Here is a 54,365-nt window from a genome sequence, read left to right on the forward strand (position 1 = left end):
TTGAGGGAAAAAGAACGAAGGTTGCCGATTACATCAGGCTGATCGCGTCGGACGGGCTGTAGCTGCCGAGCGCGGTGATGAGTTTGGAGGACGATCCGTCCGCAGGGGACTGGACGGCGGCGATGGTGGCCCAGGTCGCGACCTTGCTGGGAGTCGCGCCATTGACCTTGACCTGAAGTGCGGAGGTGGCAAGCGTGTTGCCCTCGTCATCCTTGCCGTCCCAGTAGAAGGTGACATCTCCGGCCTGCTGCGATCCCATGTCGACCGTCTTGACGACATTGCCGTCGCCGTCGAGCAGGTCGATGGTGGCGCCGTCGACGGCTTCGGGCAGGGTGATCTGGCCTGCATAGGTGCCGGCGGCGTCGGGAACGGCGATATTGCTCTGGACCAGCATGGACTTGCCGATCCAGCTTGCCGCGTCGCCCAGCCGCGTTCCGGTCAGGTTGCTGGCCAGGCTCTTCAGCGTCGCGTTCATTTCCGCGATGCCCGACGAATTGGTGATGGTCGCCATCTGCGACACCATCTGGGCGTTGTCGACCGGCTCGAACGGGTCCTGATACTGCATCTGCGCGGTCAGCAAAGTCAGGAAGCTGGCCTGATCCATGGTCGCGCTGCCGGTGCCGACGGTCGCGTTGGGATTGTAGACCGAAAGCCCCGCGCCGTCGGTGACGGTCGATGTCGTCGTCATTTGCCGATCCTTATGGTTTCCAGCATCAGGGATTTGGCCGTGTTCAGCACCTGGACGTTGTTCTGGTACATGCGGGCGGTCTCGATCATGTCGACCAGTTCGGCATTGGAATCGACCGCGGCTTCCCATACGTCGCCATTGGCGTCGGCCAGCGGATGATTGGGATCGTGTCGCTTGGTGGGCTGCGCGTCGGTGGTGACGATCTGCGACACCTTGACCGTGGACACGCCCGGGCTGTCGGTGACGGCGGTGAAGACCGGCTTGATCGCGCGATAGGCCTCCGCTTCGCTGCCGGTCACATTGCCGGCATTGGCCATGTTCGACGCGGTGGCGTTCAACCGGACCAGTTGCGCGCTCATGGCGCGGCCGGCGATGTCGAATATGTTCATGGGCGTGGAACCGCTCATGCTCATTCTCCCTTCAGCGCACGGGTGATGGTGTTGACGCGTCCTTCCAGGAAGGAGAGCGTGGTGCGATATTTGACCGCATTCTCGGCGAAAAGCGTCTGTTCGGTGCTGAGTTCGACGGTGTTGCCGTCGAGGCTGGGTTGCAGCGGCACGCGATAGCCCATGGCGTCGTCGGCGGCCTTGGCGACGTCGCCGCCGCTGCCGCCCGCCTGCCGGGTGGTCGCATCCTTCAGCGCCGCCTCGAAATCGATATCGCGGGCCTTGTATCCGGGCGTGGATGCGTTCGCGATGTTCGACGCAAGCAGCGACAGGCGCTGCGAGCGCAGCGCAAGCGCCTTCCCGTGAATACCGAACAGATTATCTTCCACCGACATGCTCATTTTGCCGTCGTCCAGCCTAAAGTTTCCGTTTCTCCCGCCGTTATGATGCCTGATGGCGCCTTCTGCGGGTGATCCAGCCTGATATCAGCAAGAGCCGTGCCAATTTGCTTGGGTGAAGCGAGGCGGAAGCGGAAATTGCCTGAAAACCGGGCTTTTGATCGCGAAGGCGGCAACGGCGGCATTTTTTTGCCGGTCGGCGGCAGGAGCTTGCCGCCGGCGGGCAGCATGGCAAGCAACGGAGGCCAAGCCGGCATGGCAGTTACAGCATCCTTGTTCGATCCGCTGACCTTGCTCGCGATGCTGGCCGGCATCGTCGCCGTCATGCTGTTCCAGAACGGCGCCCGGGCTTGCGGGCGGGCGCTGCTCGCGCTGCGGCCGCTGGTCACAGCGCATCCCGCGCGCGATCGCGACGCGGCACGCACGGCCCTGCTCAAGATCGATCAGGTGGCGCAGCTGCGCGGCCTGTCCTGCACCGACCGGGTGAAGACCACGCATCCCTTCCTGACCGATGCCGCACGCCGCCTGGCGAATTCGGCCAGCACCGACGCGTTCGACCTGTGGGCGACGCAGGTGCTGGCGGATCGCGCGCAGCGCCACGGCGCCGTGCACAGGGTCTGGTTTTCCGTTGCCGACGCGGCGCCCGCGCTCGGCATGGCCGGCACCATCATCGGGTTGGTGTCGATGTTTGCCGCAATGGATGATCCTGCGCGGCTGGGGCCTGCCATGGCGCTGGCCCTGCTGACCACTTTCTATGGCGTGGTGATCGCCAACATGATCGCGGTGCCGGTCGCGTCGCGGCTGGCCGACCTGTCCGAGCGTGAACTGGCCTGGCAGCGCGAGGTCGTGGAGCGGATGCTGATGATCGCCCGGCGCGAAAATGTGCCGCTGCGGCGCGCGTCGATCCGCGAAGTCGCATGAGCGCGGCGGCATCGGGCGCCGGGCGGCGCCACCGCTGGGCCGTCAGCTTCGCCGACCTGCTGTTGCTGCTGCTGGGTTTTTTCATCCTGCTTCAGGCGAGCGGCGCCCGTCGCGCGTCGATGCTGTCGGGTTTGGCCGGACAATTTGGCGGCCGGCCGATGGCGGCGGGCGTCGATGTGCGCGCGGCGGACCTGTTCGTATCCGGGGAGGCGTTGCTGACCCCGGGCGGGCGGGCCCGGATCGCCGCGATCGCGCGGCACTTCGCCGCCGAACCCGGCCTGGAAATCCGCAGCCATGGCAGCGATCCCGCGCATCAGCGCTTCGACGAATGGGATCTGGCCGCCGCGCGGCTGGGCGCGGTTGCCCGGACGTTGCGTGCGGACGGCATGGCGGGCGATCGGCTGCGTATTCGCGGCCTAGACCAGGGCGAGGCGGGAGCGGAGCAGGGCCAGCATATCCTGATCGCGCCTGCGCCGGCTGGCACGAAACTTGCTGAATGACATGGTGAACAGTCGCCAGTCAGGAGTTTCGCGATGGTCCGCACCACGCCTTTCATTCTCGCCGCCGCCGCGCTAGCCGCTGTGCAGCCCGCGCTGGCGCAGGATAAATTCGAAAATCTCGATCGGCTCGACAGCCTGGTCGCCATGACCGTGGGCGCCAATCTGGGCGAACCCGGCGGTCCCGCCGCTCCGGTCGACCGGCGCCTGCGCCTTGCCGCCTGCCCGTCGACGCCGACCGTGGAAGGTCCGGTCTTCGGCAGTGCCATGGTCAAGTGCGAGGCGCTGGGCTGGCGTATCCGCGTCCCGCTGGTACCCGGGACGGCGGCCGCCGCTTCGGGACCGGTGCCCGGCAGTGCGCCCGGACGGTTTGTCCGCGCTGCTGCCGTTGCCGTGCCCAGGGACATGCTGGTGAAGAAAGGCGATCCTGTCCAGTTGATCGCGGGCAACGCCCGTTTCAGCGTGTCGAGGATGATGATAGCGGACGAGGACGGCGCGCTGGGCGACACCATCCGCGTGCGGGAGGACCGGAAATCGGCGCCCCTGATGGCACAGGTCGTGGAAATGGGCTTGGTGCGTGTTCCGGGATTTAATGATTTTTGAACCAGTCCGTATATAGTCTGCATGGGACGTGTGAAGGATTGAACCAATGATCAAGTCTGTCGGCCAGACCATGAGTAACGTGATCGGTGCCACCAGCCTGCGGGAGAGCGGCAAGAGCCGCGCGTCGTCCGCGACCGGATCGTCGGTCACGGCGTCGGCGTCGAACGTGTCGAGTCCGGCGTCGCGCATGGCGGCCGAAGGCGCGCCGATCGACATGGATCGCATCGCCGCGATCAAATCCGCGATCGCGTCGGGCAATTATCCCGTCGACGCTCAGGCCATTGCCGAGCGCATGGTCGCGCTCGACCTGCCGGTCGGGGACTGAGCCATGCCGCTGGGCCTCGCAGCACTGGACGAACTCTTCGACGCGTTCGAGGATTTGCGCGACGTGCTGGACGGCACGGATGCTCTGGCCATCGAAACCGCAAGCAACCGGGTCAGCCATGCCGCGGCCGCCGTCCGGGCGATCGGCGCCTGGCGGTCCGAACCGGCCGTGGTAGAACGGTTGAGCGCGATGCTGCCGCTGCTGGAAAGCGCCCGGGTGAGGGTCAACCTGCTCGCCGACCATGCCGGTCAGCGGCTCGCCATGCTCGCCGCGCACGGATCGCGCACCGCGCCGCTGACCTACGGCCGTTAAAAAAATTTTCTTCAGCATCTAAAGCGGCGCCAATCGGCGCCGTTTTGCGTTTCGGGGCGATCGAATTCCTTCCGCGCGTTAACCAAATATTGGCACAAGCCTTGCTCTAATGACCCTGCTAGCAAGTGGGGAATGGTTCTGTGTCGGCTTTCGCGGACATCACGGCAACAACGGGTTCGACCGGCAATCGCGTGACCAACGCGATTGCGATGGCCAGCCGTCGCACGGGCGTGGACTTCGCCTACCTGCTGGGCCAGGCAAAGATCGAATCGAGCCTGAACCCGACTGCGCGCGCGGCGACATCGTCGGCCACCGGCCTCTATCAGTTCATCGACCAGAGCTGGCTCGCCGTCGTCGACAAGCATGGCAGCGAATATGGTCTGGGCTGGGCGGCCGACGCGATCAGCCAGGGGCGCAACGGGCGCTATTATGTATCCGACCCGGATTTACGGCAGCAGATACTGGACCTGCGCAAGCATCCCGAGACCGCGTCGGTAATGGCGGCCGAACATGCCGCAGACAACAAGGCCTATCTGGAATCGAAGCTGGGTCGCGAAGCGCAGCCGGTCGACCTTTATCTTGCACATTTCCTCGGCGTGGGCGGCGCTTCCAAATTCCTGTCGGTGCACGACCGCGCCCCCGGCGCAACCGCAGCATCGCTTTTCCCGGCGGCCGCGCGGGCAAACCGCTCCATCTTCTATGACAAGCAGGGCAATGCCTGCAGCTTCGCCGAAATCCGCGATCGCTTCGCCGCCAAGTTGCAGAAGGGCACGGATTCGTTTGGCGCGGATATCCAATATGCCGACGCGTCGCTGCCTTCGGGCGCCAGGACCGTCCAGCCCGCCGACTATGTGCGGATCGAAACGCAGCGCCTTAGCCAGCAGCCCGACATCACCGTCCGGCCACAACCGCAGACGGCGCGTCTCGCCTATCTCATGCTTGCCACCCTCGGAAGGTAACGGCCGACAATGACACCCGCCCAAGTCAAAGCGAAGATATGGATGGGCGCCGTCAAGGGCGCGGTGCTGCCGTTCGCCACGCTGATGGTCGTCCTGTTCATGATGGTGCCGGTTCCGGCGGTGATGCTCGATATCGGCTTCATCACCAACATCATGATCTCGCTCGCCGTGCTCATGGTCGCGCTCAATGCGGCCAAGCCGCTCGATTTCTCCAGCTTTCCCACCGTTCTGCTGTTCGCGACATTGCTGCGGCTTGCGCTCAACGTCGCGTCGACCCGCGTCGTGCTGGTCCAGGGACATGAAGGCGCCGATGCGGCGGGGCAGGTGATCGAGGCGTTCGGCCATTTCCTGATCGGCGGCGACTATGTCGTGGGCATCTTCGTTTTCGCCATCCTGATGATCATCAACCTGGTCGTCATCACCAAGGGCGCGGGCCGCGTGTCGGAAGTGTCCGCGCGCTTCACCCTGGATGCGCTGCCCGGCAAGCAGATGGCTATCGACGCCGACCTGAACGCCGGCCTGCTGACCCCCGAGGAAGCCAAGATCCGGCGCCAGGAAGTCGCGACCGAGGCCGATTTCTACGGTTCCATGGACGGTGCCAGCAAGTTCGTGAAGGGCGACGCGGTCGCTGGCATCCTGATCCTGGCGATCAACATCATCGGCGGCATCATCCTGGGTGTGGTCAGCCACGGTCTCAGCATCGGCGACGCCGCCCAGACATACGTCATGCTGGCGATCGGCGACGCGCTGGTCGCGCAGATCCCGGCGCTGCTGCTTTCGATCGCGGCCGCGTCCATCGTCACCCGCGTCAAGAGCGAGCAGGACCTGTCGGCGCAGGTCGCCGGCCAGTTCGGCACCGGCAAGGCATGGGTCCCCGTCGCGGCGATCCTGGGCTTTCTGGGCATATTGCCGGGCATGCCGCACATGATCATCCTGCCCGCGGCCGCGGTCGCCGGCGGCATCGCCTGGCAGTTGCGCCAGGCCAGCCAGAAAAAGGCCGCCGAACCCGCGCCGCCGCCGCCCGCGCCCAATCCCGCGCTGATCGAATGGGACGACGTGTCGGACGGCGCGATCCTGGGCCTGGAAATCGGCTATGGCATCATCGGCCTGGTGGACGAGCGCAAGGGCGCGCCGCTGATGGCCCGCATCACCGGCATCCGCCGCCAGTTGTCGAAGGAACTGGGCTTTGTCGTGCCGATGGTCCGGGTAAAGGACAATCTGGCGCTGGAACCCAACCAGTATCGCATCACCATCGCCGGTGTCGTCGTGGGCGAGGACGAGATCTGGCCCGACGACCTTCTGGCGCTCGACAGCGGCGCGCTGGAAGGCACGGTGGACGGTCGTCCGGCCAAGGATCCGACCTTCGGCCTGGACGCCGTGTGGATTTCCCCGGCCCGCCGCAGCGAAGCCGTGGTCGCTGGCTATACCGTGGTCGATCCGCCGACGGTGGTCGCGACCCATCTTAACCAGTTGATCGCGATGAATGCGTCAGAAATGTTCGGTCTGGACGAAACGCGCAAGCTGCTCGACAATCTGAAGGACGCTGCCCCCCAGTTGGTGGAGGGCCTCACGCCGGGCCTGCTCAGCCTGACCCAGATCAGCGCGCTGTGCCGCGCCCTGCTGGCCGAGGGCATCGCGCTCAAGGATTTCCGCCGCATCTGCGAGGCGATGGTCGACGCCGCACGGCCCGACATGACGCACGAACAGCTTGTGGAGGCGGTCCGCCAGCGGATCGGCGCACTCATCATCCAGGGGCTGGTGCCGGTGAAGATGCCGCTGCCCGTCATCACGCTGGACGGCGACCTGGAGGCGATGCTGGCGCAGGCCATGCGCGTCGCGGGCGACGCCAAGCATCCGATCGAACCCAGCTTGGCCAACCGCATCGTCGAGTCGGTGGTGCAGGCCGCCCGGCCGATACTGGGCCAGGCGCGCAATTTCGCCATCGTCACCTCGCCGGTGGCGCGGCGCGCGCTGGCGCGCCTTTTCAAGCCGCACCTGCCCGAAACGCCGGTGCTGTCCTTCCTCGAAATTCCGGACGGTAAGGGAGTGGAAGTAGTTGCGGTGGTAGGGGGCGAAAAGCGTCCCGCTCCCCGCCACGATCCGCTGCCGCAGCGGGAACGGGTCGCCTGAGGAGAGGCTGAGCCATGTATATGAACAAGATAAAGGCAGGCGCGGACACCTATGCGCGGCCTGGCCAGAACAGCCCGGAACGGCTGGCCCGCCAATATATGCCGCTGGTGCGCAAGATCGCGTGGCACGTGCACGGGCGCGTTTCCACCGCGATCGAGGTGGAGGACCTGCTTCAGATCGGCATGGTCGCGCTGGTAGAGGCGGCCAACGGGTTCGAGGACAGGGGGCTGGGCTTCGCCGCCTATGCGCAGATGCGCGTGCGCGGCGCGATGATCGACCATCTGCGGCGCCAGGCGACGCTCTGCCGGTCCGCCATGGCCAAGCGCAAGGAACTGGGCGCCGTGCGCAGCCGGTTGGAACAGCGGCTTGGCCGCTTGCCGAGTGAGGCGGAAATGTCGGCCGAAATGAAGCTGGACCCCGCCGACTATCGCGAGTTCGCCGACAGCGTCGAGATGGTGCAGCATACCAGCATGGATGAAGTCTATTCCGACCAGTCGATGTGGTTCGCCGACGTGGAGGATCGCGCCGATCAGGTGATGGAGCGCGAATCGCTTAAGAAGGCACTGGCCGCCTGCATCGGCGAATTGCCCGAGCGCGAGGCGCTGGTCCTGCAACTCTATTTCGTCGAGGAACTCAATCTGGAGGAAATCGGCCAAACGCTCGACATCGGCGCGGCCCGGGTCTGCCAGATAAAGAAATCCGCGCTCGACAAGCTACGCGTGAAGCTGCGCGACTGGGACGATTAAGCGCCGCGGCCTTCAGCCGTCGTTCGCCGCAATCGGTCCAACCGGCCGGTCGTCCGTGGTCGGCCAGCGAAACCGCAGCGGCCGGTAATTCTGTGCACGCCACCAGGGCAAGGCTACCTGGAACAGCCCGCGCCTCTCGGCCCATCGGCCCAGATCCTTGCGCGCCGTCAGCGCCGCCAGCGCTGGCGCGGCAAACAGACCTGACACCACCGGCAGCGTCCAGCCCAAGGCACCGGCCCTGACCGCCAGCAGGGTCAGTCCCGCACCCAGCAGCAAATGCCATTTGAACAGCCAGATCGCGCTGCCGATGGCCATGCCGTCGCGGTCGCGCGTCTGTCCGTTCCAGCTGCTCTTGCGGCCCATCAATATGCCGAACAGGTTGATCGTCTGCGTCAGCATGGCCACAGGGGCCATCAGGATCGACAACAAGATGTCGGCAAGGACGCCCCGGGTCATGCGGGCGGCGCCGCCGAACCCGATCCGTCGCGCGGGTTCCGCCATCGCCCACAGGATCGACAATATCTTTGGGCCGAACAGCAGCAGCGCGGTGATGCCCAGCAGCGCGCCGGAAGGGAGCACCGCCGCCGCCGGCCACAGGCCGCTCGCCGCACCGCCCAGCACTACCAGTATCAGCGCCAGCCACATGGGCGACGTACAATAGGCGCTTGCCCCGACCAGCAACTGGAACCGGCTGACCGGATGCAGGCCCGCGATCCGGAACAGCAAGGGCACATGCTGGATATTGCCCTGGCACCAGCGACGGTCGCGGGTGAACAGGTCGGGCATGGACGGCGGAAATTCCTCGAAACTGTCGTCGGCCGTCACCATGTGCACGTCCCACCCGCGCCGCCGCAGCAGCGCCGCCTCCAGCATGTCGTGGCTCATGATATGGCCGCCGAACGGCGCCCGGCCTGGCAGTTCGGGCAGGCCGCAGCTCGCCGCGAAAGCGCGCACGCGCACGATGGCGTTATGGCCCCAGAACATGCCTTCCGATCCCGCCCACCAGATCATGCCGGCGGCCGAGATCGGTCCGAACAGGCGGCTGGCGAATTGCTGCCATCGCGCGAACAGCGTCGCCGCGCCCATGACGGTCGGTACCGTCTGGATCAGCCCGACATGCGGATGTCGTTCGATGTCCGCGGCCAGCCGCGCCATGGTCTGGCCGCTCATGATGCTGTCTGCGTCCAGGACGATCATATGATCATAGCCGCCGCCGAAACGGGTGACCCATTCGGCGATATTGCCCGGTTTGCGCCCGATGTTGAGCGCACGGCGGCGATAATGGATCGGCCGCGAAAAGGACGTCCGCAAATCCTGATAGAGCCGCCGTTCGGTTTCGCCATTGTCGGCGTTGCTGTCGGACAGGATGAAAAATTCGAATCGCTCGCGCCCCATGACCTGCGCCAGCGACCGTTCCATGATCGACAGACGGCCCAGCACGCCCATGAAATCCTCGTTGCAGACCGGCAGCAATATGGCCGTCGTCCCGCGCAACGGTTCGCTGGGATGCAGGGGGCGGGGGGTTACGCTGCGTCCCTTGCCCACGGTCAGCAGCAGGAAGCCGATCGTCGCGGTCACGAAACCGAACGCGATCCAGGCGAACAGCGAAATGAAGAGCGCGAGATATACGCCCTCGATGGGGGAGATGCCGTCCAGCCCGATCGAGCGGCGCATCTCGTGCGCTGCGAGGGCGGCGGGAATGAGGGCGAGCAGCACGACCAGCAAGCGGCGCGCCCACAGGTCGATGCTCAGCCGCCGGTGGCCGATCGGGGGCAGCGCGTCGAAATCCTGTTCCGGCATCGCCAGCGGCCGTTCTGCGGGAACATGCTCGAACGCACGGGCAAGGGGCTTGCCCGTGCCGGCCTGACCCGCCGGCGTATGTCCTTGGCTCATGACCTCCGGCCCCACATTTGCTTGATCCAGGTGAAGGAACCGCCGCCGCCGCGATCGGTTCCGGTCACGCGCCCACAGGATAGTGCAGATATTCGCTTATTGCACGACCGTCAGCCCGCAACTGCATCCGCAGATCGGCCGGGCCGGTGCCCGAACGCCGCAGATCGATGACTGCACGGTACCGTCCGTCGATGCCGAGCACCGGATAGCCCGCCGCCTTGACCAAGGTGCCCTGGCCGATATCGGTCCAGAGTTGCGGCTTCGTGTCGGCCGGGACGGGTGTGAAATCGACGACGATGCGATCGATGGCGGGTTCCTGCCCCCGGCCCAGCCAGACATTGTCGACCATCGCCAGCCCGTCCGACGCGGGCGCGCGGGCGGCCGACCAGTCTAGCCGGTAGGCGACGTCGATCCTTCGTCCCGGAGCCGGCGGCCGGGCCGGGGTCCAATAGGCAGCGATATTGTCGGTATATTCGCTGTCGGTGGGGAAGGCATAGAGCCGGACCTCGCCGGCGCCCAACCCGGACGCGGGCGCGGCCCATAGCGAAGGGCGGCGGTCGTAGAACACGCCGTCGTCCTGATAATGGTCGAAATCGCGGTCGCGCTGGAGCAGGCCGAACCCCCTGGGGTCACGCTCGGCAAAGGCGCTGACGAGCGGCGTCGACGGGTTGACGAGTGGCCTCGCATGGACGGTGCCGTCCGCGCCGGCGATGGAGAGCAGGTCGGAATCGTGAATTTCCGGGCGCCAGTCCGTTCCCCTGCCGCGATTGGCCTGATCGTACCAGAACATGCTGGTCATCGGCATCAGGCCCAGTTCGGCTATGGCGCGACGGGGGAACAGTGCGGCGGTGACGTCCTGCCGCACGCCCTGCGGTCCCAGGCTGTTTTCGAAGCGGAAGGCACCGGTGATCGACGCGCCGTCCAGCAGCGCATGGACGGTCAGGCTGTTCGCGCCGGTCCGTTCGAGCCAGAAATGGGTGAAGCGCGGAAACTCCTCCCGGCCAAGGCTGGTGTTGATCGCGATAGCCCGCGCCGACAGGCCGAATTGCTTTTGGGGTCCGGGCGCCCGGAAATAGCTGGCGCCCAGGAACGACAGCCAGTCGCCGTCACGCGCCGCGTTCATGACCCGGAAACCGGCAAAGCCGGCATCGCTGCCCAGTGCCGCCACCGCGTTGCCGGCCGGCGCGTCGAACATCGCCGGGTCGTAGCGCAACGGACGCGACTGGCCGTCTTCGACGATGGCGATCGTCACGGACTGCGGCGCGGTCGCCGACAGGGGGAAGAAGCGAATGCCGGTATCGCCCGGCAGGTCGCCCCACAAAGTGCGTTCTTCCCGGAAACGCGCGGCATGGAGCGCGTCATAGTCCACCCTGGCGGCACCGGGGTGGGCCGCCGCCTCCCGGAAGGGTGTGCGCGTCAGCCGCGACGCCGTGGCGACCAGCCGGTCCCAGGAAAAGGGTTCGGGCCGCGTCTGTGCGCGCAGCGGAAGGGGAAGCAGCAGCGCGGCGCCGGTGGCGGCGATCATGGCGCGTCGATCTATCGGGGTCATGCCGTTCATCATGCGCGGCTCAAACGATCCAGCCAAGCCTTGTATCCCGGTCGCAACGATGAAGCCTCCGCCCGGGGGGACGGAGGCTTCGAAAGTCTGGTCGTTGATCGAAGGTGTGGTCCCCGGCGCGGTGGGGACTGTTGATGCGCCGGGGACTACATTGGACGGCTGGCGGTGACCATGACCTCAGCCGTCCAATTCGGTTCAGGCTTAGCCGATCAGCTTCAGCACGCCCTGCTGGCTCTGGTTGGCCTGGGCCAGCATCGCGGTCGACGCCTGGCTGAGGATCTGCTGCTTGGCCAGCGCGGTCGTTTCCGACGAGAAGTCCGCGTCTTCGATGCGGCTGCGGGCGTCCGTCAGGTTGGTGATGTTGTTGGTGAGGTTGTTCACCGTCGATTCGAGGCGGTTCTGGACCGCACCCAGATTGGCGCGGGTGGTCGCAACTGCGGCCAGCGCGTCGTCGAAGGTCGTCAGGTCGGCCGTGGTCGCCGTGGTGGCGTCAACCGCCAGGGCAGCCGTGATGTTGGCGTCGCCCGCCACGTCGTCCAGGGTGATCGTCACCGCGTCCGAAGCGTTGGCACCGGCCTGGATCGAAACCGAAGCGGTCGAACCGTCGAACAGCTTGGTGCCGTTGAATTCGGTGTTGGCCAGCGTGTCGGTGATCTGGGTCTGAAGCTGCGACATTTCCGCCTGGATGTTCGCCTTGGCGTCGGTGTCGTTGGTGCCGTTCAGCGTCTGGACGGTCAGTTCACGCATACGCTGCAGCATGTTGCTGACTTCGCCGAGCGCGCCTTCCGCCGTCTGCGCCAGCGAGATGCCGTCGTTGGCGTTGCGGACGCCCTGGGTCATGCCGCGGATCTGGGCGGTCATGGTGGAGGCGATAGCGAGGCCGGCGGCGTCGTCCTTTGCGCTGTTGATGCGCTTGCCGGTCGACAGGCGTTCCATCGCGGTCTGAAGCGACTTGCCCGCCATGGTGGAAGCGTTGGCCGCACGCAGTGCCGAAGAGTTGGTTCCGATAACAGTCATGATATTCCCTTTCCATTCAACATCAGGTCGCTGCCATCAGGCGCTGGCGGCCTCGAAGTGGAATAACGGCGGGTCGGATCGGGTTTTTAGGGGCGCCTGCATTTTTTCCGTTTCACCCCCCGGACCTTCATTGCCGCCCGGTTCCGCGGGTCCAGGACGAAAGCACGGTAATCCGTGGGGGGCATGCGGAATTTTTTTGCCGGATTGCGGCAAGCCGGCAGGGGGCATTAACCATTCGATAACCACGGAAAGGTAGATTTCTCATATCGAAGGGGCATGGGGCGTGCGGGGGCACAAGCCAGCCAATTGAATGGGGACCGTTCATGTCATCGCTTGATGTGAGCCGTGGGGTTTGTGCGCTCGTCCCGGGCCTGCAACCTTGGCTCGAAAATGCCTTGTTCGCGGTGCGGGTGGTCGATGCCGCCAGCCCGCGCGACCGCGACGACCGCCGTGTGCTGCTGGCCACGGAGATCGGCCATGCAACTCATCGCGACATTCTGATCACCGTCGTCGACGGCGCGCCGTCGCTGGTGGCCGCCGCCAACGGGCTGCCTGCCCGCGTGGCCTTCGGGCTGGAAGACATGGGCTTCGCCTTCGCCCTGATCGCCGAACTGGCCCGTCCCGCTTCGGTACCCGCGGTCGGCGACGCCGCCAGCGTCCGCCTGATGACGCTTGCCAGCCGCGTCGCCCGCAGCGAGGCGACCGTACTGGTGCAGGGCGACACCGGCACCGGCAAGGAAGGCATGGCGCGTTTCCTGCACGCCGGTTCGGGCCGGTGCGGCCATGACTTCATCGCGGTCAATTGCGCGGCGCTTCCCGAAACCATGATGGAAGCGATGCTGTTCGGCCATCGCAAGGGCAGCTTCACCGGCGCGGCGCAGTCGTCCGACGGCCTGTTCCTGGCGGCGGACGGCGGCACGCTGTTTCTGGACGAGATCGCGGAACTGCCGCTCGCGCTCCAGGCCAAGCTGCTGCGCGCCCTTCAGGAAGGCGAAGTGCTGCCGGTCGGCGCGACCCACCCGGTCCCGGTCAATGTCCGCATCATCGCCGCGTGCAACCGCAACCTGGCGGACGAAGTCGCCGCCGGCCGGTTCCGCGAGGACCTGTATTGGCGCCTGAACGTCATGCCGCTGGAACTGCGTCCGCTTAGCCAGCGCCGCGGCGACATCGTCGCCATCGCGGCCGCGATGCTGCTGCGCCAGCAGGACATGGGCCGCGCGGGCTTCGTCTGGCCGACCCTCGCCGCGCTCGAAAAACTGTCGGTGCACGACTGGCCGGGCAATGCCCGCGAACTGGGCAATGTGCTCCAGCGCGCGCTCGTCCTGCGCGAAGGCGACCGGATCGACGCCGCCGACCTGCACATTTCCGCCGCGCCGCAGCCGCTGCGCGCAATCGTGGCCCAGCCGGTCGCGGCCGAACCGGTCCGGCTGCGCGACGTGGCCCGCCATTCCAAGCTGGAGGCGATCCGCCTCGCGCTGCGCGAAACCGACGGCCACCGCGCCGCCGCCGCCCGCAAGCTGGGTATTTCCGAACGCACGCTGCGCTATCGGCTCGCCGAGATGCGTGAGCTGGCGGCGGCATAAGGGGGGACCGGCAGATGACGGGCATTTCCCCGACCGACAGCGTGATGGCGATCCGCAACGCTATCCTCCAGAAAAACGCCGCCCTGCGCGACATCGCCCAGACCGGCGCGACCGCTCCGGCGGCCGGTGCGCAGGATACAGCGAAGCCAGGTGCCTTTACCGAGGCGCTGAACAGCGCCCTGCAACAGGTCAACGGCCTTCAGAACCAGGCCGGTGAGGCCGCCGCCGCGTTCGAGCGCGGCGATACGACCGACATCGCAGCAGTCATGCTGGCCAAGCAGCAGGCGTCGGTCAGTTTCGAGGCGACCCTGCAAGTCCGCAACAAACTCCTGTCCGCCTACAAGGACATTATGAGCATGCCGGTATAAACCATGAGCGAGACAGCCCTTTCCACCAATGTCGGCGCCGCTGCGCCTGCCCTTCCCGCCGCTCCGGCCGCGTCCTTCGCCGATCTCAAGGGGATCGACGCGATCAAGGCGCGCCTGACCGGCTTCATCAAACAGCCGGCGGTGGCGAAAAGCCTGCCGCTGCTGGGCCTGCTCGGCACGGTCGCGGTCGCCGGCCTCGCCTGGATGGCGTTGCGCGAACCGCCGCAGCGCGACCTGTTCCGTGGCCTGCCCGATTCCGACAAGTCGGCGGTCGCGCAGATACTGGACCAGAGCGGCATCCGTTATGATTTCGACAATTCGGGCGGCATGACCGTCGCGGAGGACGATTATTTCAAGGCGAAGATGATGCTCGCCGCGCAGGGCCTGCCCAAGAGCGCGCCCGACGGCAACAGCATGATCGACAGCCTGCCGATGGGCGCCAGCCGCGCGGTCGAAGGCGAAAAGCTGCGTTCCGCCCGGGAAATGGACCTGGCCCGCACGATCGAGGCGATCGACAATGTGGAAAGCGCCAAGGTGCACCTGGCGGTCGAACCGCCCAGCGTGTTCCTGCGCGACCGGTCAAAGCCGTCCGCGTCGGTGATGCTGCGCCTGGCCAACGGGCGGACGCTGACCGACCAGCAGGTCAGCGCCATCGTCCATCTCGTCGCCTCATCGATCCCGGAACTCAACCCGGACGATATTTCGGTGGTCGACCAGAATGGCCGGCTGCTCAGCAACAATGACGGCAATGCCGCCGACGACCGGCAGCTGGCCATCCAGTCGCGCATCGAGGATCGCTATCGCCAGTCGGTGGTCGCGCTGCTGACGCCGATCCTGGGGCAGGGTGCCTTCTCGACGGAGGTGCATGCCGAACTCAACTTCGCCGAACGCCAGGCCACGCGTGAGACATATCCGCAGGATGAGGCGCGCATCCGGTCCGAAACCGGCAGCTGGGCTTCCGACCCGCGCGGCCAGAATGCGGGCCAGGCGAGCGGCATCCCCGGCGCGCTGAGCAACCAGGCGCCGGTCAACCCGACCGTCACGCAGACCAACCCCAACGGCCAGACGGTGCAGCAGGGTCAGACCGCGCAGCAGCAGCCGGGCACGCCGCCCGATCCGCTGACGAAGACGGAAGAAACCTTCAACCGCAATTTCGAACTGGGTCGCGAAGTGTCCGTCACCCGCGACGCACTGGGTACGGTGAAGCGCCTGTCGGTCGCCGTCGCGCTCGACAACGGCGCAGACGGCAAGCCGCGCAGCGCGCAGGAAATCGCCGCGCTCGAAGCGCTGGTGAAGGGTGCGGTCGGCTTTGATCAGGCCCGCGGCGATGTGGTCGCGCTGTCGTCGCGCAGCTTCGTGAAGGAAGCTGAGGTGCAGGCGCCCTGGTACGAAGCCGACTGGATAGCACCGCTGGCGCGCAATATTTCGGCGCTGCTGGTCGCCCTGCTCGTGATCTTCGGCATCGGTCGCCCGCTGCTGAAGCGCCGGGCCGCCGAGCAGGCCGCCGCCGCCGAGCGGACGGCGGAAAATGAACAGCGTATCGGCAAGGAGATTTCGGCGGAGCTGAACATCCTGTCGGTCAGCGGCGGGGACGGCGATATCGAACGGCCGGTCACGCTCGACATGATTTCGTCCACTTATGACTATGCGCAGCGCGCCGACCTCATTCGCAATTTCGTGAAGCAGGACCCGGATCGCGCCGCTCTGGTGGTGCGCGATCTGCTGAAGGAGGGGAAGAAGGAAGATGCCTGAGATCGTTCCGGGCCGCCCCGAGCCGCTGAAATCCAGCGCCGCCGCCGCCGTCCTGCTGATGCTGTTCAACGAGGATGAAGCCGCGCAGATCCTGTCCCGCCTGGAACCCGACGAGGTCCGTCAGCTTGGCTATGCCATGTATGACGTGGCCGACGTCGAGCCGGAGGAGGTGAACGAAGCGCTCGACCATTTCCTGAACAAGGCGAAGAAGCGCACCACCATCGGCTATGGCGCGACGCGCCACATCCGCGGTGCGATGACCAAGGCATTGGGCGAGGAACGCGCGGAAACCATCCTGGCGCGCATCACCCCGCCGACCCGGTCGACGCGGCTGGAAATGCTGAAATGGATGGACGCGAAGGAAATCGCGGCGTTGATCGAGGCGGAACATCCGCAGATCATGGCGATCGTGCTTGCCCATCTGGAGGCGCCGGTCGCCGCCGACGTGCTGCAATTGCTGCCGGTCGAGGCGCAGGAGGAGATCGTCTATCGCATCGCCACGCTCGGCCCGGTGTCGACCGAGGCGCTGGAGGATCTGGAGGATCTGCTGCTGCGCGGGCCGGTCGGCAAGCAGGGCGCCGCCCAGCAGCGCGGCGGCACCATCGAGGCCGCAGCGATCATGAACAACGTCCGCAAGGATAATGAGCAACGGATTTTGAAGGCGGTTGCCAAGCGCGACAAGATGATCGCCCAGACGATCGAGGAGGAGATGTTCGTCTTCGACAACCTGATCGACATGGACGACAAGAATCTGGGCACGCTCATGCGCACGATCGACAGCGCCGTTCTGGTCGTGGCGCTCAAGGGCGCGAACGATCTGCTCAAGGCCAAGATCTTCAGCTGCATGTCGGCGCGCGCGGCACAGGCCATCGCGGACGAGATCGAGGAACGCGGGCCGATCCGCCTTGCGGAGGTGATCGACGCGCAAAAGCTGATCATCGCCACCGCCCGGCGCATGGCCGACGCGGGCACGATCATGCTGGGCGGCAAGGGGAACGACTTTGTCTAAGCTTTGGAGCGGCGCGGCGATGCAGGACGCCGAGCCGGTACATTTCGCCAATTTCGCGCAGGTCGAGCGGGGCGGTTTCCGCAGCCTCTATTCCGCGCCGCCCGGATTGCAGACGCAGGCGATGCGGGACGCCGCGCCGGACGATGGCATCGGGTCGATGAACGACATCCTGGAACAGGAACGGATGGAAGCCTTCACCCAGGGCTTCGACGAGGGATGCCGCGTCACGGCGGAGGCCGGCGCGGCCGAGGCGGATGCGCGCATGCGGCTTGCCGAGGCGCTGGAATTACTGGTCCCCGCACCCAGCGGGATGTTGTCGACCATGTTGTCTGCCACCGTCGTCCGCCTGGTCGAGCAGATTGTCGGAGAGGTGGAAATCGACATCGAGCGGCTGGTGCAGCGGTGCGACACGGTTGCCGCCTTCATCGAGGATAATCACGACAAGAGCGCCCTGCATCTGCACCCCGACGACATCGCCCTGCTGGAAGGCGAAGCGATCGGCGTCCGGCTGGTGGCGGACACGTCCATGCATCGCGGATGTGTCCGGCTGGAAACCTCCGAAGGCTGGGTCGAGGACGGCCCCGACGTTCGCCTCGCGCGCCTGCGCGCCCTGATGGACGATATGGAAGGCAAGGCATGATCGTCGCCGCGCTGAAACAGGCCGAAACCCTGTTCGACCACCTTCAGGTCCAGAATCGGGCGCCGCGCCATGTCGGCCGTCTCGTCAGCCATGATGCCGGGATGCTGGAAGTTACCGGCTTTCGCAAGCCGATCGGCGCGGGCGCGCGCGTCATTGCCAGCGACGGCACCATCGCGCGCGCGGAAGTCGTCGGCTTTCGCGGCAACCGATCCTTGCTGGTGCCGCTCGACAGCGACGCTCCGCTGGAAAGCGGCGCGCGGGTGGAGCCCGACAGCCAGGCGACGATGGTGCAGGTGGGCGAAGGACTGATCGGTCGCGTCATCGACGCGATGGGCCAGCCGCTCGATCGCAAGGGGCCCATCATCGCCGGCGGCAGCTGGCCGCTGAACGGCGTCAAGGGCAATGTTCTCGACCGGGGGCGCGTCACCGAACCGTTCGACCTTGGCGTGCGCGCGGTCAACGCGCTGCTGACCGCCGGGCGCGGCCAGCGCATCGCCATCATAGCCGGATCAGGCGTCGGCAAATCGGTCCTGATGGGCCAGATGATCGCGGGCGCCGAAGCCGACATCGTGGTCGCCGGCCTGATCGGCGAGCGCGGCCGCGAAGTCAGCGACTTTCTGGAAACGAAGCTGAAGGGGGCGATGCACAAGTCGATCGTCGTGGCCGTTCCCGCCGATCATCCGCCGGTGCTGCGCCTGCGCGCGGCGGCGCGCGCGACCGCCATCGCCGAATATTTCCGCGCGCGCGGAAAGAAGGTGCTGCTGCTGATCGACAGCCTGACGCGTTGCGCCCATGCCCAGCGCGAGATCGGCCTGGCGCTGGGCGAACCGCCGGCGATGAAGGGCTATCCGCCGTCCGCGCTGGCGCTCATCCCCCGTCTGGTCGAGCGGGCCGGAGTCGATACGCGCACCGGCGGGTCCATCACCGCCATGTATACCGTGCTGGCGGACGGCGACGACACGGACGATCCGATCGTCGACGCCGCGCGCGCCATCGTCGACGGGCATTTCGTGCTGTCGCGCCACCTGTCGGAACAGGCCATCTTCCCGGCGATCGACATCGGCAAGTCCCTGTCGCGCGTCATGGCCGACGTCGTGCCCGATGAACATCGTGCCGCCGCCGCCGGCTATCGCCGGCTTTGGGCGGCTTATGAGGAAAATCGCGACCTCATCCTGATGGGCGCCTATCGCCCGGGCAATGATCCGGTGATCGACGAGGCGGTGGAGCGCAGGCAGGAAATACTGGAATTCATCCGGCAGGACCAGAAGAGCCGGGTTGACCTGGCCACCAGCGCAGGCGCCCTGGTCGCGGGCTTCGGCGCGTGAGGGGGCTGGTCGCCCGCCGCCAGCGCGTCCTGCGCGTCCGCCATGTGCAGCACGCCATGGCCGTCGCCGACGCCGCCCGCGCGCGCGACGAGGCCGACGGGATCGCCAGCAATCTGGAGCGGTTGCGGCTCGTGCGTCGCGACCTGTTCCAGACGCACGGCGCCGCCACCGGCGCGTCCTTCGCCGCGATGCAGGAACTGGCGACCCGGCTGGAACAGGCCGGGCGGCAGCTCGACGGTGCGCTGTACGATGCCCGCCGCAAGGTGGAGGTCAAGGAAGGCGTTACGCTGGCGACCAATCGCGAAAAGGAAATCGCCGTCCGACTGAAAGACCGCGCCCGCGCGGAGATGGAGGAATGGCGAGAAAACAAGCTGGCCGCTCTGCCGCGTTATCGGCGGATGCAGCGGGCAGGGGAGGACTGATCCATGAGCATGAACGCCATCCTCAACCTGTTGATGCCGTCGCGACGCGCGCAAGGCAGCGTTGCGATCGTGCCGAAGCCGCCGGGCACCGCCGATTTCGGCGCCATGATGGATACGGCGCGCGGTACGCCGACGCCCGCCGAGGCGACCGGCGACACGGACGCGGCGTCGCTGCCGGAGGCGGTTCTGCCGCCGGGCAAGAGCGATGCCGATGCGCTCGACGGCGCTGTGCCTTCAGACAGGCCGGCGCGCGCCGCCGGAGGCGCCACGACGAGGCCGGCCGCCACAGGCAAGATATCCGCCGATGCCGGTTCCGGAATGACAATGACCGCGCGAGACCGGCAAACGGTGTCGCCCGCGCAATCGCGGCCGGGCAGGGGCGTGGCGGAAACCCGTTGCGGGAGCGATGTGCCGCCGGTTCCGGATGCTCACGACACCGACAGGATGGATGGGCCGGTCGCCGGCGTGGCCATGGAACAACCATCGGGCGCAGCGCCGGGCCTGAAGACGGATCGGGTGCATGCCCGGGCAGGTGCGCGCGCAAAAGCCGCCGCATCGACGACCGATAACGCCCGTGCCGCCAACGCCATCGCGGTGCAGCCGAAACCCGGCAGGGTCGCGCATGACGCGGTCGAGCAAGCGAGGGGCGAGCGAGGCCAGACCGAAAGCGGCAGTGTCGAGGACGACGCACCCGAAGCGGATACGGATATGGCCGACGCGATAGCGGTGCAGGCCGATCGGGCTGTCGCCATCGCCGCGCCAATGGCAACGATGCTTCCGCCCGCTTCGACCCCGCCGTCATCTCCTGAGGCGGGCGTCGCTGCGGCGGCCGTCGAAGCCCCGGGCACCGCGCCCGCCATGGCGAGTGCGGCCGGATATGCGCCCGGACCGGCGCCGCGAGCACCGACGCTTGCGCCTGAGGGGGCACCGGCCGATCGGGCCGCACCGGGTCGCCCGGCGGGCCAGGCTCTGTCGGCGGTCGCCGGATCTGTCGATCCCGATGGGGGGCCTGCCGGGACATGGTCCGCCGCGTCCGACGCAACGGTCGTGGCGCCGGTCGCGGTTGCAATCGCCGCGCCTGCGGCAGCAACCGCCGCATCGCCTGCCGTCGCCTTTGACGGGACGGATATGGCATCGGCAGGAAATTTCGCAGCCGTGCCGCCCGTCGCGGTCGGCGGCGTCACGGCGGACGCGCAACCGGTCTCGGTTCCTGCCCAACAGATATCCGTCCCGTCGGCGGCGGTTCAACCGATCCGCCATCAGGCGGCGCCGGGGGATGCGCTGGCGCTGCTGGACATGGTGCGCCATCATGTCGCCACGCGCGGGCAACCGGATGCGCCGTTGCCCGCAGACGCGCCGCAACCGGTCGGGACTGACGCGATGTCCCCCACACCTGTCTTTCTGGCGCCGCAGGCCGGCGCGACCCTGATGACCCCCGCAGCGGCATCCGCCATCGACGTCGGCGCGACCTTGGGATCGCAGGCGGTGGACATGGGCGTGTCCGGCCAGTGGATCGACGGCCTCGCGCGGGAGATCGCCACTCTGTCGGCCGATGGCGCACAGGGGCGTTTTCGCATCGACGCGCAGCAGCTTGGGCCGGTACAGGTCGACATCCGTCAGGCCGAAGGCGGCACGGCGGTCAGCCTGACCGTCGCGAGCGAAGCGGCCGAGATCGCCCTGCGGCAGGATAGCGACCGGCTGAAGCTGGATGGCGCGCTGTCGTCGATCCGGATCAGCGATGTTCGCATCGAGCGCGTGCCTGCGGAGCTGGCCCGCGCCGACGCAGCGGGCCAGCAGCCGCAGGGGCAAGCGTCTTCCGGATCCCAGCATCAGGCGCAGCAGCAATCGCTCGCCTGGCAGCAGGGCGGGGGCCAGTCCCTGCCGCAAAATCGCGGGCAAATGCGGGAAAATATGTCTTCCACGCATAAAGATACAGGCGACGACGCCGTTCTTAACCATGAGGACGCGGGCGTCATGGCCCGCGAGGCCGCGCACGCCCGCTATGCGTGAACGCGGCGGGAATCAGGGGACGTGAGATATGAGCGACGAGCCTAAGACCAGCAAGAAGAAGGGTGGGGGCATGAAGCTCATCCTGTTTCTGGTGGTGGGAATCCTGGTCGGCGGCGCTGGCGCCGCGGGCGGCCTCTATGCCGCCGGCGTCTTCGGCGGCAGCAAGGACGAGGGCCCCAAGGAGGATCCGAACAAGCCGGTGCTCGTGCTCGCGGGTGAAAGCGCCGAAGCTGTTGCGAAGGCGCATGGCTGGAGCGGCGGCGAAGGCGGCGGTCATGGCGAAGGCGGCGGCGGCGAGGGGGTGGCGCATGCCGCCGCTGCCGCGCATCACGGCAAGGGTGAGGATTTGCCGTCCCCCGGCAATCCGGCAGCCTATCAGGCGACCTATTTCCAGCTTCAGGCGCCTTTCACGTCCAACATGTCGGACACTGACGCCTTTGCCCAGATCGCTATCGCCGTTTCGACCTATTACGACCTTCGCGTGGTTGAGGCGGTCAAGGCGCACGAAACGCCGATCCGCAGCCAGGTGTTGATGATGCTGGCGCAGCAGCCCGAGGAAATGCTCGCGACCCCCGACGGCAAGCGCAAGCTGCAAGCCAAGATCAAGACCATAATCAACGATGTTCTCAAGGAAAAGACGGGTTATGGCGGGGTCGATAACGTTTATTTTACCAATTTCGTTATTCAATAGCGCTGCCTGACGGTCGGGATTTCCCCCCGCCGGCCAGGCAGGGGACAAAGATGACCGACGTACAATCCTACGCCTTTGCGCGCGGGGACTCGCAGGCGCCCGTGATGCTTTCCGGGCTGGACCGGCTGGGCGACAAGCTCAGCCGGCGCATCCGTGCGTTGACGGAACCGATCGCGGGGACGCGCCCGCATGTGGAGGCACAGCCCGCGCGCGTAATGGAATTTCGTGAATGGTCGGCGGACGTTCCCGATTTCACCAGCATATCCATCTATCGCCTGTCGCCGCTCAAGGGCCAGATCGTGCTGCGGCTCGATCCCGGCATGATTTCAACCATGGTCGACTGTTTCTACGGCGGCCTGGGTAACCGTCCGATGCCTCAGCGGGCGGAATTTACACCCACCGAAGACCGGTTGATCACCCGCTTGGCCGATGCCGTGGTCACGCGGCTGGTGGAGACGTGGGAGGAGGTCATCGCGCTTGAATCGGGCCTCATCCTGCGGGAAAACGGCGTGGGCTATGCCGCCGCCGCACAGCCGGGCGACCAGATGGTGCTGCAACGCTTCACCCTCTCGCTCACCCGCGGGCAGGAATGGCCGATCGACATCCTGTTCCCCCTGTCCTCTCTGCGCGCCGTCGAACAGTTGATGGACGCCCGCCTGCCCGCCGACGATGAACATCGCGACCCCGTATGGCAGGCACGCATCGCCCGCCGCATGAGCGACATTCGCCTGCCCGCGCGCACCGTTCTGGCGCGCCCAAATCTTTCGCTGGCCGAGCTGATGGAGCTGAAGGTCGGCGACATCATCCCGGTCACCATCAGCCGCTCGCTGCCGCTGATCGTCGCCAACCGCATCGTCGCCCACGGCACCGTGGGCGAACAGGATGGCCGCGCGGCCTTCCAGATTGAAAAGCTTGCACAAGGATCCGACCAATGAGCGACATGAGCGAAGCGCCCAAGATCGAGCGTATCGAAGACCCGATCAGCCGCATGGCGAATAACCGCCAGTTCCGGATGCTGGCAGACATTCCGGTCCGCATGTCGGTGGAGGTCGGATCGACATCGCTGCGGCTGGCCGACGTCATGGACCTGGCCGAAGGCAGCATCGTCGAACTTGATCGCCAGGCCGACGACCTGCTCGACATCATGGTCAACGGGGCGCTGATCGCGAAGGGCGAGGTGGTGACGGTGAACGGCCGCTATGGCATCCGCATCGTCGACATCGCCGCGTCGGAAACCCGTCTGGCGGGCCTCGAACAGCGCGGTTGATCGCATCGCCGCGCTTTTTGGCTTGCCTTGGCGGCGGAAACTGCGGAACGCTGGGCATCGTTAACCATCTTAGCGGGCGGCATCTTTCATGGTCTGGTACTTCGTCAAACTGCTGATCCTTCTGCCGTTGGTCGGCGGCATGGCGTTCGGCGCGCTGTGGCTGTGGCGCAAATATCAGCCCGGCATGATGGCGGGGCAGGGAGACCGCTCGCTCAAGATACTGGAAGCCTTGCCCATGGGCACCTTCGGCAAGCTTGCCGTCGTGGAGTTCGAGGGCAAGAAAATCCTGCTGTCGGTCACCCGCAGCCGTATCGAAAAGATCGCGGAAGGCGACCATGCCCGCTTGCGGTAAATCGCGCCCGCGCGCCATCAGCGCGCTGGCGGGGGTGGCGGTGGCGCTTTGTCTGGGAGGGCTGCTTCTGGCCGCCCCGGCCTTCGCCCAGGCCGTACCCGCCGCGCCGCCGGTGGACAATGGCGGTGCGCTCAGCCGTGCCATGGGCCAGATTTCGGGCGACGGACGCTCGCTCTCGCTGAGCCTCCAGATCCTGGTCCTCATGAGCCTGCTGACGGTGCTGCCGTCGCTTGTGCTCATGATGACCAGCTTCACCCGCATCATCATCGTCCTGTCGCTGCTGCGGCAGGCACTCGGCCTGCAACAGACGCCGCCCAACCAGGTGCTTGTCGGCCTTGCCCTCTTCCTGTCGCTGTTCGTCATGCGGCCGGCGATCGACACGATCAACGCGCAGGCGTTCGATCCCTACGGCAAGGGCCAGATCAGCATCGAGGAAGCGGTGGGCCGATCCGGCAAGGTGCTGCACGGTTTCATGACGAAGCAGACGCGCGAAAGCGACCTCAAGCTGTTCGCGAACCTGGCCGAGGCACCGCCCTTCCGCACGTCGGCGGACATTCCCTTCACCATCCTGCTCCCGGCGTTTGTGACGAGCGAACTCAAGACAGCCTTCCAGATCGGCTTCATGATCTTCCTGCCCTTTCTGATCATCGACCTGGTGGTCGCCTCGACGCTGATGGCGCTGGGCATGATGATGTTGTCCCCCACCATCATTTCCATGCCCTTCAAGCTGCTGCTGTTCGTGCTGGTCGACGGCTGGGCGCTGACGATGGGCAGCCTGGCGGGATCGTTCGCGACATGACCGGCGGCCTTTGACATTGGAAAACGCTGATTTCTTCATGGGCCTTGCCCAGCAGGCGCTCTGGATCACGGCGCTGGCCGCCGCGCCCATATTGCTGCCCGCGCTGATCGCGGGCCTGTTCATCGGCATGGTGCAGGCGGCGACATCGATCAACGAACAGACGCTCAGCTTCATCCCCAAGCTGCTGGTGGTAGGCGCCATGCTCGCGATTTTCGGGGGCTCCATCTTCGTCCTGATCGCCGATTTCACGCGTGAGATCTTCGAACGCATACCGGACCTGCTGCAATGATCGCGCCGGGCTTCGCTGGTGTGGAAACGCAACTGTGGATCTGGCTGATCGCGATGATCCGTCCCGGTGCCGCTTTCATCGCCGCCCCGGTGTTCGGCGCGCCTGCGGTGCCGCTCCAGTTGCGGCTCATCATCGCGCTCGCGCTCGGCCTGGCCGCGCTCAACAGCGTGACCATCCAGTTGCCCCAGGACGGCGTCGCCAGCTTCCAGGGGGTGATGATGGTCGTGGGCGAGATACTGGCCGGGCTCGCCATCGGCTTCGCGGTCCAGATCGGCTATGCCGCCGCGTTCGTCGCGGGCGAGGTGATCGGCAATGCCATGGGCCTTAACTTCGCGGCTATGATCGATCCGTCGTCGGGCCATTCGACGCAGATACTGGGCACCTTCCTGTCGGTGCTGGCGACCTTCCTGCTGCTTGGCATGGACGGCCACCTGCTGCTCGCCAGCTTTGTCGTGCAAAGCTATGTCGCGATCCCGCCGGGCGGGCCGATGCTGGCCAACGACACGGTCTGGCGCCTTGTCGAATTTGGCGGATCGCTGCTGGGCGCGGGCGTGACCGTCGCTCTGCCGGTCGCCTTCGCCCTGATCCTGGTCCAGATCGTCATGGGCATGCTCGCCCGGGCCGCGCCGGCGCTCAACCTGTTTGCCGTGGGCATTCCCATGGCGATGATGGCCGGCCTCGTGCTGCTCGCGGTCGCCGCGCCGATCATGGCGGAAGGCATGACCGCCGCGCTCAAGTCCGGCCTCGAGCAGGCCCGTTCCATTTCGGAAGGGCACTGATCCATGGCAGGCGGGAACGAAGCCGGCGAAAAGACCGAGAAGCCGACACAGAAGAAATTGCAGGATGCCGCCAAGAAGGGCGACATCCTCCAGTCGCGCGAACTGGGGACGGCGCTGGTGGTCATGGCGGGCATCGGCTGGCTGGCGGTGGCGGGTCCCTCGATGATCGATGCGCTGCGCGACATGCTGGTGGAAGCGCTGCGCTTCCGGCGCGAGGACATTGCCGATTTCTCCCCCGTCCAGCGCGGCCTGTCGCTGCTGGGCGGCATCGCGCTGCCGGTCGCGGGGGTGATGCTGGCGACGCTGGTCGCCGCGATCGCCGCGCCCGCATTGCTGGGATCGCTCGGTTTCCGCCCCGGTGCCTTTGCGCCGAAGCCCGAAAAGCTCAACCCGCTTTCGGGCCTCAAGCGCATATTCGGCATGCAGGGACTGATAGAGCTGGTGAAATCGATCGCCAAGGTCGGGCTGCTGGGCAGCATCGGCGGCTGGATGATCTGGGACCGGCTGACGGCGATCCAGGGGCTGGGCAAGGCCGGCCTGGCGCCGGCCATCGCGGATGTGGGCAATATCTTCATCCTGACCTGCCTGCTGATGGCGGGCGGGCTGTTCCTGATCGCGGGTATCGACGTGCCCGCGCAGATCATGCAGCGCGGCAAACGGCTCGCCATGTCCAAGCAGGACATCAAGGACGAGCACAAGGAAAGCGAAGGGTCGCCCGAGTTGAAGGGCCATATCCGTCGCAAGCAGTTCGAGGTGCTGAGCGGGTCCGCGCGCAAGGCCGTGTCCGAAGCGACCGTGGTTCTGACCAACCCGACCCATTTCGCCGTCGCGCTGCGCTACCGGCCCGGCCAGGACGCAGCGCCCGTGGTGGTCGCGCGCGGTTGCGACGCGATCGCCGCGGCGATTCGCGACCTGGCGGACACCAACGGCGTGTCGGTGTTGCAATATCCCGAACTGGCGCGCGCCATCTATTTCACCTCGCGCGCGGGGCAGGTGGTCAATGAAGGGCTCTATATGGCCGTCGCGACCATCCTTGCCTTTGTTTTCCGCGTGGAAAACCGCATGGCCAGCGAGATGGACCGGCCCTTCGTCAGCATTCCCGACGATCTGCGCTTCGACGCAGACGGAAAAAAGAGCATGGCCTAAATCAATATATTGTTTTTTAAATATAAAATGCCAGAACAAGTCGCGTGCCATGCTGCGCGTGCGAAAAATTCCATGGTGAATTAAAGTTTAGCCGCGCCTGTCCGTACTCTGTTCATAGGGGACGCATGAAAATGGTGCGTCATGGACAATTTTGTATCCCGTTCTGAACTTTTGCCGGCCGACAGGTCGGCCGTTCGTGCGTCCGCGCCCGTTCAGGGCGTGCGCCCGGTGAACGGCAGCCGGTTCAACGCGGAGTCCGGCCGCGACCAGGGAGCGTCCAATGCGGGGCGCGACACGGCGCAGCGCGAGGAACAGATCGCCACCCTGGCCGAATATGTCGAGGTGCATGCCCGCATATCGGAAATTCTGGCCGATCTGGGCAGCGGCGCGACCAACTTCGACGAAGCCGTCGGCGCGACCGAGGCAATCATGCCGCGGCCCATCATCCTCGTCCCGCTGCCGCCGGCCAGCAAGGAAGCGGTAGAACATGCCGCGGACCTTGCCAGGCGGATCGTTGCGCGCGCGGGCCATGCGCACGCCGCGCAGGCCACGATCAGCCGGTCGGCGGCGGATCAGCTTCTGGCCGCCAACGGCCAGGCAGGCGCCTGAAAATCTTTCCTAAAGGTCTCGCTGCTACGGCCGTTCTCTCCTGGTGAAAGGATGGAACATGACATCGGTCGGCAGCAGCATCTTGACGAGCCTGGGAGCGGGATCGGGTATTGACACCGCGTCGCTGGTGTCCAGCCTGGTCAGCGCCACCCGCGAGCCCAAGCAAAGCGCCATCACCGGTCGTCAGACGCTGAACAATGCGCGGATTTCCGCGCTTGCATCGGCGATCGGCTCGCTCGACACCTTTGCCGATGCCCTGTCCCAAGTGCTGGGCGGAGCCGGATATACCGGAACGCCCGCGTCGACCGACACCAGCATCGCCGGCCTGACCCTGCTGAGCGGCGGCACGCCCACGGGCCTGCCTGCACAGCTCACCGTCCAGAGCCTGGCCACCGCCCGCGTCGTCGCGTCCAGCGCCACTTCCGGGGCGACCGGCAGCAGCGAGATCGGCACCGGCAGCCTCACGATCACCACCGCGTCGGGCGATACCACTTTCACCATCGATTCGACCAACAACAGCTATTCGGGTCTCGCCAGCGCGATCAACAATGCCGACATCGGGGTCACCGCCAGCGTCGTGACCGACGCGTCGGGCACGCGTCTGGTCTTCAAGGGAGAAACCGGCGCGGCCAACGACTTCAGCATTGCGGTCGCGGCCGACGATGGCGGCAGCGTGCTGGCCGGGCTTGGCTGGAGCGGCACCGACAGCACGACCATGACCAGCACGTCCACGCCGCAAAATGCGAAGATCACGATGGACGGCGTGGATTATGAATATGCCAGCAACTCGATCGACAACGCCATTCCCTATCTGCGCATCGACCTGGTGAAGGCTGCGCCCGGTACGACGGTGACGCTGTCCATGTCGCAGCCGACCGCCACGATGGCCGACCTGCTGGGTGAGTTTGTCGACGCCTACAACACGCTGCTGAAGGCGCTGAATACCGCGACCGCCACCGGCACCGACTCGTCGAATTCGGGTGTGCTCAACGGCGTAGCGGGCGTCCGCGACATGAAGCGGCAGCTTTCGGCGATCACGTCGACCCCGCTGGCATCGTCGGGCACCTACCGGACGCTGGCGGATATCGGCATCACCACCAATCGCGACGGTACGCTCAGTCTGGACAGCACGCGCCTCAACGACGCCCTGGCGGCGGATCCGGAGGGCGTGACCAACATGCTCAATCCTAAAGTGCCCTCGGCCAGCAGTCCGGGTCTGTCCAGCCTGATGGATACGGTCCGCGACAATATCGAGAAGGATGACGGGCCGCTCAAGCTGGCGCAGAAGCGCTACCAGGGCCTGGCGGACGATCTGACAGACCAGCTTGCCAAGCTGGACGACCAGATGGCCGATTACGAGGAACAGCTCACCAAAATCTATTCGACGATGGAAACGCGCCTGTCCGCGCTCAAGGCGACCCAGTCGTATCTGGAGCAGCAGGTCAAGGTGTGGACCAACAGCAATAACAACTAAGCGGGGATCACAAGACGATGTTCTACAATCAGGGTTATGCCGGCACCACCGCGGCGCGCCGCTACGCGGCCGTGCATTCGGGCAGCCGGACGGAGGGCGCGACGCCCCATGCGCTGGTGAAGATCCTGTTCGACGAACTGCTGCTCGCTCTGGAAGCGACGGCGCTTGCCGAACGCCAGGGGGACCGGGCCAAAGTATCCGACAAGCAGTCGCGGGCGATGTCGATCCTGTTCGCGCTCGATTCCAGCCTGGACTTCGACAAGGGCGGGGACGTGGCCATGGGCCTGGCCCAGATCTATCGCGAGGCGCGTCGCCTGCTGCTGCTGGCGGCCCGCGAGCGGTCGGCGGAACCTGTCGATCAGGCCCGTGTCATCATCGCCGAAATCGCCGATGCCTGGAGCCAGATAGGCTGATACCATTTGCCGCCGACCGGCCCGGTGCCTTGGGGTTGCGCCCCCGGCGGGGCGACGGTATAGGCGGTGCTCGCAAAGGGCGGCCCGGCGGGGGCCGCCTTTTTGCGTTTCGCGCTCCATCGCGCTCGTGTGACGAACCATCAGCCCAGAAAGGGAAGGCCCATGTCGATTACGCCGCTCATGCCCGTTTACCCCCGGTGTGATGTTCGCCCGGTGCGAGGGGAGGGCTGCTATCTGATCGGCGACCGCGGCGAGCGTTATCTCGATTTTGCGAGCGGGATCGCCGTGAACCTGCTGGGCCACGGCCACCCCCGGCTGGTCAAGACGATCGCGGACCAGGCCGCGACGCTGATGCACACGTCCAACCTCTACGGCATGCCGATGGGGGAAGATTTCGCGCAGCGCCTGGTCGACAATAGCTTCGCCGACACCGTATTCTTCACCAATTCGGGTGCCGAAGCCGTCGAATGCGCGATCAAGACCGCGCGCCGCTATCATTATGCCAACGGCGCCGCGCATCGGCACAAGATCATCAGCTTCGACAACGCCTTTCACGGGCGGACGCTGGGCACCATTTCGGCGACCAGCCAGCCCAAGATGCGCGACGGCTTCGAGCCGCTGCTGCCCGGTTTCCAGGTCGTGCCCTTCAACGATCTCGACGCGGCGCTGGCCGCCGTCGACGATCATACGGCCGGCTTCCTGCTGGAACCGGTGCAGGGCGAAGGGGGCGTGACGCCCGCAACGGCGGCGTTCCTGACCGGATTGCGCAAGGCGTGCGACGACCATGGCCTGTTGCTGATCCTGGACGAAGTGCAGTGCGGCTATGCCCGCACGGGGACCTTCTTCGCGCATGAACAATATGGCGTGACGCCCGACATCATGGCCGTGGCCAAGGGGATCGGCGCAGGCTTCCCGCTCGGCGCCTGCCTCGCGACAGAGGAAGCCGCCAAGGGCATGGTGTTCGGCACCCACGGGTCGACCTATGGCGGCAATCCGCTCGCCATGGCGGTGGGCCTGACGGTGCTGGACGAAGTGCTGGCCGATGGTTTCCTGGACCATGTCAAGGCGATGGGCGCGCGCCTGCGCGCCGCGCTCGAACAACTCATCCCCAACCATGACGACATGTTCGAGGATGTGCGCGGCATGGGGCTGATGCTGGGCGTCCGGATGAGCGACGCCTATGACGCGCGAGCCTTTGTCGCCCATTTGCGCGATCATCATGGCCTGCTGGCGGTGTCGGCGGGGCAGAATGTGCTGCGCATCCTGCCGCCGCTCGTCATCGACGAAAGCCATATCGCCGAAGCCATTGAGAAGATTTCCGCCGGCGCGCGGAGCTTCGCCGAGGCCAAGGCGGCCTGACGCCAGACATCTCCCTCCGTTCGCACCGGGCGGCGCCGAGAAACGCTGTCAGGCGGTTCTCGACAGACCCGAAGCGAACGGAGGCTGCGATTTTGAGGGCAGCATGACCAAGCATTTCCTGAATCTCTCCGATGCGGGCGGCGACGCCATCGCCGCGATGATCGCCGATGCCATCGATCGAAAGGCTGCGCGGGCGGGCAAGCCACGCGGCGCGGCCGATGCCGATGCGCCCCTGGCCGGCCATACGCTGGCGATGATCTTCGAAAAGAACAGCACGCGTACCCGCGTCAGCTTCGACATGGCGATCCGTCAGCTGGGCGGAACATCACTGATCCTGGACGGTGCGACCAGCCAGCTTGGGCGCGGCGAGAGCATTGCCGATACGGCACGCGTCCTGTCGCGCATGGTCGACGCGATCATGATCCGGACCGACAATCACGCCAAGGTCGAGGAAATGGCGCATCATGCGACCGTTCCCGTCATCAACGGCCTGACCGACCTGTCGCATCCGTGCCAGATCGTCGCCGACCTGCTGACCGTGGTGGAACATGGCGTGGCGCTGCCCGGCAGCCAGTGGGCCTGGCTGGGGGACGGCAACAACGTTCTCCATTCCATCGTCGAGGCAGCGGGCATCATGAAATTCGATGTCCGCATGGGCATCCCGTTCGGCTATGATCCCGACCCGTCCTTCGCCGATGCCGCGCGTGCCGCCGGATCGACCATCACCCTGACCCGCGACGCGGCCGAGGCCGCCACGGGCGCGGACGTGGTCGTCACCGACACGTGGATTTCCATGGGTCAGGCCCATGCCGATGAAAAGCTGGCGGCGATGATGCCCTATCAAGTCACCCCGGACCTGATGGCGCGCGCCGGGGCGGACGCCAAATTCCTCCACTGCCTGCCTGCTCATCGCGGCGAGGAGGTGGTGGAAGCCGTTATCGACGGCCCTCAGTCGCTGATCTGGGACGAGGCGGAAAATCGCATCCACGCGCAGAAATCCGTTCTGCTCTGGGCACTGGATCGGCTTGGTTGAGTTTTCGGGCGGGCTTCCTATCTAGGCGGCTCGCCCGCATCGCTGCCAGAAAGCTGGATGCTGAATGGTCCGGTATCTATACCGGACGACCGGAGCCTTGACGTGACCGCACCTGCCATCGACCAAGCCCTGGGCTTTACCATCCCGACCCGCCATGCCCGGGGACGGATCGTGCGCATCGGCCCGGTGCTCGACGACATTCTGGCCGCCCATGCCTATCCGCCGGTGATCGAGCGGCTGCTCGCGTCCGCGCTGGTGCTGGCGGCACTGCTCGGCAGCACGCTCAAGAATGCGCAGGGCCAGCTCACCTTGCAGGCGCAGACCGAAAATGGCGTGGTCAGCCTGCTGGTCGCCGACTATCGCAACGGCGACCTGCGCGGCTATGCAAAGTTCGATGCCGACCGTCTTGCCGAACTGGGGCCGGACCCGTCGCTGTTCGGCCTGTTCGGCAAGGGCTATCTCGCCATAACCTTCGATCAGGCGGTGACCGGCGAGCGCTATCAGGGCATCGTTCCGCTGGAGGGCGAATCGCTCGCGGCGGCGGCCGAGCATTATTTCTTCCAGTCCGAACAGATACCCAGCGTGCTGCACATCGCCACCCGGCACGAGCCGGGGCAGGGCTGCATCGCCGCCGGGCTGCTGCTCCAGCATTTGCCGGAAGGCGAGGTGGGGCGCGAACGGCTGCATGTGCGGCACGATCATCCGGAATGGGAACATGTGCAGACGCTGGCCGTCACCTTGCAGGATCAGGAACTGACCGATACGGGACTGGCCTTGCCCGACATTTTGTGGCGCCTGTTCCATGAGGAAGACGAGATCCGGGTGACGGACCCGGTCGACATGGCCAAGGGCTGCCGCTGCGACGTGGCGCACATCCGCGACGTCATCGGCCGCTTCCCGGCTTCGGAACGGGCGCACATGGCGGACGAGCATGGGGTCATCAGCGTCGATTGCGCCTTTTGTTCGCGCCTTTTTCCGATCCTGGCGGACAGTTTTGACCAGGCCTGACATCGGCCGGGGTCCATGACGTTATTTGTAATTGGGGCAATCAGGCGCGATCGCGCTATGAATTTGCCGTAATTGGACGCGATGATGGCGGCGTATCGTTGCGCCGGAGTGGCGGGCATGCGGGGTGGAACCGGACGGATTATGGACAAGTCGATACTGCGGGCGCTGGGCGCCGCGGTGGCATTGATGGCGACGGGGTGGCCCGCGGTAGCGCGCGCGCCGCAGCTTGCCGCCGTGCGCGGGCTGGAAACCGGCGAATGGGAGTTGCGCGGCCGGGGGCGGGGTGCCGAAACGCGGCGCCTGTGTATCAGCGACCCGCGTCAATTGCTTCAGGTGCAGCATCCCGGTCCCCTTTGCCGTGCGTTCGTGATCGCTGACAGCGCCCAGGCGGTGAGCGTGAACTATGATTGCGGCGATGCCGGCAACGGCCGCAGCGACCTGCGTGTTGAAACCGGTCGGCTGATCCAGCTTCGGTCGCAGGGCATATCGGACGGGGCTCCGTTTGCATTCGCGGCGGAGGGCCGCCGGATCGGCGCGTGCCGCTGACGACGGGGCCGCTTGCGCTGTGTCTTTCGTCGGAGTAGCGCGTGCCCATGGTTGCCAACAATGGAAAATTTGCCGTCGTCCTGCTTTCAGGTGGGCTCGATTCAATGGTCGCCGGGGCTCTGGCGCGCGAAGCAGGTTTCCGCATCGTCGCCCTGTCCATCGACTATAATCAGCGGCATCGCGTCGAACTGCGCGCGGCCGGTCGCGTGGCGCAGGCGCTCAACGCCCTTCGCCACATCGTCCTGCCGCTGGACCTTACCGCGTTCGGCGGGTCGGCGTTGACGGCGGACATCGCGGTGCCGAAGGGCGGTGTAAGCGCGAACATTCCGGTGACCTACGTCCCTGCGCGCAACACCATCTTCCTTTCGCTGACGCTTGGCCTGGCTGAAGTGGCCGGGGCGAACGATATCTTCATCGGCGTCAACGCGCTCGACTATTCGGGCTATCCCGACTGCCGTCCTGAATTTATCGATGCCTTCCAGTCGATGGCGGCGCTGGCGACCAAGGCCGGTGTGGAAGGCAGTCCGATGCGGATCAACGCGCCGCTGCAATATATGAGCAAGGCGGACATCGTGCGCGAGGCCCATCGCCTGGGCCTGGACGCGGGCATCAGTTGGTCCTGCTATGATCCCACGCCCGATGGCAAGCATTGCGGCCTGTGCGACAGTTGCCGGTTGCGCGCGAAGGGGTTTCAGGACGCGGGCCTGCCCGATCCCACCGTCTATGCCGTACAGCCGCCCAAGGCATAACCGATGAGTTATGCGGTGAAGGAAATGTTCCTGACCCTTCAGGGCGAAGGGGTGCAGGCCGGGCGCCGGGCGGTGTTCCTGCGCTTTGCCGGCTGCAACCTGTGGAGCGGGCGCGAACAGGACCGGGCATTTGCCCTATGCCGCTTCTGCGACACGGACTTCGTCGGCACCGACGGGTTGGGCGGGGGCAAGTTCGCCGATGCCGACGCGCTGGCCGATGCCGCCCTCGCTTTCTGGGGTGATGGCGGCGCAGATCGCTATATCGTCCTGACCGGGGGGGAACCGATGCTTCAGGTGGACGATGCACTGGTCGATGCCCTGCACGCACGCGGCTTCGCGATCGCGATCGAGAGCAACGGCACGCTGCCGGTCCACCCCGGCATCGACTGGGTCTGCATCAGCCCAAAGGCGGGCAGCGATGTCGTGCAGATGTCGGGCAACGAACTTAAGCTGGTCTGGCCCCAGCCGGGCGCGGGACACAGCCTGGCGGAGGTGGATGCCATGGCGGGATGGACGTTCGACCATTTCCTGATCCAGCCGCTGGACGACGCACACGCACCCGACAATGCGCGCGCCGCCATCGCGCTGGTGATGGATCGCCCCCAATGGCGGCTCACGGTACAGGCCCACAAATATCTGGGCCTGCGCTGAACGCCTGTCAGGGGCGCGTGACGACCTTGTCGTTGTAGGCCTGATGGCAAACCGGCACGAGCACGCCCTTCTTCCAGCATTTCGGGTCGAAGGACGGCAGGGCGATCGCATAGTCGTCGCCGGGCACGCCATAGGCCTGTTCTCCCGCAGCGACGAGCGACTTGCGGATCGAACCCAGCCCCTTTCGCGCCACGTCGTTCAGCGTGCCGCGATCGGCGAAGATCGCGTCACGGCCGACCTGACCGGCGACCTGGCAGAAGCCCCTCTGCGCCTGCACCGTCGAATAGCCCGAATAGATGCGGGTATTATACATGTCGGCGGCGGACTGTCCGGCCCGGCCCTTGCCCGCGGTGCGCTGGAAATAGCCCAGCAGCGTTGCCTGCGCAGCGTCCAGTTCCGCATCATGGTGGGCGATCATCGCATTATAGTTGCCGACCGTCAGCAACGTCGGTTCGAACTGGCATTGCAGGGCCGCGACGTTCAGCGCCGCGCGGAGGTTCCAGGCCAGCCCGGCCTTGATTTCCGCCGCATTCGCGCCGGGCAGGCCCAGCGCAGTGGCCGCGTCCGCGTCGGTAAGCGGCGCTGCGGACATGTCCGGGGGCGACCAGTAGAATTGCGCGGCTGCCGGCTGTGTCGTCAGCGGCAGGATACCGGCGGCGCAAATCAGCGCGAGGCGGCGGAGGGATGGCGGGACGGTCATGAAACTAACCTCTCCAGAGGGTCATGCTGACAAGACAAGATGTGCGCAGGATCATGCTATTCGCCTATACCGGAGCTGAACCGGCATCCTGTCATTGATCGGCGACGACCTCGTCGTCTTCCGCCGGCTTGGCGGCGGCTGCGGGCGCCGCGCTGGAGTTGCTCGCGGCATTGCCATCCGGCAGCGCGGCCGAGACACCTTCGCTCTGCACGCCGTCCAGGTCGGTCATGGCATCGGTGGCCGTGCCGTCAACAACTTCCATATCCTTCATCTGCACCATGTTGCCCGGCTTGTCGTCGCCGCCGCAGCCGGCCAGCGCTGCGCATCCGGCAAACAGCAGGCCGATGGATTTCAACGAGTGGCGCATCCAGGTCTCCTTGCAAATCGGTGCCCGGCGTCCCCCCACCCGGCGAAGTGCGCGACCCTAGCGGCCCGTTCCGCATTGCTCAAGTCCTGTGCCGCATCGGGCCAGGCTGCTGAGAAAGGCGGGAAAATGGGCCTTTAGCGCCGCGTCGAGCGCAGCCATCGACGCATTTCCTCCCAAGGCCGCGACACTGGTCACCGGATAGTCGCTGATACCGCATGGTATGATGCCGCCGAAGTGGGACAGGTCGGGATCGACGTTGATCGAAAAGCCGTGCAGCGTCACCCAGCGCCTGACCCGGATGCCCAGCGCCCCGATCTTCGCCTCACGCCCCTGTCGATCATCCGTCCAGATCCCGATTCGACCCTCCGCCCGACGCGCCGCGATGCCCAGGTCGCCTAGCGCGGCGATCATCCACCCTTCCAGATGATGAACAAAATTGCGCACGTCCCGTCCCCGGTCGCGCAGGTCGATGCTGAGATAGCCGATCCGCTGTCCCGGCCCGTGATAGGTGTAGCGTCCCCCGCGTCCCGCCGCATGGACCGGAAAGCGCGGATCGAGAAGTTCGGCGGGATCGGCGCTGGTGCCCGCCGTATAGAGCGGCGGATGTTCCAGCAGCCAGACGCGCTCGCCCGTGTCGCCCGCGAAAATCGCTGCCGCGCGCGCCTCCATGTCGGCCAGTGCGTCGGGATAGGGGACGGGTGCCTGCGCCACGCGCCATTCGACCGATTCGGGAAAGGGCGGGGCGGGCGTGTACGGGTCGGGCATGGTCGCTTCCTTGACTCGGCGGCGGCGAGCGATCAAGTCTCGGCCGCAATTCCGGAACAGGCAGGCATCACAGATATGGCGACAATGTCGATCGGCAAGGCGTGGGAGGAGGCTGTCGCCTTCGTCGCGCGCGAAGCGACCCTGCTCCTACCCGTCGCGCTGCTGTTCGTCGCGTTTCCGGTGGTCATCCTCCAGGAAATGACGCCGCCGGAACTCGCGGCATGGTCGTCCGCGCCCAAGGGGCCGATGCCGGACGTCCCTGCCAGCTATTGGGCCAGCCTGCTGCTCACCATCCTGCTCATCTGGTTTGGATCTCTGACTCTGTTCGCGCTTTCGCTGCGGCCGGGCATCAGCGTGGCGGAGGCACTGAAGCTGGCGCTGCACCGATTGCCTGTGCTGGTCGCCACCAGCCTGATCGCGGGCGTTGCATTGTTCGCGGTCATCCTGCTGCTGTCGGTTCCGGTCATGCTGGTGGCGGGCTTTCCCGGCGTGCTCGCGATATTGATCGGCGTCGGCCTGTTTGCCGGATCGCGGCTGGCCCTGCTCAATCCGGTGGTGATCGACGACACGCTGGGGATCGTGCCGTCGCTGCGTCGCGCCTGGGCCCTGACACGGGGCCATTTCTGGCGCATTTGCGGCTTCCTGTTCGCTGTCATGCTGTTGTCGACCATCGCCGGGTCGGCGGCGCAGGCGGTGCTTGGCCTGCTGGGGGGACTGGTCGCGGGCAGCGACGGAGCCCGGCTGGTCGGCGGCATCGCGGGCGCCGCCGTGTCCGCCATCGTCCAGGTCTATATGCTGGTGATGCTTGCCCGCCTTTATCGTCAGGCTTCGGCGACCTGATCCAGCAGCGGGATATGGGGCGCGGCTTCGCGCGGGAGTAGTCCCGCGAGTCGCGGATCGGCGAAGGTTTCGATTTCGCGCGCGAAGGGGGCAAAGCCTGAACGGATGTAGAAGCCGAGTGCCGATGGGCTGTCCAGCGTGCAGGTGTGGACCCAGAAACGATCGACGCCCTTGCGCCAGGCCAGAGACTGGGCCTGCGCCATCAGCCAGCGGCCGAACCCCTTGCCCGTCAGTTGTGGAACCAGCCCGAAAAAGGCCAGTTCGCAATCGGGCAGGGAGCGGAAGTCCAGTTCCAGCAGGCCGACCTGCGCGCCGCGCGGATCGGAGACGGCATAGACCTCCACCGCCGGGTCGTGCACGATCCCGGCCAGTTTGGCATCCGGCATCACCAGGCGGGAAAACCACAGCCACGGCTCGCCAACGCGTCGGAACAGCGCGCGATAGGCGTCGAGCGGCGGCGTTTTCCATCGCGCAAGGCGCAACGGTGCGGGCGGGATCGGCGCGGGGCGCGGACGCGCGCGCATGTCCAGATGGGTAACGATGGTCGCGACCATCGCCGGGTCCACCGGGGTCAGCGGCATGCGCTCAGCTCCAGCTCGCCATGGGGGGCAGGCTCATCAATATGGCGTCGATATTGCCGCCCGTCTTGAGCCCGAAAAGCGTGCCGCGGTCGTGTACCAGATTGAATTCGGCGTAACGCCCGCGCCATTCCAGCATGGTGCGATAATCGGCATCGCTCCACGCCTCGCCCATGCGCTGCCGCACGATGGGCGCGAACGCCTCCAGAAACGCCTCGCCCACCGACCGGGTGAAAGCGAAGTTCGCGTCGAAACCGGCATCGTCGGCGCATTCGAGATGATCGTAGAAGATGCCGCCGACGCCGCGATGGACACCGCGATGGGGAATGAAGAAATATTCGTCCGCCCACGCCTTGAACCGCGGATAATGGTCCGGATCATGCGCGTCGCACGCAGCCTTGAACGCCGCATGGAAAAGGGCGGTATCCTCGGCGCGCGGCAGGGGCGGGTTGAGGTCGGCGCCGCCACCGAACCAGCTTTTCGTCGTCACCAGATAGCGGGTGTTCATGTGGACGGCAGGCACGTGCGGATTGGCCATGTGCGCGACCAGGCTGATGCCGGTCGCGAAGAAAGCCGGATTGTCTCCCGCTCCATGGATGGTCTGGGCGAAGCCGGGGGCGAATTCGCCGCCGACGGTGGACACGTTGACGCCCACCTTTTCGAAAATCCTGCCTTTCATGACGCCGCGCACGCCCCCGCCGCCTTCGCCCGGTGCCTGCCCCTCGGCTTCCCGGTCCCAAGGGGTAAAGGCGAAGGCCGCATCGCTGCCCGCGTCCCGCTCGATGGATTCGAACTGGGCGCAGATCCGGTCGCGCAGCGATTCGAACCAGGCGCGGGCGGCCTGCTGGCGGGCGTCCAGCGGAAAGGGGACGGCGGGAACGGGATTGATGGCAGTCATTCGGGAAACCCTCCGGTCTGGCGCAGCGCCTCGGCGACGGCGATGCCCGTGGACACGGCAATGTTCAAGGACCGGAATCCCGGCGCCATCGGAATGCGCACGCGGATGTCGGCCATGTCGCGCACGTCATCGGGCACGCCCGCACTTTCCGACCCCATCAGCAGCACGTCTTGAGGCTCGAACCGCACCTCCGGCAATTTACGGGACGCATGGGCGCTCATCAGCAGCAAACGGCTGCCGGCGGCGCGGCGCGCGGCGTCGAAGGCCGCGAAATTGGCGTGGCGCGTGACGTCGGCGGCGGCGCCATAATCCATCGCCGCCCGCTTCAGGCGCGCATCGGAAAAGGCGAATCCGGTCGGCATGATGATGTCCACGGGCACCGCCAAGCAGGCGGCGAGGCGCAGGATCGCGCCGACATTGCCCGCTATTTCGGGCTGGTACAGGGCTATACGCATGGCAGGCGCTTTAATGCACTGCGGCAAATTGTCATAGGGGACGCGAGTTTGCTGTTGGCAAAGAGCGGGCAGTCCGGTTATCAGGCCCGCGAACCACGCCGGGGGGAAGGCGGGGGCCGTGCGCGTATGGCACCCTCTGAACCCCTTGATAAACAGGGTCGGTCACGGCAATGCGGCGGAATCAGGGACGTTCTTGCAAGGGTAGAGGTGCATGGCGAGCGTTGAACATACGGACGACACGGGCCTAACCGGCGGAGAAGGGGTGCGCCGCCGCGATTTCATCAACATCGCTGCGGTGAGTTTTGCGGGAGTCGGCGCCGTTGCCGTCGTGCTGCCGCTCGTCGACCAGATGAACCCCAGCGCGGACGTGCTGGCGCTGGCGTCGACCGAGGTGGACCTTTCGGCGATCCAGCCGGGCCAGGCGATCAAGACGACCTTCCGGTCGCAGCCGCTGTTCGTGCGGCAGCTGACCGACAAGGAAATCGCCGAAGCGGACAAGGTCGACATGTCGACCCTGCGCGATCCCCAGACGCTGGAGGAACGCACCGTCGACGGCAAGAAGCAGTGGCTCATCACCATGGGCGTCTGCACCCATCTGGGCTGCGTGCCGCTGGGCGCGGGCGAAGGCGAGAATCGCGGCGAATTCGGCGGCTATTTCTGCCCCTGCCACGGTTCGTCCTACGACACCGCCGCCCGTATCCGTAAGGGGCCTGCCCCCAAGAATCTGGAAGTGCCGAAGTACAGCTTCACTTCCGACACCGCCATTCTCGTGGGCTGAGGGGGACCGTCATGAGCTTTCCATGGGCTGAACATTATGCTCCCAAGCATCCCGTGATGCAGTGGATGGACGAGAAGCTGCCGCTGCCGCGCCTCGTCTACAACGCGATCGGCGCCGGCTATCCGGTGCCTCGCAACCTCAACTATTTCTGGAATTTCGGTGTGCTCGCCGGCCTTGCGCTGGTGATCCAGATCGTGACCGGCGTCATCATGGCGATGCATTATGGTGCCAACGATCTGGTCGCCTTCAGCACCGTTGAACAGACGATGCGCGACGTGAACGCCGGCTGGCTGATGCGCTATGCGCATGCCAACGGAGCCAGCTTCTTCTTCATCGTCGTCTATCTCCACATTTTCCGCGGCCTCTATTTCGGCTCCTACAAGGCGCCTCGTGAAATGGTGTGGCTGCTGGGCCTCGTCATCTTCCTGCTGATGATGGCGACCGCCTTCATGGGCTATGTTCTGCCCTGGGGCCAGATGTCCTACTGGGGCGCGAAGGTGATCACCGGCCTGTTCGGCGCCATCCCCGTGGTGGGCGAGCCGATCCAGACCTGGCTGCTCGGCGGTTTCGCGCCGGGTAACGCGTCGCTCAACCGCTTCTTCTCGCTGCACTTCCTGCTGCCTTTCGTGATCGCGGGTGTCATCATCCTGCACATCTGGGCGCTGCATATTCCGGGCAGCTCGAACCCCACCGGCGTGGAAGTGAAGGGGCCGCAGGACACCGTCCCGTTCCATCCCTATTACACCGCCAAGGACGGCTTCGGCGTCGGCATATTCCTGATCTGCTTCGCGCTGATGCTGTTCTTCGCGCCCAATTTCCTGGGGCATCCGGACAATTATATCGAGGCGAACCCGCTCTCGACGCCCGCACACATCGTGCCCGAATGGTATTTCTGGCCCTTCTACGCGATCCTGCGCGCCTTCACGGTGGACTTCTTCTTCGTGCCGGCCAAGCTGCTGGGCGTGCTCGCGATGTTCAGCGCGATCCTGATGCTGTTCTTCCTGCCCTGGCTGGATACCTCGCCGGTGCGTTCGGGCCATTATCGCCCGGTGTTCAGGAAGTTCTTCTACATCCTGCTGATCGACGTGCTGATCCTGGGCTATTGCGGCGGCGCACCCGCGGCTGAACCCTATGTGATGATCTCGCAGGTCGCGGGCGCCTATTATTTCGCGCACTTCCTGATCATCCTGCCGCTGATCTCGCGCTTTGAAAAACCACTGCCGCTGCCCAATTCGATCACCGATGCGGTACTGGCCAAATATGCCACGGCTGACGGCGAATCCGCCGCGGTCCCGGCCGAATAAGGGGGGTAGACAGTCATGGTTCGCATCGGCGCATTTCTCGTCGGGCTCTTCTTTGCCGGATGGCTGCTGATCTCCTTCCTGGTCGGCGCCGCCGCCTATGTGTCGGAACCGCCGCAGCCCACGGTGGAGCAAGAGTTTCATCTGAACCCGAAGCATGTCGAATTCTCGTTCGACGGCCCCTTCGGCAAATATGACAACCGCCAGCTCCAGCGCGGTTTCCAGGTGTTCAAGGAAGTCTGCTCGGCCTGCCACAGCCTGAAGTTCGTCGCTTTCCGCGATCTGGAAGCGATCGGCTATAACGAGGCCGAGGTGAAGGCGATCGCCAAACAGTGGGCGATCAAGACTCCCGACGTCGACCCCAAGACCGGCGAGGCTTCGACCCGCGACCCGGTTCCGGCCGATCATTTCCCCAAGCCCTTCGCGAACAACGTCGCGGCGGCTGCGGCGAACAACAACGCGATCCCGCCCGATCTTTCGCTGATGACCAAGGCGCGGCATCATGGTTCGGCCTATGTCTATTCGCTGCTGACCGGCTTCCGCGACCAGCAGGGATACAAGAACGCCAAGGGTGAGGAATTGCTCAAGGAGTTCCCGGACGCCAAGACGCCGGAAGGGCTGCACTTCAATCCCTATTTCGCCAACCTGAACCTCGCCATGGCGCCGCCGCTGACGGCCGAGGGCCAGGTGACCTATGGCGACGGGACGAAGCCGACGGTCGACCAGATGGCGCAGGACGTCGCCGCGTTCCTGACGTGGACGGCCGAGCCGAAGCTGGAAAACCGCCGCCGCGCGGGTCTGGCGACGCTGGTTTTCCTGCTGATCGCGACGGGTCTGGCCTATATGTCCTATCAGAACATCTGGGCGGACAAGAAGAAGAGGGCCTGAAGAGGCCTTTCGCCGGAAACATCAAAGGGCGTGGTTTCTTGAGGGAACCGCGCCCTTTCCTTATGGAGACGGGATGAGTATCGACAGCCTGGTCGCGCTGGTGCGCACCATTCCCGATTTTCCCAAGCCGGGCATCCAGTTCCGGGACGTCACCACCTTGCTGGCCGATGGTGCCGGTTTTGCCGAGCTGGTTGAGCGGATGGCTGCGATAGCCCGGCCGCTCGACCCGGATCTGTTCGTGGGGATAGAGGCGCGGGGCTTCATACTGGGTGCGGCCCTGTCGCAAGCGCTGGGCAAGGGCTTCGTGCCGGTGCGCAAGGCGGGCAAGCTGCCGGGCAGGACGGTCGGCATCGATTATGTACTGGAATATGGCACCGACCGCCTTGAACTGCACGAAGGCCAGGTGCCCGAAGGGACGCGCGTGATCCTGGTCGACGACCTGATCGCGACCGGCGGCACCGCCATCGCCGCGGCGCAATTGTTGCGCGAACAGGGCGCTGCCGTGCTGATGGCGTTGTTCGCCGTCGACTTGCCCGACCTGGGCGGCATGGCCGCGCTGGAGGCAGAGGGCGTCGCGGCGCAGGCCATCATCGTCTTTGACGGGGATTAGGCGGATCGGGGCCTGATCAGGCTGCGCGCGCCAGCGCGTCGGGCAACAGGTCGACCGCCGCCGCCAGTCGCTCGTCGATCAGGCCCAGCAATTCCATCCAGCCGTCGATATGATCGATTTCGCCGGGCCCGTCGGAAATGCCGCGCAGTCCCGCCAGCGGCACGCCGTGGCGCGCGCAGGCGCGGGCTATGGCGAATGTCTCCATATCGACCATGTCGGCGTCGATACCGGCAAATTCCTCGCCGCCCACGATATTCGCGCCGGTCGACAGCCGCGCCGCCGGGATGGGCAGGGGCGTGGCCAACGGCACGTCCACCGGATGATCGACAAAAGGCGTCACGCCCTTCGTAAAGCCCAGGCGCGATGCGTCCATGTCGCGCCAGGATACGCTGGAAACCTGGAAAATCTCGCCCAGCAGACAGGTGCGCGATCCCGCCGACCCCAGGCACAGGACCAGGTCGGGCAAGGCCTTGCGGCGCGACAGGTCGTGCAACGCCGCGCCGGCCGTCAGCGCCGCCTCGACGGGGCCGACGCCGGTCATCAAAGGCGTGAACCGCTGTCGCAGGTGCGGCCCATATTCCGCGTCGGCCGCCATCAGGAACAGCACGCGCCTGCCAGCAATCGTTTCGCAATCGGCCTTCATGCCGGGCGGTTCCCCTGTCAGTTCGGGTCCGGCTTAACCGGTCGGGGCGCGGATGCAAAGGCGGACTGTCGGATCGCCGCGTTCCACATCCGCCGCTTCACCAGCTTTTATAGGGCAGGAACTTCCCGCTCATCGTGACCTGGATGCGATCACCCTTTTCGTGCGCGACCTTATCGACATGCATCTCGAAATCGATCGCGCTCATGATGCCGTCGCCGCCCTTTTCCTGGATCAGTTCCTTCAGTGTCTGGCCATAGACGCCGACGATTTCGTGGAAGCGATAGATGCACGGGTCGGTCGGCACCTGCTGCGAGAATATCTTGGTGGGATAATCCGCCAGTATCGCCGCGGCCTCCTGCGGCAGGCCCAGCGCCGCGACCAGCCTGTCCGCTTTGTCGCGCGGCAGGGAATTCATGCCGAGGCAGGCGGAGGTGGTGAACACTTCCGACAGGCCGATGCTTTCGGCGATGCCTGCCCAGGTCAAACCCGCGGCGCGCTTGCGTTCATAGATGATTTCGGTGACGTCGGCCTTGGTCATCATGGTCGTATCTCCCTTCATTCCGGCAGGTAAATCTGGACGCGGCCCCACAGCAGCATGAGCAGGGCGAGGAACAGCAGCAGGCTGATCGCCTGCCAAAGGCGTTCGGGGCGGTGAGGGCGTTCGCGCGGCGCCGTGACGGCGGGCAGCGCTGGGTTGGGGTGAGACAGGTCGAAGGTGAATTCCGACAATTCGTCATAGCGCGCATCCGGGTCCAGCGCGACGGCACGGGCGATGGCGCTGTCCATCCAGGGCGGCACGTCGGCGTTGAAGGAGCGGGCGGAAATATAGCGCATGCCCCGCAGCGCGGACGGCGCGGTCGCCTGCGCCAGGCGCGGGCCATAGGGCAAGGCCCCCGTCAGCAGATAATAGGTGACCACGCCCAGCGAGAAGAGGTCCGACCGGCGGCTGGCAGCTTCGCCGCGATAAAGTTCCGGCGCGCTGAACTGCATGGTCCCGGCATGGGCGGCGTCCAGTTCCGGTGGGCAGATATCCTCAAGTCCCGCGACCTGCGCCGACCCGAAATCGATGATCCGTGCCGTGCCGTCCGCGTCGACCAGGATATTGGCGGGGCGCAGGTCACGGTGCAATATTTCGCGCCGGTGCAACGCTTGCAGGCCTTTCGCCACCTGCGCGACGATGCTGCGCACCATCAGCAGGTCGGGCCGCGGATGGTCGTTCAGCCAGGAGTCGAGCGTCTGGCCCGCGACATGATGGCTGACCGCATAGGCGTGGCGGCGCGCATGGCGGCCGGCCGGTGCGCCCAGCAGATGGGGGTTGAGCGTGCGCCGCGCGATCCATTCCTCCAGCAGCAGCGCCTGGACCCGCGCCGGGTCGGCCGCATGTTCGGTCGACAGCCGCTTGAGTACGACCTTGGTGCCGTCCACGGCATCCTCCGCCAGATAGACATGGCTGCGGCTGCCGGCGTGGAGTTCGCGCAGGATGCGATAGCCTTCGAACAGGGCACCGGGTTGCAGCGGGGGCGCGGGCGGCAGGATCGCGCCGTCAGCCACGACATCGTCCAGCCGGGCTTCGGGCAAGCTCAGGATGCGGACGATCTGGCAGGTCACATTGTCCATGGCACCGGCGGCGACCGCAGCCTCGCAAATGGCGCGCGCCGCCTCGTTCAGCCCGGCACCGTCGGGCAGCAAGAGCGCGATCCGCGCATCGGTGAGGACGTCATGCACCCCGTCCGTCGTCAGTAGCAGGACGTCGCCCTCTTTCAGGGCAACCCGCACATGATCGATCTCGACATGCCGATCGGCGCCCATCGCACGACCCAGATAGGTTTCGCCGCCGCCAAGGTCGACGCGATGCAGCGGGGTCAGCGCCTCGACCGTGCCGTCGGCCAGCCGCGCGACGCGCGAATCGCCGATCTGGAAGAGATGCGCGGCACGCGACTTGATGACCATGGCACTCAGGGTGCAGATCATGCCCTGCTCGCGCTCGGCGTCGGTCGCGGGAATGCCGCGCGCCATGACATTCTGCGCGTGCATCCAACTGTTGGTGGCGGCGATCACCCTGCGGGCGGACGACTGCACCGACCATGCTTCGGACGTCGCATAATAATCGGAAAGGAAACTCTTGACCGCCGTTTCCGCGGCGACCGCGCCCAGGGCGCTGGTGCTGATGCCGTCCGCCACCGCCATGGCGATGCCCTTGCTCGCCAGCAACGCATCTTCGGGGATCAGGATGCCGTGGAAATCCTGATTTTCGGCCTTGGCGCCGGCCGCGCTGAAGGCGCCGGTTTCTATGGTCAGCCTGCGGGACATGCCGGTCCGGGGCGCCACTTTCGCAAGCAGCGCCCCGAAACTCGCTTATGCCGTCGGCCTGGCGGCCCGCTTGGGCGCCGTGCGGGCATGGGTGGTGTAGAGCATCAGGCCTGTGAAGGTCAGGCCGCCGACCAGATTGCCCAGCACGGTGGGAATCTCGTTCCACAGGAAATAGTCGCCGATGGTGAAGTTCCCGCCGAGCATCAGCGCGGTCGGAAAAAGGAACATGTTCACGATCGAATGTTCGAACACCATGTAGAAGAACAACATGATCGGCATCCACATCGCGATTACCTTGCCGCTGACACTGGTCGAGATCTGGGCGCCCACCACGCCGGTGGAGACCATCCAGTTGCACAGCATGCCGCGCACGAAAATGGTCAGCCAGCCCGCCAGGCCATATTTCTCGTAACCCAGCGTGCGCGCCACGCCGGTGCCCGCCAGCTTTTGCCCCACCTCGCTCGGTTCGGCCGCGAATCCGTAGGTGAAGTAGATCGCCATCAGCACGGCGGTGGTGAGCGCGCCCGCGAAATTGCCCAGGAAGACAAGCGACCAGTTGCGGGCGACGCCGCCCCACGTGCACCCCGGACGCTTGTCCCACACCGCGAGCGGGGCAAGCACGAACACGCCGGTCAGCAGATCATAACCCAAAAGGTACAACATGCAAAAGCCGACCGGAAACAGGACCGCCCCGGCCAGGGGCTGGCCGGTCTGGACATTGATCGTCACCGCGAACGCCGCCGCCAGCGCAAGGGTCGCCCCGGCCATGTAGGAGCGGACGAGTGTGTCCTTCGTCGACATCAGGATTTTGGATTCGCCCGCGTCGATCAATTTGGTGACAAATTCGCTTGGGGCCAGATACGCCATGATTGTCTTCCTTCCCTGTTTTCAGAACCCGTGGTCGTCCTCTTGCTGTTTTCGTTGATGGGCGATGCGCGGTGGTTCAGGTCGCGCCCGCCAGAGCTTCGGTGCGGCCGATGAGGATACGGCCGCCGTCGATCTTGACCGGTATGGTCGGCACGCAGCCGACATCGTCGCCCAGCGCCTGTCCGGTCACCAGGCTGATGCGCCAGTTGTGCAGCGGGCACGTCACCGTGGTGTCGTGGACGATGCCCTGGCTTAGCGGTCCCTGCTTGTGCGGGCACCGGTTCCGCAGCGCGTAGACATCGCCATTGGCGGTGCGGAAGATCGCGATTTCCTGCCCGCCCTGAACCGGCAGGGTGCGGGCGCCGAGCGCAGGAAGCTGTTCGACGGGGCCGACGTCGAGCCAGAGTGCGGAATGCGGCATGGTTCAGCCTCCCACCACGGCGAAGGGCCGGATTTCGGCCAGATGCTGGTGTAGATGGGCTTCCTTGCCGGCCGCCCGCTCGGCCCAGGGATCCACTTGCAGATAGGTCTGCGCATGGAGGAAGCGCGCGCGCAGAGCCTCGCGTCCGACATTATCCTCGACGATGCGCCGTTTCACATAATCGAGACCGACGCGCTCGACCCAGGGGGCGGTCCGGTCGAGATAGCGGGCTTCCTCACGATAGAGCTGGATGAAGGCCGCGCAATAATCGAGCGCTTCCTGCTCGGTCGCGACCTTGCACAGAATGTCGGTGCCGCGCAGGTGGATGCCGCCATTGCCGCCGATGTGGAGTTCATAGCCGGAATCGACGCAAACGACGCCGAAGTCCTTGATCGTGGCTTCCGCGCAGTTGCGGGGACATCCCGAAACGGCGATCTTGAACTTGTGGGGCATCCACGATCCCCACGTCATCTTTTCGATCTGGACGCCAAGGCCGGTCGAATCCTGCGTGCCGAACCGGCACCAGTCGGACCCGACGCAGGTCTTCACCGTGCGCAGCGCCTTGCCATAGGCATGGCCCGATACCATGCCGGCGGCGTTGAGGTCGGCCCAGACGGCCGGCAGATCTTCCTTCTTGATGCCGAAGATGTCGAGCCGCTGGCCGCCGGTCACTTTCACCATCGGCGCGTCGTATTTTTCGACAACATCGGCGATCGCGCGCAATTCCCTGGGGTTGGTCAGGCCACCCCACATGCGCGGCACCACCGAATAGGTGCCGTCCTTCTGGATGTTGGCGTGCATCCGTTCGTTGACGAAGCGGCTCTGCGGGTCTTCCTGATGCTCGGCCGGCCAGGCACAAAGCAGATAGTAATTGAGCGCCGGGCGGCAGGATGAGCAGCCGTCCGGGGTGTTCCAGGACAGGGCCTGCATGACCGCCGGGATTTCCTTCAGCGCCTTTTCCAGGATCGCCGCGCGCACATCCTCATGGGTGAAGCTGGTGCATTTGCACATCGGCTTGTTGTCGCGCTCGCCGGCATAGTCGTCGCCCATGGCGAAGGCGAGCAGGTTCTCGACCAGCCCGGTGCACGATCCGCAGCTGGCGGATGCCTTGCAGCCCGACCGCACGGCGTCGAGCGTATGGGCGCCGCCCGCGATGCAGGCCATGACCTTGCTCTTGGATACGCCGTTGCAGCCGCAAATCTCCGCCTCGCCGGAAAGCGCCGCAACGGCATCAATAGGGTTTGCGCCGGCGCCTCCGCCGCTGGCGAAGGCCTGACCGAAGATCAGCGCGTCGCGAATGTCGCTGACATTCTCTTCCCGCTTCAGCAGGTCGAAATACCAGCCGCCGTCGGCCGTGTCGCCGTAAAGAACGGCGCCGACGATCCGGTCATCCTTGACGATGACGCGCTTGTAGATGCCGCGCGTGGCGTCGCGCAGCACGATGTCCTCGCAGCCTTCGCCGCCGGAGAAGTCGCCGGCGGAAAAGACATCCAGCCCCGCGACCTTCAGCTTGGTCGAGGTGACCGAACCCGGATAGCCGCTGGGCTGGTCGGTCAGGCCGTCGGCCAGCGCGCGCCCCATGTCGAACAGCGGCGCCACCAGCCCGTAGACCATGCCGTTATGTTCGACGCATTCGCCCACGGCCAGGATGTCGGGGTCGGCCGTCACCATATGGTCGTCGACCTGGATGCCCCGGCCGATGGCCAGGCCGGCCTCGCGCGCCAGGCCGACGCTCGGGCGGATGCCCACCGCCATCACGACGATGTCGGCGGGGATTTCGCGTCCGTCCTTCAGCCGCACTGCCTGGACCTTGCCGTCGCCGACGATCTCGGCCGTATCGGCGCCCGTCAGAATGGTCTGGCCGCGCCCTTCCAGCGCGGTCTTGAGCAGCCAGCCCGCCGCTTCGTCCAGCTGCCGCTCCATCAGGGTGGGCATCAGATGGATGACGGTGACCTGCATGCCTCGCAGGGCGAGTCCATGCGCCGCTTCGAGGCCCAGCAGGCCACCGCCAATGACCACCGCATTCCCCCCCAGGCCTGCGGCGGCCAACATCTTGTCCACGTCATCGAGATCGCGGAACGTAACGACTCCTGGCAGGTCCTTGCCCGGCACGGGAATGATGAAGGGATCGGAACCGGTGGCGATCAGCAGCTTGTCGTAGGGCGTGATCCTGCCCGACCGGGTGGCGATGGTCTTCGCCGCCCGGTCGATGGCGACCACGGGGTCGCCCGACACCAGTTCGATGCCGTTATCGTCATACCAGTCCTGCCCGTTCAGGACGATGTCCTCGAACGTCTTTTCCCCCGCCAGTACGGGCGAGAGCATGATGCGGTTGTAGTTCACGCGCGGTTCCGCACCGAAAATGGTGATGGAAAAACGGTTCGCATCGCGTGCCAGTATCTCCTCGACCGCGCGGCACCCGGCCATGCCGTTGCCGATGACGACGAGTTTTTCGCCGGGGGTCGAAATGGACGCTTGGGCAGTCATGGCTTCGGCCTTTCGTCAATAGGCCCAGTCGAGCTGGATCCAGAGTTTCTTGGTGTCGACCCCGAACGCCTTGGCGTTGTAGTCGGCATATTTGAGGAGGAGGGCGGTCTTCCAGACCTTGAAGCCGATCTGGGCGTCCCATTCGGTGCCGTAGTGAAGACTGCCCACGTCGCTGCGGAAATCATGGTAGATGACCGCGGCGTTCAGGCCCGGCAGGGCCTTCTGCTTGGGGAACTTCGCCGACAGGCCGGCATTAAGGTCGCGTACGCCCTTGGCCGGGGTGGTCAGGAACAGGTCGGCCCAGCCCTGGAACTTGTGCCCGGTGGCCAGCGGCGTCTGGAAAGCGAAGGCGCCCTTGTCGGAGCCCAGAACTTCATAATTGCCGGTCAATGTGACGTTGCGCACCGACAGGGCGACCTCGCCCATATAATAGTCGGCGGAATAGCTGACCGGGTTCTGCTGATAATCGGATTGATGGGCATAGCTGCCGGTCAGGCTGAGTTTGGCAATCTTGGATATCGGCAGGGCGGCGCCGGCGCGCAGTCCGTAGGTCTGGCTCGACATGGTCAGGCGCGCGGCCTCGTCCTGGTCCAGCAGGTAGGAAAAGGCCTTGAACGTCACCGGTCCGGCCTTCGCTCCGGCGCCCAGGAAGAAGTAATTGCCGCTGAACGCCTCACGCGGGCCGGCATCGATGCCGAAGATGGTGCGGTCCGACCAGGCATAGGTGGCGTTCAGCATCACCGGCCCGACGGTCGCTTCGCCCGTCACGGCGTCGAACGTCTGTTCATTCTGGCGCCAGCCGACCGATCCGACGAAACGCTGGTCGTCCAGGTTGATGCGCTGGCGACCCCCGGTCAGGGTGAATCCCTTGCCCTTATACTGGATCTGGGCGCGGTTCAGTTCGATGTTCTGCGGGTCGGGAACGGCCGAAAAGCCGGTCTTGCCATTGGTGGTGCTGTTATATTTTTCAGAAATGGCGAGCAGGCCTTCGCCTTCGACCAGCACCGAAAAGCCGCTGCTGGTGCCCAGCGTGAGGCCGGGACGGACGCGGACCGTCAGCGCGCCGGCATTGTCCAGCGCATTGTCCTGATCGACATGTTCATAGCGCAGCCGCGCATCGATACTGGGCGTCAGGGTCAGACCCTCGCCAACGGGATAGGTCTTGGCCAGAGCCGGCGAAACAGCCAGTGCGGCGAGGGCGGTCCCCAGATAGGCAATTTTCTTCATCTCATCTCATCCCTGAAACATGGTTACGTCATTGGGGGGGACGGCTTGCGTCGGGGATGATCAGGCGGCGTCCGCCTGAACCCCGTGTTCGTAATCGGCGAGGAATTGCAGCACTTCCTCGCGGTAGGCGTAGAATTTCGGATGTTCGAGCAGCGCCTTGCGGTCGCGCGGCCGGGGCAGGTCGACCTCCAATATCTTGCCGATCGTCGCCTGCGGCCCGTTGGTCATCATCACGACCTTGTCCGCCAGCAATATCGCCTCATCGACATCGTGAGTGACGCAGACCGCCGTAACCTTGGTGCGCTCCCACACCTCCATCAGCACATCCTGCAAGTCCCATCGGGTCAGGCTGTCCAGCATGCCGAAGGGCTCGTCGAGCAACAGCAGCTTGGGCGACAGGGCAAAGGCGCGGGCGATACCGACGCGCTGGCGCATGCCGTTGGACATGTCGGCGGCCAGCTTGTCCATGGCGTCGCCCAGTCCGACACGCGACAGATAATATTCCACGATGTCGCTGCGTTCGGCCCTGGACGTGTGCGGATAGACCCGCTCCACGCCGATCGACACATTCTGCCGCGCGGTCAGCCACGGCATCAGCGACGGCGCCTGGAACACCACCGCCTTGTCCGGTCCGGCGACATCGACCTCGCGTCCGTCCAGGATGATGCCGCCGCCACTGATGGCGTTGAGACCCGCCGCCATCGACAGCACGGTGGACTTGCCGCACCCCGAATGGCCGATCAGGGATATGAATTCTCCCTTGTTCATCAGCAGATTGAAGTCGGTGACCACGGTCAGCGGCCCCTTGGGCGTCGGATAGACCTTCTTGAGGTTGAAAAACTCGAGGAAGCGGCGTTCCATGTTGGTCCTGGCCGCGTCCTGATAGGCCTTGGGCGGCGCGAGCAGGGTGATCGGCGTGACATCGGGCAGGGTAACCGAATCCGCGCCGGCCGCATCCTTCTGGTGCGCGTTCAGGCCGCCCAGATACTGGACGATCTGGTTGCGCAGCCCCTGATAGCGGGCGTCATGGTTCAATGCCGTGCGTTCGCGCGGGCGGGCGATGGTCACGTCGAATATGCGGCCGATCCGGGCGCGTGGCGCGGGTTCCAGCACCGCCACCCGGTCCGCGAGCAGCAGCGCCTCGTCCACGTCGTTGGTGATCAGGATGATGGTGCGCTTTTCCTCCGCGCGGATGCGGTCGATCTCGTCCTGCAACTTGGCGCGGGTCAGGGCGTCGAGCGCGGACAAGGGCTCGTCGAGCAGCAGGATTTCCGGCTTCATCGCCAGCGCGCGCGCCACTGCGACACGCTGCCGCATGCCGCCGGAAAGCTGGGCCGGCTTGCGATCCATCGCATGCCCCAGGCCGACCAGTTCGACCTTTTCCTTCACCAGCGCGGCCTGTTCGGCCCGGGACAGGTTCTTGTGCACGGCTTCCACCGCCAGCCGGACATTTCCCTCCACCGTAAGCCAGGGGAAGAGCGAATAGCTCTGGAACACCAGCCCGCGGTCGGCGCCGGGGCCCTTGCACGGGACGCCCTTGACCAATATCTCGCCGCTGTCCGGCTCGATCAGCCCGGCGATGGTGGAAATGAGCGTGGTCTTGCCCGATCCGGAAAAGCCCAGGATGGCGATGAATTCGCCTTCGGCCACGTCCAGGTTGATGCCGTCCAGCACTTCCGTGGTCGATCCCGTGCCGTCGACATAGGCCTTCGACACATTTTGCAGGCGCAATATGGGCGTCATTTGCCTGATCCTTCCTTGAAGAAACGCTGCGGTCTGCCGTTCAGGCCTTGTGGTTGCGGCTGGCGAAGGCCTGGAGCGCGCCCATCAGCCGGTCGAGCGCGAAACCGATGAAGCCGATGATGATGACCGCGAGCATGATGCGGGACAGGGATTGGCTGGACCCGTTCTGGAATTCGTCCCACACGAACTTGCCGAGGCCGGGATTCTGGGCGAGCATTTCCGCTGCGATCAGCACCATCCAGCCGACCCCCAGCGACAGGCGCATGCCGGTGAAGATATAGGGCAGCGACGAAGGAAGGATCAGACGGGTCAGTTGCGCGCCCCAGCTCAGCCGCAGCACGCGGCCGACGTTGAGCAGATCCTTGTCGATCGACGACGCCCCGACCGAGGTGTTGATCAGCGTCGGCCACAGCGAACAGAGCATCACGACGATGGCCGAGATCACGAAGCTCTTGGGCAGCATCGGATCGGGACTGGTCATGGTCGCGGAAATCACCATGGTCACGATGGGCAGCCAGGCGAGCGGGCTTACCGGCTTGAATATCTGGACCAGCGGATTGATCGCGGCATTGATCCGCTTCGACAGGCCACACACCAGCCCCAACGGCACGGCGACAACCGTGGCGAGCAGAAAACCGAGCGCGACCGTCTCGAGCGAGGTGATGATCTGGTCGATGAAGGTGGGCGCCCCGCTATAGGGGAAATTCTGCACCTCGGCCGGTCGGCCGGCGGCGATCAGCGCCTGGTTGCGCGCATCCTGCTGCGCGTAGAAATCGGCCTTCGCCTGTTCGGTAGCGCGATAGTCGTCATACAGCGCACCGGCTTGCTCGGCCACCGCCACCGGTCCGGGAAGGGCGCCTAGCGAGGTTTGTACCTGCGGTGCCAGCACCGCCCAGAGGGTGAGGAAGAGGACGATGCCGGCGACCGGCGCGATCAGGCTCTTGGCGGCCTTCGCGATGTCGGACCCGGACGGGATGAAACGCCTCATCCATGCCGGCGGTGTTGAACGGGTCAAGGGATTTTCCTCCGGCACGGCGGGTGGGGCATGAATGGTGGAGACGGCCTCCGGGCCGGAGGTCAGGGTTTCGTCCGGATTGCCGCGATCGGCACGAAGCGCTGTCATCTGGTTCATGATGCCGTCTCCAGTGATGGGGTGGTTCAGTTGGACGCGACGCCGGCGGCGGTGACGGTCGCCTTGCCCTTCAGGCCGATCGCGAACTGGTCGAGATAGGCGTTGGGCTTGTGGCCGTCATAGGTCTTGCCGTCGATGAAGCCGCTGTCCGCCGGCTTGAAACCGTCGGTATCGGGCACGCTGTCGGCGGGGATCACGCCCTTGGCGATCAGAGCCTTGGCCGCGGCCAGATACAGGTCGGGGCGATAGACGGCCTTGGCGGTGTCGACATACCACTGGTCGGGCTTCTGTTCGGCGATCTGGCCCCAGCGGCGCATCTGGGTCAGGTACCAGATGGCGTCGGAATAATAGGGATAGCCGGCATTGTGGTTGAAGAAGATGTTGAAGTCCGTCGCGGGGCGCGTGTCGCCCGGTTCGAACGTGAACTTGCCGGTCATCGACGCCGCGATCACCGCCGCGTCCGCGCCCACATAATTGGGCTGTGACAGGATCTTCACCGCTTCCGCCCGGTTTTTGCCGCCGTCCGCGTCCAGCCATTGCTGCGCCTTGATGATCGCACGGATCAGGGCGGCGGCCGTCTTGGGATATTTCTCCGCGAAATCCTTGCGCAGGCCGAACACCTTTTCCGGGTTCAGGTGCCAGATTTCC

At 65.7% G+C, this 54,365-nt stretch carries 61 protein-coding genes (1 of these 61 only partly in view); 38 read left to right on the forward strand and 23 right to left on the reverse strand.

Going from position 1 to position 54,365, the window contains the following annotated elements; genetic code table 11:
* Positions 1–28 precede the first annotated feature (28 nt).
* Genes J3E64_RS16155 through J3E64_RS16170 form a run of 4 tightly spaced genes read right to left on the reverse strand, consistent with a single transcriptional unit; the run spans position 29 to position 1,729 of the window.
* Positions 29–688, reverse strand: a complete 660-nt coding sequence (locus J3E64_RS16155) for a flagellar hook assembly protein FlgD (protein ID WP_253344063.1) — start codon at positions 686–688, stop codon at positions 29–31.
* Positions 685–1,095, reverse strand: coding sequence for a flagellar basal body rod protein FlgC (gene flgC, locus J3E64_RS16160; RefSeq protein ID WP_253344064.1), 411 nt, complete (start codon positions 1,093–1,095; stop codon positions 685–687). The genes J3E64_RS16155 and flgC overlap by 4 nt, the downstream gene beginning before the upstream one ends.
* Before the next feature lie 2 nt (positions 1,096–1,097).
* Complete coding sequence (gene flgB, locus J3E64_RS16165; protein WP_253344166.1) at positions 1,098–1,469, reverse strand: flagellar basal body rod protein FlgB; 372 nt, start codon at positions 1,467–1,469, stop codon at positions 1,098–1,100.
* A 2-nt stretch (positions 1,470–1,471) separates the two neighbouring features.
* Positions 1,472–1,729 (reverse strand): hypothetical protein, encoded by a 258-nt coding sequence (locus J3E64_RS16170; protein ID WP_253344065.1) that lies wholly within the window; start codon positions 1,727–1,729, stop codon positions 1,472–1,474.
* On the opposite strand from J3E64_RS16170, the gene J3E64_RS16175 reads away from it, so the two are divergent.
* The 8 genes from J3E64_RS16175 to J3E64_RS16210 all read left to right on the forward strand — a co-directional run bounded on the left by J3E64_RS16175 (position 1,728) and on the right by J3E64_RS16210 (position 7,965).
* Positions 1,728–2,393, forward strand: coding sequence for a MotA/TolQ/ExbB proton channel family protein (locus J3E64_RS16175; RefSeq protein ID WP_253344066.1), 666 nt, complete (start codon positions 1,728–1,730; stop codon positions 2,391–2,393). The genes J3E64_RS16170 and J3E64_RS16175 overlap by 2 nt on opposite strands.
* Positions 2,390–2,893 carry a flagellar motor protein MotB gene (locus tag J3E64_RS16180; protein WP_253344067.1) on the forward strand — a complete coding sequence of 168 codons (504 nt, stop codon included), beginning with the start codon at positions 2,390–2,392 and terminating at the stop codon, positions 2,891–2,893. Before J3E64_RS16175 ends, J3E64_RS16180 begins: the two co-directional genes overlap by 4 nt.
* A 33-nt stretch (positions 2,894–2,926) precedes the next feature.
* The gene (locus J3E64_RS16185; RefSeq protein ID WP_253344068.1) at positions 2,927–3,493 is read left to right on the forward strand and encodes a flagella basal body P-ring formation protein FlgA; all 567 of its coding nucleotides are present in this window, start codon (positions 2,927–2,929) and stop codon (positions 3,491–3,493) included.
* A gap of 46 nt (positions 3,494–3,539) precedes the next feature.
* The gene (flgM, locus tag J3E64_RS16190; protein ID WP_253344069.1) at positions 3,540–3,818 is read left to right on the forward strand and encodes a flagellar biosynthesis anti-sigma factor FlgM; all 279 of its coding nucleotides are present in this window, start codon (positions 3,540–3,542) and stop codon (positions 3,816–3,818) included.
* A gap of 3 nt (positions 3,819–3,821) precedes the next feature.
* Complete coding sequence (locus tag J3E64_RS16195) at positions 3,822–4,130, forward strand: hypothetical protein (protein ID WP_253344070.1); 309 nt, start codon at positions 3,822–3,824, stop codon at positions 4,128–4,130.
* A gap of 140 nt (positions 4,131–4,270) precedes the next feature.
* A complete protein-coding gene (locus J3E64_RS16200) occupies positions 4,271–5,089 on the forward strand; it encodes a lytic transglycosylase domain-containing protein (RefSeq protein ID WP_253344071.1) in 819 nt (272 codons plus the stop codon).
* 9 nt (positions 5,090–5,098) lie between these two features.
* Entirely contained in the window at positions 5,099–7,219 is a 2,121-nt protein-coding gene (flhA, locus tag J3E64_RS16205; RefSeq protein ID WP_253344072.1) for a flagellar biosynthesis protein FlhA, read from the forward strand.
* Positions 7,220–7,233: 14 nt separating this feature from the next.
* Entirely contained in the window at positions 7,234–7,965 is a 732-nt protein-coding gene (locus J3E64_RS16210; RefSeq protein ID WP_253344073.1) for a sigma-70 family RNA polymerase sigma factor, read from the forward strand.
* 12 nt (positions 7,966–7,977) lie between these two features.
* Here the strand turns inward: J3E64_RS16210 and mdoH are convergent, their stop codons facing one another.
* The 3 genes from mdoH to J3E64_RS16225 form a co-directional block, all read right to left on the reverse strand.
* Positions 7,978–9,858: a glucans biosynthesis glucosyltransferase MdoH gene (mdoH, locus tag J3E64_RS16215; protein WP_253344074.1), complete on the reverse strand. Its 1,881-nt coding sequence runs from the start codon at positions 9,856–9,858 to the stop codon at positions 7,978–7,980.
* A 64-nt stretch (positions 9,859–9,922) separates the two neighbouring features.
* Positions 9,923–11,407, reverse strand: a complete 1,485-nt coding sequence (locus J3E64_RS16220) for a glucan biosynthesis protein (RefSeq protein WP_253344167.1) — start codon at positions 11,405–11,407, stop codon at positions 9,923–9,925.
* A 210-nt stretch (positions 11,408–11,617) separates the two neighbouring features.
* Positions 11,618–12,433 (reverse strand): flagellin, encoded by an 816-nt coding sequence (locus J3E64_RS16225; protein WP_253344075.1) that lies wholly within the window; start codon positions 12,431–12,433, stop codon positions 11,618–11,620.
* 323 nt (positions 12,434–12,756) lie between these two features.
* Between J3E64_RS16225 and J3E64_RS16230 the strand changes: the two genes are divergently transcribed.
* The 25 genes from J3E64_RS16230 to queE all read left to right on the forward strand — a co-directional run bounded on the left by J3E64_RS16230 (position 12,757) and on the right by queE (position 34,707).
* Positions 12,757–14,016 (forward strand): sigma-54-dependent Fis family transcriptional regulator, encoded by a 1,260-nt coding sequence (locus J3E64_RS16230; protein WP_253344076.1) that lies wholly within the window; start codon positions 12,757–12,759, stop codon positions 14,014–14,016.
* Between the two features lie 14 nt (positions 14,017–14,030).
* The gene (gene fliE / locus J3E64_RS16235; RefSeq protein ID WP_253344077.1) at positions 14,031–14,384 is read left to right on the forward strand and encodes a flagellar hook-basal body complex protein FliE; all 354 of its coding nucleotides are present in this window, start codon (positions 14,031–14,033) and stop codon (positions 14,382–14,384) included.
* Positions 14,385–14,387: 3 nt separating this feature from the next.
* Positions 14,388–16,136, forward strand: coding sequence for a flagellar basal-body MS-ring/collar protein FliF (gene fliF, locus J3E64_RS16240; protein WP_253344078.1), 1,749 nt, complete (start codon positions 14,388–14,390; stop codon positions 16,134–16,136).
* The gene (gene fliG / locus J3E64_RS16245) at positions 16,129–17,145 is read left to right on the forward strand and encodes a flagellar motor switch protein FliG (protein WP_253344079.1); all 1,017 of its coding nucleotides are present in this window, start codon (positions 16,129–16,131) and stop codon (positions 17,143–17,145) included. The genes fliF and fliG overlap by 8 nt, the downstream gene beginning before the upstream one ends.
* Before the next feature lie 19 nt (positions 17,146–17,164).
* Positions 17,165–17,785: a FliH/SctL family protein gene (locus J3E64_RS16250; protein ID WP_253344168.1), complete on the forward strand. Its 621-nt coding sequence runs from the start codon at positions 17,165–17,167 to the stop codon at positions 17,783–17,785.
* Positions 17,782–19,110, forward strand: coding sequence for a FliI/YscN family ATPase (locus tag J3E64_RS16255; protein ID WP_253344080.1), 1,329 nt, complete (start codon positions 17,782–17,784; stop codon positions 19,108–19,110). Before J3E64_RS16250 ends, J3E64_RS16255 begins: the two co-directional genes overlap by 4 nt.
* Entirely contained in the window at positions 19,107–19,532 is a 426-nt protein-coding gene (locus J3E64_RS16260) for a hypothetical protein (RefSeq protein ID WP_253344081.1), read from the forward strand. Before J3E64_RS16255 ends, J3E64_RS16260 begins: the two co-directional genes overlap by 4 nt.
* 3 nt (positions 19,533–19,535) lie before the next feature.
* On the forward strand, positions 19,536–21,542 hold the full coding sequence (locus J3E64_RS16265) for a hypothetical protein (RefSeq protein ID WP_253344082.1): 2,007 nt from the start codon (positions 19,536–19,538) through the stop codon (positions 21,540–21,542).
* Between the two features lie 28 nt (positions 21,543–21,570).
* Positions 21,571–22,233 (forward strand): flagellar basal body-associated protein FliL, encoded by a 663-nt coding sequence (gene fliL, locus J3E64_RS16270; protein WP_253344083.1) that lies wholly within the window; start codon positions 21,571–21,573, stop codon positions 22,231–22,233.
* Between the two features lie 50 nt (positions 22,234–22,283).
* On the forward strand, positions 22,284–23,168 hold the full coding sequence (locus tag J3E64_RS16275) for a flagellar motor switch protein FliM (protein WP_253344084.1): 885 nt from the start codon (positions 22,284–22,286) through the stop codon (positions 23,166–23,168).
* A complete protein-coding gene (gene fliN, locus J3E64_RS16280) occupies positions 23,165–23,500 on the forward strand; it encodes a flagellar motor switch protein FliN (protein ID WP_253344085.1) in 336 nt (111 codons plus the stop codon). Before J3E64_RS16275 ends, fliN begins: the two co-directional genes overlap by 4 nt.
* A gap of 88 nt (positions 23,501–23,588) precedes the next feature.
* Complete coding sequence (locus tag J3E64_RS16285; protein ID WP_253344086.1) at positions 23,589–23,852, forward strand: flagellar biosynthetic protein FliO; 264 nt, start codon at positions 23,589–23,591, stop codon at positions 23,850–23,852.
* On the forward strand, positions 23,836–24,651 hold the full coding sequence (gene fliP, locus J3E64_RS16290) for a flagellar type III secretion system pore protein FliP (protein WP_253344087.1): 816 nt from the start codon (positions 23,836–23,838) through the stop codon (positions 24,649–24,651). The genes J3E64_RS16285 and fliP overlap by 17 nt, the downstream gene beginning before the upstream one ends.
* Before the next feature lie 16 nt (positions 24,652–24,667).
* Complete coding sequence (gene fliQ / locus J3E64_RS16295; RefSeq protein WP_253344169.1) at positions 24,668–24,940, forward strand: flagellar biosynthesis protein FliQ; 273 nt, start codon at positions 24,668–24,670, stop codon at positions 24,938–24,940.
* Complete coding sequence (gene fliR / locus J3E64_RS16300; protein ID WP_253344088.1) at positions 24,937–25,719, forward strand: flagellar biosynthetic protein FliR; 783 nt, start codon at positions 24,937–24,939, stop codon at positions 25,717–25,719. The genes fliQ and fliR overlap by 4 nt, the downstream gene beginning before the upstream one ends.
* Before the next feature lie 3 nt (positions 25,720–25,722).
* Complete coding sequence (gene flhB / locus J3E64_RS16305; RefSeq protein WP_253344089.1) at positions 25,723–26,865, forward strand: flagellar type III secretion system protein FlhB; 1,143 nt, start codon at positions 25,723–25,725, stop codon at positions 26,863–26,865.
* 141 nt (positions 26,866–27,006) lie between these two features.
* Entirely contained in the window at positions 27,007–27,474 is a 468-nt protein-coding gene (locus J3E64_RS16310; protein ID WP_253344090.1) for a hypothetical protein, read from the forward strand.
* 58 nt (positions 27,475–27,532) lie between these two features.
* Positions 27,533–28,948, forward strand: a complete 1,416-nt coding sequence (fliD, locus tag J3E64_RS16315; protein ID WP_253344091.1) for a flagellar filament capping protein FliD — start codon at positions 27,533–27,535, stop codon at positions 28,946–28,948.
* 17 nt (positions 28,949–28,965) lie between these two features.
* The gene (gene fliS, locus J3E64_RS16320; protein WP_253344092.1) at positions 28,966–29,361 is read left to right on the forward strand and encodes a flagellar export chaperone FliS; all 396 of its coding nucleotides are present in this window, start codon (positions 28,966–28,968) and stop codon (positions 29,359–29,361) included.
* Between the two features lie 162 nt (positions 29,362–29,523).
* A complete protein-coding gene (locus J3E64_RS16325; RefSeq protein ID WP_253344093.1) occupies positions 29,524–30,720 on the forward strand; it encodes an aspartate aminotransferase family protein in 1,197 nt (398 codons plus the stop codon).
* A gap of 103 nt (positions 30,721–30,823) precedes the next feature.
* Positions 30,824–31,753: an ornithine carbamoyltransferase gene (gene argF / locus J3E64_RS16330; protein ID WP_253344094.1), complete on the forward strand. Its 930-nt coding sequence runs from the start codon at positions 30,824–30,826 to the stop codon at positions 31,751–31,753.
* 57 nt (positions 31,754–31,810) lie between these two features.
* Positions 31,811–32,761, forward strand: a complete 951-nt coding sequence (locus J3E64_RS16335; protein WP_253344095.1) for an Hsp33 family molecular chaperone HslO — start codon at positions 31,811–31,813, stop codon at positions 32,759–32,761.
* A gap of 141 nt (positions 32,762–32,902) precedes the next feature.
* Positions 32,903–33,307, forward strand: a complete 405-nt coding sequence (locus J3E64_RS16340) for a hypothetical protein (protein ID WP_253344096.1) — start codon at positions 32,903–32,905, stop codon at positions 33,305–33,307.
* A gap of 47 nt (positions 33,308–33,354) precedes the next feature.
* Positions 33,355–34,056: a 7-cyano-7-deazaguanine synthase QueC gene (gene queC / locus J3E64_RS16345; protein ID WP_253344170.1), complete on the forward strand. Its 702-nt coding sequence runs from the start codon at positions 33,355–33,357 to the stop codon at positions 34,054–34,056.
* Between the two features lie 3 nt (positions 34,057–34,059).
* A complete protein-coding gene (gene queE / locus J3E64_RS16350) occupies positions 34,060–34,707 on the forward strand; it encodes a 7-carboxy-7-deazaguanine synthase (protein ID WP_253344097.1) in 648 nt (215 codons plus the stop codon).
* Positions 34,708–34,714: 7 nt separating this feature from the next.
* On the opposite strand, the gene J3E64_RS16355 is transcribed toward queE, so the two are convergent.
* The 3 genes from J3E64_RS16355 to lipB all read right to left on the reverse strand — a co-directional run bounded on the left by J3E64_RS16355 (position 34,715) and on the right by lipB (position 36,539).
* On the reverse strand, positions 34,715–35,407 hold the full coding sequence (locus J3E64_RS16355; protein WP_253344098.1) for a hypothetical protein: 693 nt from the start codon (positions 35,405–35,407) through the stop codon (positions 34,715–34,717).
* Between the two features lie 91 nt (positions 35,408–35,498).
* The gene (locus J3E64_RS16360) at positions 35,499–35,774 is read right to left on the reverse strand and encodes a hypothetical protein (protein WP_253344099.1); all 276 of its coding nucleotides are present in this window, start codon (positions 35,772–35,774) and stop codon (positions 35,499–35,501) included.
* 57 nt (positions 35,775–35,831) lie between these two features.
* Entirely contained in the window at positions 35,832–36,539 is a 708-nt protein-coding gene (gene lipB, locus J3E64_RS16365; RefSeq protein WP_253344100.1) for a lipoyl(octanoyl) transferase LipB, read from the reverse strand.
* Positions 36,540–36,614: 75 nt separating this feature from the next.
* On the opposite strand from lipB, the gene J3E64_RS16370 reads away from it, so the two are divergent.
* A complete protein-coding gene (locus J3E64_RS16370) occupies positions 36,615–37,379 on the forward strand; it encodes a hypothetical protein (protein ID WP_253344101.1) in 765 nt (254 codons plus the stop codon).
* Here the strand turns inward: J3E64_RS16370 and J3E64_RS16375 are convergent.
* From J3E64_RS16375 to J3E64_RS16385, 3 genes are read right to left on the reverse strand one after another with little or no spacing between them, the layout of a single operon-like run.
* Positions 37,361–37,960 carry a GNAT family N-acetyltransferase gene (locus tag J3E64_RS16375; protein ID WP_253344102.1) on the reverse strand — a complete coding sequence of 200 codons (600 nt, stop codon included), beginning with the start codon at positions 37,958–37,960 and terminating at the stop codon, positions 37,361–37,363. The two genes, J3E64_RS16370 and J3E64_RS16375, sit on opposite strands and share 19 nt — an antisense overlap.
* A 4-nt stretch (positions 37,961–37,964) precedes the next feature.
* Positions 37,965–38,855, reverse strand: a complete 891-nt coding sequence (hemF, locus tag J3E64_RS16380) for an oxygen-dependent coproporphyrinogen oxidase (RefSeq protein WP_253344103.1) — start codon at positions 38,853–38,855, stop codon at positions 37,965–37,967.
* Positions 38,852–39,310: a tRNA (cytidine(34)-2'-O)-methyltransferase gene (locus J3E64_RS16385; protein ID WP_253344104.1), complete on the reverse strand. Its 459-nt coding sequence runs from the start codon at positions 39,308–39,310 to the stop codon at positions 38,852–38,854. The genes hemF and J3E64_RS16385 overlap by 4 nt, the downstream gene beginning before the upstream one ends.
* Positions 39,311–39,521: 211 nt before the next feature.
* Here J3E64_RS16385 and petA point away from each other — a divergent pair, with 211 nt between their 5' ends.
* From petA to J3E64_RS16405, 4 genes are all read left to right on the forward strand, one after another.
* Positions 39,522–40,088, forward strand: coding sequence for a ubiquinol-cytochrome c reductase iron-sulfur subunit (gene petA, locus J3E64_RS16390; protein WP_253344105.1), 567 nt, complete (start codon positions 39,522–39,524; stop codon positions 40,086–40,088).
* An 11-nt stretch (positions 40,089–40,099) separates the two neighbouring features.
* Positions 40,100–41,392, forward strand: a complete 1,293-nt coding sequence (locus J3E64_RS16395) for a cytochrome b N-terminal domain-containing protein (protein ID WP_253344106.1) — start codon at positions 40,100–40,102, stop codon at positions 41,390–41,392.
* A gap of 15 nt (positions 41,393–41,407) precedes the next feature.
* On the forward strand, positions 41,408–42,277 hold the full coding sequence (locus J3E64_RS16400; protein WP_253344107.1) for a cytochrome c1: 870 nt from the start codon (positions 41,408–41,410) through the stop codon (positions 42,275–42,277).
* Positions 42,278–42,350: 73 nt separating this feature from the next.
* Complete coding sequence (locus J3E64_RS16405) at positions 42,351–42,887, forward strand: adenine phosphoribosyltransferase (protein ID WP_253344108.1); 537 nt, start codon at positions 42,351–42,353, stop codon at positions 42,885–42,887.
* A 16-nt stretch (positions 42,888–42,903) separates the two neighbouring features.
* Here the strand turns inward: J3E64_RS16405 and J3E64_RS16410 are convergent, their stop codons facing one another.
* From J3E64_RS16410 to J3E64_RS16455, 10 genes are all read right to left on the reverse strand, one after another.
* Positions 42,904–43,530, reverse strand: coding sequence for a 5'-methylthioadenosine/S-adenosylhomocysteine nucleosidase (locus J3E64_RS16410; protein WP_253344109.1), 627 nt, complete (start codon positions 43,528–43,530; stop codon positions 42,904–42,906).
* A gap of 97 nt (positions 43,531–43,627) precedes the next feature.
* Positions 43,628–44,071: a cyanase gene (gene cynS / locus J3E64_RS16415; protein WP_253344110.1), complete on the reverse strand. Its 444-nt coding sequence runs from the start codon at positions 44,069–44,071 to the stop codon at positions 43,628–43,630.
* Positions 44,072–44,085: 14 nt separating this feature from the next.
* Positions 44,086–45,840: a bifunctional protein-serine/threonine kinase/phosphatase gene (locus J3E64_RS16420; RefSeq protein WP_253344111.1), complete on the reverse strand. Its 1,755-nt coding sequence runs from the start codon at positions 45,838–45,840 to the stop codon at positions 44,086–44,088.
* Positions 45,841–45,885: 45 nt separating this feature from the next.
* Positions 45,886–46,707 (reverse strand): formate/nitrite transporter family protein, encoded by an 822-nt coding sequence (locus J3E64_RS16425; RefSeq protein WP_253344112.1) that lies wholly within the window; start codon positions 46,705–46,707, stop codon positions 45,886–45,888.
* 76 nt (positions 46,708–46,783) lie between these two features.
* Positions 46,784–47,128, reverse strand: coding sequence for a nitrite reductase small subunit NirD (gene nirD / locus J3E64_RS16430; RefSeq protein WP_253344113.1), 345 nt, complete (start codon positions 47,126–47,128; stop codon positions 46,784–46,786).
* A 3-nt stretch (positions 47,129–47,131) separates the two neighbouring features.
* Positions 47,132–49,615: a nitrite reductase large subunit NirB gene (gene nirB, locus J3E64_RS16435; protein ID WP_253344114.1), complete on the reverse strand. Its 2,484-nt coding sequence runs from the start codon at positions 49,613–49,615 to the stop codon at positions 47,132–47,134.
* 15 nt (positions 49,616–49,630) lie between these two features.
* The gene (locus J3E64_RS16440; protein ID WP_253344115.1) at positions 49,631–50,842 is read right to left on the reverse strand and encodes an alginate export family protein; all 1,212 of its coding nucleotides are present in this window, start codon (positions 50,840–50,842) and stop codon (positions 49,631–49,633) included.
* 60 nt (positions 50,843–50,902) lie between these two features.
* Positions 50,903–52,585, reverse strand: coding sequence for an ABC transporter ATP-binding protein (locus J3E64_RS16445; protein ID WP_253344116.1), 1,683 nt, complete (start codon positions 52,583–52,585; stop codon positions 50,903–50,905).
* Positions 52,586–52,625: 40 nt separating this feature from the next.
* On the reverse strand, positions 52,626–53,717 hold the full coding sequence (locus J3E64_RS16450; protein ID WP_253344117.1) for an ABC transporter permease: 1,092 nt from the start codon (positions 53,715–53,717) through the stop codon (positions 52,626–52,628).
* A gap of 26 nt (positions 53,718–53,743) precedes the next feature.
* Positions 53,744–54,365: the end of a CmpA/NrtA family ABC transporter substrate-binding protein gene (locus J3E64_RS16455; RefSeq protein ID WP_253344118.1), read on the reverse strand. It continues 782 nt past the right edge of the window; 622 of the gene's 1,404 nt are visible here — the last part of the coding sequence; its start codon lies off the right edge, out of view; it ends in the stop codon at positions 53,744–53,746.

Origin of the sequence: Sphingobium sp. OAS761, assembly GCF_024168485.1 — a bacterium.
GTDB lineage: Bacteria > Pseudomonadota > Alphaproteobacteria > Sphingomonadales > Sphingomonadaceae > Sphingobium.

Excerpts from the sequence above, each read along its gene's own strand:
- J3E64_RS16155 (WP_253344063.1), bottom strand. The coding sequence starts at position 688 with ATGACGACGACATCGACCGTCACCGACGGCGCGGGGCTTTCGGTCTAC.
- flgC (WP_253344064.1), bottom strand. The coding sequence starts at position 1,095 with ATGAGCGGTTCCACGCCCATGAACATATTCGACATCGCCGGCCGCGCC.
- flgB (WP_253344166.1), bottom strand. The coding sequence starts at position 1,469 with ATGTCGGTGGAAGATAATCTGTTCGGTATTCACGGGAAGGCGCTTGCG.
- J3E64_RS16175 (WP_253344066.1), top strand. The coding sequence starts at position 1,728 with ATGGCAGTTACAGCATCCTTGTTCGATCCGCTGACCTTGCTCGCGATG.
- J3E64_RS16170 (WP_253344065.1), bottom strand. The coding sequence starts at position 1,729 with ATGCCGGCTTGGCCTCCGTTGCTTGCCATGCTGCCCGCCGGCGGCAAG.
- J3E64_RS16180 (WP_253344067.1), top strand. The coding sequence starts at position 2,390 with ATGAGCGCGGCGGCATCGGGCGCCGGGCGGCGCCACCGCTGGGCCGTC.
- J3E64_RS16185 (WP_253344068.1), top strand. The coding sequence starts at position 2,927 with ATGGTCCGCACCACGCCTTTCATTCTCGCCGCCGCCGCGCTAGCCGCT.
- flgM (WP_253344069.1), top strand. The coding sequence starts at position 3,540 with ATGATCAAGTCTGTCGGCCAGACCATGAGTAACGTGATCGGTGCCACC.
- J3E64_RS16195 (WP_253344070.1), top strand. The coding sequence starts at position 3,822 with ATGCCGCTGGGCCTCGCAGCACTGGACGAACTCTTCGACGCGTTCGAG.
- flhA (WP_253344072.1), top strand. The coding sequence starts at position 5,099 with ATGACACCCGCCCAAGTCAAAGCGAAGATATGGATGGGCGCCGTCAAG.
- J3E64_RS16210 (WP_253344073.1), top strand. The coding sequence starts at position 7,234 with ATGTATATGAACAAGATAAAGGCAGGCGCGGACACCTATGCGCGGCCT.
- mdoH (WP_253344074.1), bottom strand. The coding sequence starts at position 9,858 with ATGAGCCAAGGACATACGCCGGCGGGTCAGGCCGGCACGGGCAAGCCC.
- J3E64_RS16220 (WP_253344167.1), bottom strand. The coding sequence starts at position 11,407 with ATGACCCCGATAGATCGACGCGCCATGATCGCCGCCACCGGCGCCGCG.
- J3E64_RS16225 (WP_253344075.1), bottom strand. The coding sequence starts at position 12,433 with ATGACTGTTATCGGAACCAACTCTTCGGCACTGCGTGCGGCCAACGCT.
- J3E64_RS16230 (WP_253344076.1), top strand. The coding sequence starts at position 12,757 with ATGTCATCGCTTGATGTGAGCCGTGGGGTTTGTGCGCTCGTCCCGGGC.
- fliE (WP_253344077.1), top strand. The coding sequence starts at position 14,031 with ATGACGGGCATTTCCCCGACCGACAGCGTGATGGCGATCCGCAACGCT.
- fliF (WP_253344078.1), top strand. The coding sequence starts at position 14,388 with ATGAGCGAGACAGCCCTTTCCACCAATGTCGGCGCCGCTGCGCCTGCC.
- fliG (WP_253344079.1), top strand. The coding sequence starts at position 16,129 with ATGCCTGAGATCGTTCCGGGCCGCCCCGAGCCGCTGAAATCCAGCGCC.
- J3E64_RS16250 (WP_253344168.1), top strand. The coding sequence starts at position 17,165 with ATGCAGGACGCCGAGCCGGTACATTTCGCCAATTTCGCGCAGGTCGAG.
- J3E64_RS16255 (WP_253344080.1), top strand. The coding sequence starts at position 17,782 with ATGATCGTCGCCGCGCTGAAACAGGCCGAAACCCTGTTCGACCACCTT.
- J3E64_RS16265 (WP_253344082.1), top strand. The coding sequence starts at position 19,536 with ATGAGCATGAACGCCATCCTCAACCTGTTGATGCCGTCGCGACGCGCG.
- fliL (WP_253344083.1), top strand. The coding sequence starts at position 21,571 with ATGAGCGACGAGCCTAAGACCAGCAAGAAGAAGGGTGGGGGCATGAAG.
- J3E64_RS16275 (WP_253344084.1), top strand. The coding sequence starts at position 22,284 with ATGACCGACGTACAATCCTACGCCTTTGCGCGCGGGGACTCGCAGGCG.
- fliN (WP_253344085.1), top strand. The coding sequence starts at position 23,165 with ATGAGCGACATGAGCGAAGCGCCCAAGATCGAGCGTATCGAAGACCCG.
- J3E64_RS16285 (WP_253344086.1), top strand. The coding sequence starts at position 23,589 with ATGGTCTGGTACTTCGTCAAACTGCTGATCCTTCTGCCGTTGGTCGGC.
- fliP (WP_253344087.1), top strand. The coding sequence starts at position 23,836 with ATGCCCGCTTGCGGTAAATCGCGCCCGCGCGCCATCAGCGCGCTGGCG.
- fliR (WP_253344088.1), top strand. The coding sequence starts at position 24,937 with ATGATCGCGCCGGGCTTCGCTGGTGTGGAAACGCAACTGTGGATCTGG.
- flhB (WP_253344089.1), top strand. The coding sequence starts at position 25,723 with ATGGCAGGCGGGAACGAAGCCGGCGAAAAGACCGAGAAGCCGACACAG.
- J3E64_RS16310 (WP_253344090.1), top strand. The coding sequence starts at position 27,007 with ATGGACAATTTTGTATCCCGTTCTGAACTTTTGCCGGCCGACAGGTCG.
- fliD (WP_253344091.1), top strand. The coding sequence starts at position 27,533 with ATGACATCGGTCGGCAGCAGCATCTTGACGAGCCTGGGAGCGGGATCG.
- fliS (WP_253344092.1), top strand. The coding sequence starts at position 28,966 with ATGTTCTACAATCAGGGTTATGCCGGCACCACCGCGGCGCGCCGCTAC.
- J3E64_RS16325 (WP_253344093.1), top strand. The coding sequence starts at position 29,524 with ATGTCGATTACGCCGCTCATGCCCGTTTACCCCCGGTGTGATGTTCGC.
- argF (WP_253344094.1), top strand. The coding sequence starts at position 30,824 with ATGACCAAGCATTTCCTGAATCTCTCCGATGCGGGCGGCGACGCCATC.
- J3E64_RS16335 (WP_253344095.1), top strand. The coding sequence starts at position 31,811 with ATGCTGAATGGTCCGGTATCTATACCGGACGACCGGAGCCTTGACGTG.
- J3E64_RS16340 (WP_253344096.1), top strand. The coding sequence starts at position 32,903 with ATGGACAAGTCGATACTGCGGGCGCTGGGCGCCGCGGTGGCATTGATG.
- queC (WP_253344170.1), top strand. The coding sequence starts at position 33,355 with ATGGTTGCCAACAATGGAAAATTTGCCGTCGTCCTGCTTTCAGGTGGG.
- queE (WP_253344097.1), top strand. The coding sequence starts at position 34,060 with ATGAGTTATGCGGTGAAGGAAATGTTCCTGACCCTTCAGGGCGAAGGG.
- J3E64_RS16355 (WP_253344098.1), bottom strand. The coding sequence starts at position 35,407 with ATGACCGTCCCGCCATCCCTCCGCCGCCTCGCGCTGATTTGCGCCGCC.
- J3E64_RS16360 (WP_253344099.1), bottom strand. The coding sequence starts at position 35,774 with ATGCGCCACTCGTTGAAATCCATCGGCCTGCTGTTTGCCGGATGCGCA.
- lipB (WP_253344100.1), bottom strand. The coding sequence starts at position 36,539 with ATGCCCGACCCGTACACGCCCGCCCCGCCCTTTCCCGAATCGGTCGAA.
- J3E64_RS16370 (WP_253344101.1), top strand. The coding sequence starts at position 36,615 with ATGGCGACAATGTCGATCGGCAAGGCGTGGGAGGAGGCTGTCGCCTTC.
- J3E64_RS16375 (WP_253344102.1), bottom strand. The coding sequence starts at position 37,960 with ATGCCGCTGACCCCGGTGGACCCGGCGATGGTCGCGACCATCGTTACC.
- hemF (WP_253344103.1), bottom strand. The coding sequence starts at position 38,855 with ATGACTGCCATCAATCCCGTTCCCGCCGTCCCCTTTCCGCTGGACGCC.
- J3E64_RS16385 (WP_253344104.1), bottom strand. The coding sequence starts at position 39,310 with ATGCGTATAGCCCTGTACCAGCCCGAAATAGCGGGCAATGTCGGCGCG.
- petA (WP_253344105.1), top strand. The coding sequence starts at position 39,522 with ATGGCGAGCGTTGAACATACGGACGACACGGGCCTAACCGGCGGAGAA.
- J3E64_RS16395 (WP_253344106.1), top strand. The coding sequence starts at position 40,100 with ATGAGCTTTCCATGGGCTGAACATTATGCTCCCAAGCATCCCGTGATG.
- J3E64_RS16400 (WP_253344107.1), top strand. The coding sequence starts at position 41,408 with ATGGTTCGCATCGGCGCATTTCTCGTCGGGCTCTTCTTTGCCGGATGG.
- J3E64_RS16405 (WP_253344108.1), top strand. The coding sequence starts at position 42,351 with ATGAGTATCGACAGCCTGGTCGCGCTGGTGCGCACCATTCCCGATTTT.
- J3E64_RS16410 (WP_253344109.1), bottom strand. The coding sequence starts at position 43,530 with ATGAAGGCCGATTGCGAAACGATTGCTGGCAGGCGCGTGCTGTTCCTG.
- cynS (WP_253344110.1), bottom strand. The coding sequence starts at position 44,071 with ATGATGACCAAGGCCGACGTCACCGAAATCATCTATGAACGCAAGCGC.
- J3E64_RS16420 (WP_253344111.1), bottom strand. The coding sequence starts at position 45,840 with ATGTCCCGCAGGCTGACCATAGAAACCGGCGCCTTCAGCGCGGCCGGC.
- J3E64_RS16425 (WP_253344112.1), bottom strand. The coding sequence starts at position 46,707 with ATGGCGTATCTGGCCCCAAGCGAATTTGTCACCAAATTGATCGACGCG.
- nirD (WP_253344113.1), bottom strand. The coding sequence starts at position 47,128 with ATGCCGCATTCCGCACTCTGGCTCGACGTCGGCCCCGTCGAACAGCTT.
- nirB (WP_253344114.1), bottom strand. The coding sequence starts at position 49,615 with ATGACTGCCCAAGCGTCCATTTCGACCCCCGGCGAAAAACTCGTCGTC.
- J3E64_RS16440 (WP_253344115.1), bottom strand. The coding sequence starts at position 50,842 with ATGAAGAAAATTGCCTATCTGGGGACCGCCCTCGCCGCACTGGCTGTT.
- J3E64_RS16445 (WP_253344116.1), bottom strand. The coding sequence starts at position 52,585 with ATGACGCCCATATTGCGCCTGCAAAATGTGTCGAAGGCCTATGTCGAC.
- J3E64_RS16450 (WP_253344117.1), bottom strand. The coding sequence starts at position 53,717 with ATGAACCAGATGACAGCGCTTCGTGCCGATCGCGGCAATCCGGACGAA.